Here is a 57007-nt window from a genome sequence, read left to right as displayed (position 1 = left end):
CAAGTCGATCTGAGGAGAGGCGCGATGCATATCCTGCAATCCTGGAACGCCTCGACCACGCTGGCCGCGGCGCTGATGCTGATCGCGGCGGCCATGCTGGTGCTGGGCGTGGGCCTGGTGCGGCGCCTGCGCGGCCAGAGCCGCAGCCGCCAGGTGGTGGACCAGGCGCTGGCGGCGCGCCAGATGGGCGAGGGCGCGGCCGCGCCCCTGCCGGCCGCCGACGCGCAGGGCCGCCTCGCGGCCGCCGCGCGCGCCGCCGATTCGTTCGGCAGGCGCCTGAGCCAGGGGCGCCTGGCCGATGCGCTACTGGCCGCCGAAGACCGCAAGCTGGTGGACATGGCCGGCTATGCCGACGCCGCCACGGCCCGCTCGCGCTTCGTGGTGGCGCGCTTCGGCCTGGCGTTGCTGCTGCCGGTGGCTGCGGTGACGGCGGGCCTGCGCTATGGCCACATCGGCTCGTTGGGCGGCATGCTGCTCGCCGCTTTCTTCGGCTTCGGGTTCGGCTACATGCTGCCCAAATGGGCCTTGCGCCGCCGCGTGGCGCGCCGCCGGCGCCTGGCGGCCGACGAACTGCCGCTGCTGGTGGACCTGTTGCGCCTGCTGCAGGGAGTGGGGCTGTCCATCGACCAGAGCCTGCAGGTGCTGGTGGCGGAATTCGGCCAGGTGCTGCCGGTGCTGTCGCAGGAACTGCGGCTGGCCTCCGAACTCTACGTGCGCGGCCGCACGCGCGAACAGTCGCTGGCGCGGCTGGCGACCGGCTTCGACAACGACGATCTGTCCGCCATCTGCCGCCTGATCGCGCAGGTGGACCAGCACGGCGGCGCGGTGCAGGAGCCGCTGAACCGCTTCGGCGAACGGCTGCGCGAATCGCGCCGCCTGGAGCTGAAGGAGCGGGTCGGCAAGACCACGGTCAAGATGACGGGCGTCATGATCGTGACCCTGCTGCCGGCGCTGCTGATCGTCACGGGCGGAGCGGGATTCATAGCGGTGATACGCGCGTTGTCGCGCATGGGGGGAACATGATGGCGGGCGCGATGAATTGGCGGCGCGGCTGCGCGCGCGGCATGGCCGCGGCGGCGGTGCTGGCGGGCCTGGCGGGGTGCAAGAGCAACGGCGCCGAGTCGGCGTGGCAGCTGATCCAGCAACAGCAGCAGGAGCAGGCGCTGGCGCGCCAGCAGGAAGACGAGGCCCAGGGCCGCAACCGGCCGCGCGAGCCGGAGATGATGCTGTCGATGATCGCCGAGGCGCAGCGCCAGGAGCGCTATTTCGCGTCGCTGGCCTACATCGACGCCTATCAGCAGAAGTTCGGCGCCGACAGCCGCGTGGCCGTCATGCGCGCCGACGCGCTGCGCCAGACCGGCCAGACCGCCGCCAGCGAACAGGCCTACCGCGCGCTGACCCGCGGCGAGCAGGCCGCGCAGGGCTGGCATGGCCTGGGCCTGATCGCCGGCGGCCGCGGCCAGTACGAGCAGGCGGCCGACGACTTCGCGCAGGCGGCGCGGCTGGCGCCGATGAACGCGCAGATCCTGGGCGACCTGGGCTACGCCAGGCTGCGCGCCGGCGACCTGAACGGCGCCCGCGTGCCGCTGGGCCAGGCGGCCGAACTCGCGCCCGAGAACGGCCGGGTGCTGGCCAATATGGCGGTGCTGCTGCTGGTCGAAGGCGACCCGCTCAAGGCGCAGCGCCTGATGGACCAGGCGCAGCTGGGCGAGGAGGCCCGCGGCCAGGTGCTGCGCCTGGCTGCCGAGATCCGCGGCCAGGTCGCGCCCATGCCCATGCCCGCGGCCGGCCTGCCGGCCACCCGCGTCTCCGGCGCGGGCGGCGCCGTGATGCCGATGATGAGCCCCTTGATGGAGGGCCTGGGCAACGGGCCCATCGTGCGTTAACCGTATTCAGCCAGGAATTTCGACATGTCCCACATCCGTTCCTACACCACGCTGCTGTTCTCCGCCCTGGCGCTGGCCGCGCCCGCCGCGCATGCGCAGTCGAATGCGCCGCTGACCGGCGGCATGGCCGCCGGCGCGCCGACGCCCGCGGCCCCGACCGCCCCGGCTGCGGCGCCGGCCGCCATGCCCGACCGTCCGGTGGTACAGCAGGTTTCCACGCCGCTGCCGCAACAGGCTAGCGCCGCGCCGCAGGAGGCCGCGCCGGAAGCGTTCGGCGACGTCACGCGCGGCCTGCTGGCGGCGCAGGCCGACGGCCGGCGCGCGGGCGGCGCGCTGCCCATCCTGGGGCCGGTGTCCACCGCCGCCTGGAACCGCTATCTGGACAGCTTCAAGCACCCGATCCCCGAGTGGCTGCAGAAGCGCGTCGAAACCAAGAACACAAACTGATGCCCGGACCCGAGCCGGAACCGAACATGCGCGCTCATTCTTCGCGTCCCGTCCCGTTGCCGCGCCAGCGCGGCAGCATCACCGTGGCCGTGGTCTTCGCGATCCTGGTGGGGGTGGTGCTGCTGGGCGCGGCGCAGCTGGCCTACAGCTTCTACATGAAGCGCGAGATGCAGAAGGGCGCGGACCTTGCCGCGCTGTCGGCGGTGCAGGCGCTGGGGCTGGGCGCGCCAGCCGATTGCGCGCCGGCGATCGCGGCCGGCCGGGCCTCGGCGCGGCGCAACATCCCCACGCTGATCGACCGCTTCACGGATGCCGACATCACCGTCGAATGCAAGGTCTGGGACCCGGACCGCGCCGACGCCGCCGGCATGCACCTGTTCGATCCGGCCGGCGACGAGGCGTTCAACGCCGTGCGCGTGACGGTCAGCAAGCGGCTGAGCCGCATCATCCCCAGCTTCAGCGGCGGCGATGGCGGCCTGCCGGCCTCGGTCTCGGCGGTGGCGGCCAATTCCAGGCCGGTCGCCGTCTTCTCGGTCGGCTCGCGCCTGCTGCGCCTGGAGCGCGGCGGCCTGCTGTCGCGGCTGCTGGCCACCGTCGGCGCCTCGCCGGCCCAGCTCGACGTGCTGGACGCGGCCGGGCTGGCCAGCGTCCAGATCACGCCGGCCGGCCTGCTCAAGGCCCTGGGCCTGCCGCTGTCGGTCGCAACCGGCGTGGGCACGCCCGAACAGCTGGCGGCCGTGGAGAACCTGACGCTGGGCCAGCTGCTCAACGCGACCCTGAGCGTCATCGACAAAATGGGCACGGCCAGCGCCGACGTGGGGCTGCTGGCCCGGGCCATCGGCGTGGCGCTGGACGTGATGCCGCTGGACCTGCCGGTCAAGCTGTTCGGCGACGGCGGCCTGCTCGACCTGTCGGTGCAGGGCGGCGGCGCGCATTCCGCGCTGCAGGCCGACATCAACGCGCGCAACATCCTGGAGACCGCGCTGGTGATCGCCAACGGCGAGAACCTCATCAACCTCGGGCTGAGCGTGCCGCTGCTGGGCGTGGACGCGCAGGTGCGCGTGGTCGAGCCGCCTTCCATCGGCATCGGCGGCGTGGGCGCGCGCGCGACCAGCGCCGGCATCCGCGTGTACCTGCGGGTCAACACCGCCACCATCCCGCTGGTCGGCCCGCTGCTGTCGGACACGCTGGGCACCCGCGTGGACCTGCCCATCATCATCGACGTGGCGCAATCGACCGGCACCGTCAGCAAGCTGTGCGAGGCGCCGCTGACCGAATCGCAGGCCGTCATCGACGTGTCTTCGTCGCTGGTGAACCTGTGCCTGGGCAGCTTCCCCGCCATGCAGTCCAGCACCGACCGGGACCCGAATCATTTCGTGTCGCTGACCAATAGCTGCGAGTCCTCGGCCTCGGCCGCCATCGGACGCCACGAGGTGCTGAACGTGCTGGGCATCCTGCCGCTGACCGCCAAGATCGCCGACCCGCCGCTGTCGGTGTTTCCGTCGTCCACGCCGGTATCGGTGCTGCTGACCGAGCCGCCGTCGCCGGACTCCAGCACCACGATCAACGCCTCCCAGGTCGACCTGGCGCAGCTGGCGTCCAACCTGTCGGACGCGCTGATCGGCGGCATCCTGGGCGATCTGTTCAGTACCGGCACGCCGCTGACGGACAAGGAGCGCGCGGACCTTGCCGCCAGGCTGGTGGGCGGCGACGCCTCGCATGCCGGCAAGACCGTGTCCAAGGTCGTCAACGACATGCAGTGGTCCAAGGACGCGATGGAGCGGCTCGGCACCCGCCTGAGCACCGGCGGCCTGACCGGCGTGCTGGGCGGCACGCTGCAGCTGGTCGGCGGCATCCTGAACACGCTGCTGGCGGCGCCGCTGAGCGACGTGGCCTGCTTCATGGCCGGCGGCCCCGACGATATCCGGCAATGCCGCGTCAAAGCGGTCGGCGCGCTCGCCCTGAGCGACGGCGGGCAGGTCGGCGGCGTGCTGTCGGTGGTCGTCGCGCTGCTGACGCCCTTGCTGGACGCGCTGTCGGTGCTGCTGCAGCAGCTGCTCAATCTGCTGGGCCTGAGCCTGGGCCAGACCGACGTCTCCCTGATTTCCGTCGATTGCGGCAAGCCCCGCCTGGTGTACTGATGGTGAATATCGTGATTTCCGCTGCCTGCCTGCACGCGAGGTTCGCGCCATGAGCCAGAAATTCATGCGCGACGAATTCGATCTCTATGTCTGGGAGGGCACCTCCGACATCGCCAGCCGCGCCGAGCGTTGCCTGGCCGGCATGGACGTGGCGCTGCTGCGGGCCGACGCCGGCACGGCCTTTCCGCCACCGCGCGATGCCGGACGGCCGGCGGTGGCCCTGGTGTCGGTGTCGGTGATGGGCGATACGCGCTTCAGCGGCTACGACTGGCTGGCCGCGCAGGGCCTGCCCATCATCTGGGTGGCGTCCGAGGCGCGCGGGCGCGATCCGCGCTACTACCCGCCCGAATACTCGTACACGCTGCCGCCGTCGTTCACCGCCTCCGATCTGCGCAAGTTGCTGTTCGAACTGCTGGGCGTGCTGGACCAGGTCAAGCGCGCCGCGCCCCGGCGCGAACAGCCGCTGATCGCGGTGTCTGCGCCGATGCGCGAACTGCTGGCCGAAGCCGAGCTGTACGCCGACTGCCGCAGCAACGTGCTGATCCACGGCGAAACCGGCGTGGGCAAGGAGCGCGTGGCGCGCCTGCTGCACGAGCGCGCGCCGTGGTCGGACGGCCCCTTCGTGGCGGTGAACTGCGGCGCCATTCCCGAAGGCCTGTTCGAGGCGCATTTCTTCGGCCACGCCAAGGGCGCGTTCACCGGCGCGATCGGCGCGCACAAGGGCTATTTCGAACAGGCCCACGGCGGCACGCTGTTCCTGGACGAGATCGGCGACCTGCCGCGCTACCAGCAGGTCAAGCTGCTGCGCGTGCTGGAGCAGAACAGCGTGACGCGCCTGGGCTCGACGGTGGAAGTGCCGGTGGACTTCCGCCTGGTCGCCGCCACCAACAAGGACCTGCGCGCCCTGGTGGGGCAGGAGGAGTTCCGCGCCGACCTGTATTACCGGCTGGCGGTGATCGAACTGCGCATCCCCAACCTGGACGAGCGCGGCGGCGCCGAGAAGGCGGCGATCTTCCGCGCCCTGCTGGAGCGGCTGGGCGCGCCGGACGAGCCGCCCGCGTGGCTGCTGGAGCGCGTCGCGCAGACGCGCTTCGCCGGCAACGTGCGCGAACTGTCCAACGTGGCCGAGCGCGTGGCCATCATGCGGCGCCAGCTCGATGCCTGGGACCCGCCGCGCATCGAACGCATCTTCGGCCAGCTCGCCGAGCCGCTGGCGGCCGCCGGCGCGCAGTGCGAGCCGCCGGTGTTCACCGACGCCGAGCGCGCCGAACGCGCCCGCATCCTGGCGGCGCTGGACGGCAACGGCTGGCGCCGCCAGGACACCGCCAACGCGCTGGGAATCAGCCGCAAGGTGCTATGGGAAAAAATGCGCAAGCTGCACCTGGGCGCAGGGCAGGGAGAGGCCGCCGAGGTGTAAATCCGGGCGTCCTTGGTGAAATAAATTGCTATAGTTCCGCAAACTTTTTTTTGGGGTAGGCATGAAAGTCCACTTTATCCGTGGCGCCGCACGCATGGCGCTGTTGGGAACGGCCCTGTCCGGCCTGGCGGCCTGCGCCGTGGCGCAGCCCGAGGAGCCGCGTCCCACGGTTAAACAGGTGGAGGATACGCAGGCGGCGTCCACGCCCGTGACGCCGCCGGCGAGCGCGCCGGCGCTGGCCGCGCGGCCCTCGTCCACCGTTTCCGAACTGCAGTCGCTGATACAGAACCGCCAGGTTTCCGAACTGCGCACGGCCTATAACGGCACCTATGGCGCGAGCCTGCTGTTCAAGCCCGACGACCTGACCTATTACGTCGCGCTGTTCCAGCAGAAGGATTTCTGGCGCGTGCTGAAGACCCAGTCGGACAAGCAGGCCGAATCGACCTATCGCGCCTTCGCCGCCCAATCGGCGGACCTGGCCGAGGTGGACATCAAGCGCATCAAGCTGCAGGCCGAAACCGCCCACGCCGAAAAACTGCTGGCCACGCGCAGCGCCGAACTGAGCACCCTGCAGGCCGACCGCGCGCTGCGCCTGCAGCAGGAACAGCAGGTCGCCGCGCGCCAGGAACAGTCGCGCCAGGAAGCGACGGCGCTGGCCGAACAGGAAAAGGACGTGCGCCAGCAGCTGCGCGACCTGCAGCGCCAGATCGACGCGCTGCAGGCCCAGCAGGCCCAGGTGGCGGGCGCGCCGGCCCAGAAGCGCGGGAAGTAGCCCGAGGCGGGGGCGGGCCGGGCGGCGTTTTCTTGTATTCTGGCCATTGCACCCCATATGAATGCCATGGCTCTCAAAGTATTCGACCTCGAGTGCGAACACGGCCACCTCTTCGAAGGCTGGTTCGGTTCGCACGAAGATTATGACGCGCAGCAGGCGCGCGGCCTGGTCACGTGCCCCGTCTGTGCGTCGGCCAGCATCACCAAGCGCCTGTCGGCGCCGCGGCTGAACGTGGCCAATCTGCACGAGCCGGCTTCCCGGCCCGCCTTGCCGGCCAACGCCAGCGAAGCCGAAAAAATGGCGGCGCTGCAGGCCGTGGTCATGCGCCAGGTCCGCGCCGTGCTGCGCAACACCGAAAACGTCGGCGCGCGCTTTGCCGAAGAGGCCCGCCGCATCCATGCCGGCGACGCCGACGACAGGCCCATCCGCGGCACCGCCACGCCGCAGGAGCGCGCCGAGCTGGCCGACGAAGGCATCGAGGTGATGGCCGTGCCCGACTTCCTGGACGACGACCGCCTGCAATAGAGAAAAGGCCCCCACGCCGCGCACGCTGCGCGTGCTTGCTGCCCCCCGAGGGGGCGTTTTTGCCTTGGGGCGGCCCGGCGGCAAAAAGGCCCGCCAGCCAAAAAAAATGCCAGACCCGAAGGTCTGGCATTTTTTTCGTCCGTGGCCGATCAGTTGTTGACGCGGCTGCGGTATTCGTTGGTGCGGGTGTCGATTTCGATCTTGTCGCCGATGGCGCAGAACAGCGGCACGTTCAGTTCGAAGCCGGTGTTGATCTTGGCCGGCTTGGTCACCTTGCCCGAGGTATCGCCGCGCACGGCGGGTTCGGTGTAGGTGATTTCGCGCACGATGGTCGTGGGCAGTTCCACCGAGATGGCGCGGCCGTCGTAGAAGACCACTTCCACGGGCATCGCTTCTTCCAGGTAGTTCAGGGCGTCGCCCATGCTGTCGGCTTCGATTTCGTACTGGTTGTACTCTTCGTCCATGAAGACGTACATCGGGTCGCCGAAGTAGGAGTAGGTGCACTCCTTGCGGTCGAGCTGGACGACTTCGAACTTTTCGTCGGCCTTGTAGACCGATTCGCTGGCGGCGCCGGTCAGCAGGTTCTTGAACTTCAGCTTGACCACGGCGGCGTTACGGCCGGACTTGTTGTATTCGGCCTTCTGGACCACCAGGGGGTCCTTGCCAACCATGGCCACGTTGCCGACTCGCAGTTCCTGAGCGGTTTTCATCGATAAAACTCCGGGGTGATAGGTGCACTCGCCGTGCTAGCAGAAAGCCCCCGGGAAGCTGGCCGTAAGGCCGGCGCCTGGGCTTAGTGCACACCCCGGGAGGCGTCATAGTTGAGGCCCGACAAAATACAGGGCTCTCGGAAAACTCTCTATTCTAACGTTTCTTCGCCAACTCTGCGCAGAAATCGGCCAGATTTTCGCCCAGGTCGGGCCGCGCGGCCTGGCTGGCGTCCCAGGCCCGGGCCGCCTCGGCCCAGCCGTTCCAGGCATCCGGCGCCAGGGCGGCGGCCAGCGCGGCCGCCGTCCGGCCGGGCTCGGGCTGGTTCCAGGCGCGGATGAGGGCCTGGGCGGTTTCCGGGGCCGGATAGCGCGCCAGCCAGGCCTCCAGCTTTTCCAGGTGGATGTTGCCGTCCTGGGGGTAGATCTGCCAGACCAGCGGGCGCGCGGCCCAGGCGGCGCGCACGAAAGAATCCTCGCCGCGCACGAAGTTCAGGTCGCAACACCACAGCAGGCGGTCGAAGTCCGGCTGCGCCACGAAGGGCAGACGGGCCAGCAGCGGCGCGCCGGGCGCCGCGCAGGCGGCTTCCAGCCCGGGCGCGACGCCTTCGGGGGCCAGCAGCACGCTGGGGCGCGGATCGGCCGCCAGCGCGCCGACCAGCTCGGCCGCCGGCGCACTGGGATAACAAAACAGGGACACGGTGCGGGCGCCGTCGCGGCGGCGCAACAGCAGCTCCTCGCCCACGCCCAGCGAACGCAGGAACGCGATTTGCGCATCCGTCGAGGCCTGCAGCGCGTCGCGTTCGACCGACAGGCCGGGCTCGCGCAGCAGGCCGCCGGTGGCTTCGGTAAAACCGGGAAAGAAGAAATGCTTGACCAGCCCGTCCGGCCGCTGCGAGGGCAGGCCATGGCAGCTTTCGACCCAGGACTCGGCGCTCAGGTATTCCAGATTGATCCAGACGGGAGGCCGGCGCCGCATGCTTTCCAGGAACGCCGCGGGCGGATCGCAGGCGAACGCCTCGATCACCACGTCGCGCGAGGCCAGGGCGGGGTCCGGCGCGTCGCTCCAGTGCTGGATGTCGATGCCGGCCAGCCGCTGCTGCGCCAGGCCGGGCGCGATGCCGGGCTGGATGCGGGCGAAGCTGGCCAGGTCGTCGACCCACAGGCGCACGTCCCAGCCGCGGCCGTGCGCCAGGCGGCGGGCCAGGCGCCAGCACACGCCGATGTCGCCGTAGTTGTCGACGACCCGGCAGAAGATGTCCGCCCGCATGGCAGCGCGCGGCCTAGTGGAACTTGGCCGGGGAGGCTTCCGCGTCCTCGGGCAGTTCGGCGTGCACCAGTTCGCCCAGCGGGTTGGGGAAGTAGGGCGCGCCGCAGTCTTCGCAGTACTCGGGCGGCAGCACGCCGGGGATGCGGCGCACGTCGGTCACGCCGTATTCCTTGAGCAGCGCCGCGATCTCGTCGATCACGTCGGGCTGGCCTTCGTCGACCGGCAGGTCTTCCTCGCGGCCGTACAGCGGCCACACGCAGCCGTAATAGACGTCGTTGCTGTTGCGGGCCGTGAAGCCGACGCGGTATTCGTCGATGCGGTTTTCGCCGCAGCCGGCCACCACCGCGCGCAGCTGCGAGGCCTCGAGGCTGACCGCGCCTTCGAGCCAGCTGACCGCCGCGCGCAGCGACAGCGGGCGCACGCGCCGGTCCGCTTCGCGGTTGCTCACGTAATAGGCGTCGGGCAGCAGCATTTCGAAGCCGCAGCCGGGCAGCAGGGCGGCCAGCGTGGGCTGGGCCTGGGCGGCCCACTGTTGCTGGCTGGCGTCGCGGCTGGCGTCGGCTTCGCCCATCTGTTCCTGCCAGCGGAAGATGGGCTCGTTCTCCGGCACGGCCACGGCCGCCACGATGTAGCGGGTGTCGGCCAGCATGTTGGCGGTCTCGACCTCGGTGTTGAGCGAGGGCTTGGCGGTCTCGGCGCCCAGCGCCTGCGAGCCCAGGCGCTGCAGCCACTGCCAGGTTTCCGAGAAGGTGCGCGGCATCTGGTCGACGCTGACCAGCACGGGCATCAGCGCGCTGCGCGCCTTGCTGGACAGCACGTGCCCGTGCAGCTGCGCGAGCAGGGCCTGCTGGGCGCCGGCGGGAATCGAGCCGGTGGGAATCGCGTAGCGCGTCCAGGCGACGATGGGCGCCACGATCAGCAGAACGTCGTAGCGCACGCCGTTCTTCTCGATCTTCATGGATTCGGACAGGGTTTCAGCCTGTTCGATCAGGATTTCATAAGCGCCCACGTCGCTCTGCGCGAGGTGGTCCAGGGCCGCCTCCAGGGGAGCGTCCTGCCCTCCCTTGAGCAGCTTCGGGATCGCTTCGCCAAGCTGGGTCTCCCAGAACACGTCTTCCAGGCGGCTGCCCGAGCGGTTCAGCGCCTGGGCCAGCGTGACCAGCCGGGTGGCGTCGCGCGACATGCGGGGAGTGGATTGGCTGCGGGATCGGGCCATAACTTCGGAGTACATCCAGAAAGTGTGCAACGCGATAGTTTAACGCCCATGGAACGCCCCGCTTGCGGTCGACCCCAAGCCGGGCTCCGGGCCGGGCATGCGTGCCTATTGATGCTGAATGAGCAACATATCATCCCTTTGTGGGTAGTTTATTGCTGATTGGAAACGGCGGACAATGCTGTCATCGACGCATTATCAGGAGGCCCCGCCATGCGCTGGCCCACGCTTTTCGTTTCCCACGGCTCGCCCATGCTGGCCGTCGAACCCGGCCTGACCGGCCCCGCGCTGGCGGGCTGGAGCGCCGCGCAAGGCCGCAAGCCCAAGGGCGTGCTGGTGGTGTCGCCGCACTGGATGGGCGAGGGGCTGGCGCTGTCGACCCGCGACCGCCAGGTGGCCTGGCACGATTTCGGCGGGTTCCCGCCGGAACTCTATACGCTGCAATACGGCGCGCCCGGCTCGCCGGCGCTGGCCGCGCGCGTGCAGGCCCTGCTGGCGGAATCCGGCATCGAAGCGGCCGACGATCCGCGCCGCCCGCTGGACCACGGCGCCTGGGTGCCGCTGCGCTACCTGTACCCCGAGGCCGACGTGCCGGTGGTGCAGCTGTCGCTGGACATGGGGCGCGACGCGGCCGGCCAGCTGGCGCTGGGCCGCGCGCTGGCGCCGCTGCGCGACGAGGACATCCTGATCGTCGGATCGGGTTCTCTGACCCACAACCTGCGCCACGTCCGCATGCCGCAGAACGCGCCGGCGCTGCCGTACGTGCCGGCCTTCCAGGACTGGTACGCCGGCCGGCTGGCCGCGCGCGACCTGCCCGCGCTGCTGGACTGGCAGGCCCAGGCCCCGGGCGCGGCCCAGGCGCATCCGCATGACGACCACCTGATGCCGTTCTATGTGGCCCTGGGCGCGGGCGGCGCGTCGGCCACCCGTTTGACCGATGAAATCTCGTACGGGGCGTTGGCGATGGACGCGTATGCGTTCGACGATTGATGGGGTTGCCGGCTTTGCCGGCCGATGGGTGGCGCGCTGGCCTTGCAACCCGTAGGATGGGTAAAGCGCGAGACGCCACATAGAAGAACACCGCAATACAACGCGCGACACCCATCGGTCGGCCCACCCAAAAAGCAAAAAACCCCGGAACCTCGCGGTCCCGGGGTTTTTTGTACAGCCTGCCGCCGATCAGGCCGCCAGCAGCTGGCGCAGCACGAAGGGCAGGATGCCGCCGTGCTGGTAGTAGTCGACTTCGATCGGGGTGTCGATGCGCAGCAGCACCGTGACGTCCTGCTTGGAGCCGTCCTTGCGGGTGATGGTCAGCGTGACGTCCTGCATCGGCTTGATGCCGTTTTCCAGGCCCGAGATGTCGTAGGTTTCCTCGCCGGTGATGCCCAGCGACTGCACGCTGTCGGAACCCTTGAACTGCAGGGGCAGCACGCCCATGCCGACCAGGTTGCTGCGGTGGATGCGCTCGAAGCTGCGGGTGATGACGGCCTTGACGCCCAGCAGCTGGGTGCCCTTGGCGGCCCAGTCGCGCGAGGAGCCGGTGCCGTACTCTTCACCGCCGAACACCACGGTGGGCGTGCCGGCCGCCACGTACTTCATGGCCGCGTCATAGATGGACATCTGTTCGCCGGTGGGCTGGAACAGGGTTTCGCCGCCTTCGAAACGGCTGCCGTCGGGCAGGGCCGGGATCATGAGGTTCTTGATGCGCACGTTGGCGAAGGTGCCGCGCATCATGATCTCGTGGTTGCCGCGGCGCGAGCCGTAGCTGTTGAAGTCGGCCTTCATGACGCCGTTCTCCTTCAGCCACTTGCCCGCGGGCGAGGTTTCCTTGATGGAGCCGGCCGGCGAGATGTGGTCGGTGGTGACCGAGTCGCCGAACACGCCCAGCGCGCGGGCGCCCTTGACGGTCGGGATCGCGCCCGGCGTCATGCCAAAGCCGTCGAAGAACGGCGGCTCGGCGATGTAGGTCGAGTCGGGCCAGTTGTAGGTGTCGCCCTTGACGCCCTTGATGTTCTCCCAGAGCTTGCCGGGGTTGCTCTTGACCTGGCCGTAGTTGGCCTCGAAGGCCTTGGGGTCCAGCGCGTACTTGAGCAGCGAGTTGATTTCCTCGGTGGTCGGCCAGATGTCGCCCAGCCAGACGTCGCCGTTCTTGCCGCGGCCGACCGGTTCGGTCATCAGGTCGCGCGTGACGGTGCCGGCCAGCGCGTAGGCCACCACCAGCGGCGGCGAGGCCAGGAAGTTGGCCTTGATGTTCGGGTGGATGCGGGCCTCGAAGTTGCGGTTGCCCGAGAGCACGGCCGAGCAGATCAGGTCGTTGCCGATGATGGCTTCGTTCAGGTCGGGGCTGAGGTCGCCGGCGTTGCCGATGCAGGTGGTGCAGCCGTAGGCGGCCACGTCGAAGCCGAGCTTTTCCAGGTAGGGCAGCAGGCCCGTCTTGGTCAGGTATTCGGTGACCACGCGCGATCCGGGGGCCAGCGAGGTCTTGATGTGCTTGGGCACCGAGAGGCCGGCTTCGACGGCCTTCTTGGCCAGCAGGCCGGCGGCCAGCAGCACGCTGGGGTTGGACGTGTTGGTGCAGGACGTGATGGCCGCGATCAGGATGTCGCCGTTCTTGATCTTGGTGCCGGCGCTGGTGGTGAAGGTCTGTTCCAGCTTCTCGGCCGGCTGGTTGAAGCCGTTTTCGGCGATCGGCTTGGAGTACAGGTCGATGAAGGTGTTCTTGACGTTGCCGATCTCGATGCGGTCCTGCGGACGCTTGGGACCGGCCAGCGACGGCGCGACGGTGGACAGGTCCAGCGTCAGCAGCTTGGTGAAGTTGATGTCCTTGGCCTTGGGGATGCCGAACATCTTCTGGGCCTTGAAATAGGCTTCGAAGGCGGCGATTTCCTCTTCGGTGCGGCCGGTGCCGCGGAAGTAGTCGATGGTGCGCTCGTCGACCGGGAAGAAGCCCATGGTCGCGCCGTATTCGGGCGCCATGTTGCCGATGGTGGCGCGCTCGGCCACGGACAGGCTGGCCGTGCCTTCGCCGCAGAATTCGACGAACTTGCCCACCACTTTTTCGCGGCGCAGCATTTCGGTGATGGTCAGCACCAGGTCGGTGGCGGTGACGCCGCCGCGCAGCTGGCCCTTGAGTTCCACGCCGACCACGTCGGGGGTCAGGAAGTAGACGGGCTGGCCCAGCATGCCGGCTTCGGCCTCGATGCCGCCCACGCCCCAGCCGACCACGCCGATGCCGTTGATCATGGTGGTGTGGCTGTCGGTGCCCACCAGGGAGTCGGGGTAGTAGACGTTGTTCTTCTTGTCGTGGTGCACGCCGCGGGCCAGGTATTCAAGGTTGACCTGGTGGACGATGCCGAAGCCCGGCGGCACGACGCCGAAGGTGTCGAACGCCTGCATGCCCCATTTCATGAACTGGTAGCGCTCCTGGTTGCGCTTGAATTCCAGCTTCATGTTCAGGTCCAGCGCGTCCTTGGTGCCGAAGTAGTCGATCATGACCGAGTGGTCCACCACCAGGTCCACCGGCACCAGCGGCTCGATGCTCTTGGGGCTCTTGCCCATCTTGTCGGCCACGGAGCGCATGGCGGCGATGTCGGCCAGCAGCGGCACGCCGGTGAAGTCCTGCAGCACCACGCGGGCCACGACGAAGGGGATCTCGTCTTCGCGCTTGGCGTTGGCCTGCCAGTTGGCGAGCTGGCGGACGTGTTCTTCGGTGACTTTCTTGCCATCGCAGTTGCGCAGCACGGACTCCAGGACGATGCGGATCGAGACCGGGAGCCGCTGCACGTCGATGCCCAGGGCCTTGCCCAGCGCCGGCAGCGAGTAGTACTGACAGGCCTTGCTGCCGATCTTGAAATTCTTGAGAGTGTCTAGGGTGTTGTGCGGCATGATGGACTCCGTGGTTTTGCCCGCCTAAAGCCGGCATTTTCTGGCGTTTTTGCGCGTTTGTCATTGTATGTGAGACAAGGCCGCGCGCAGTGGTGTGTCTTGTATCTTATATAAGACTTAAACGGCACGTCAAAGTTCCGTGCAGCGGTCGCGATCCCATACTGTGGCGGATGCGCGCCAACCCTGCAAGATGCCCGGAATATATCCAGAAAAATCCTACAGACGTATGCGCGCCGGCAACGCCCGGGCGGACGGCCCGGCCGCGAGAATCAGGACGTTTTCCGGCGGCGCACGCGGCGGACGTTGCGCGCGGCGTTGCGCCGCGACATTTCGGAATCCAGGATCAGGCGGCCTTCGAGCTTGCCGTGCATGCGCTTGACCGAGCGCATCGCGTCCTGCATGTGCTCGCTCATCAGCGCGCGCACTTTCTCGACGTCGCGCTCGCGCGCCGCGGCCAGGATCTGGCGGTGAAAGCCCGTGTTGGCGCTGCCGAAGCGCTGCTGTTCGGCCAGCGGCATGTCGTTGTCGAACACCGTCAGCTGCCGGATCATCTCGTTGGTCATTTCGCAGCTGAAGCGCAGGAACGGATTGGGGCAGACCGACGCCAGGATGTCATGGAAGTTCATTTCTTCCTGGCGCTGGGCCAGCGGGTCGTGCACGTGGCCGGCGCTGGGATCGCAGCACGCGATGTTCTCCTGCAGCGCGGCGAAGTGCGCCTCGGTCAGGAAAGGCACGGCGCTGGCCGCCAGCTCCGGCTCCAGCAGCCGGCGCACCTGGTAGATGTCCTCAATCCTGACTTCCTTGAAGAACAGGTAGTTCTGCATCAGCTGGAAGGTGCGGTCCAGCGGCACCTCGACCACGGTGGCGCCGCCGCCCGGGCCGGTGCTGACCTTAACCAGCCCCTGCACCTCCAGCGACTTGAGCGCCTCGCGCATGGTGCTCTTGCTGACCGAGAACATGCTCTGCAGCTCGCTTTCGCGCGGCAGCTTGTCGCCGGGCAGCAGGTTCTTGGCGGTGATCAGCCGCTTGATCTCTTCGGCGACCAGATCGCTGCGCTTGGGCGGACTCGTGATGCCGCCTGCCGGTAGGTCCTGACTGTCGAACGCCATCGCGTTTCTCCGTTGCTGCGGGCTGGGCCGCGGCCCAGGGTTATACCTGATGCGGCCGGTATTGACAGGGCCGGACCCGCAATCTGATCATGATAATTATCCTATTTATCATGATAAATAGGATCGCGGTATGGGCCGGCCGGCCCGCAGCTTGGAGCAGACAGAGTCGGAAGGGGGACGCGCATGGGGCGCTCCCGACATCGTCAACATGCCGCGGCGGCAGTCCGCGGCGTCCAGGGGAGAATCATCTTGAATCGCCGCAACCTGTTGAAAATCGCCGCGCTCGGCGCCTTGCCCGGATCGCTGTGGACCGCCCGGTCCGCGCTGGCCCAGGCCAAGACGGCCGAGGCCATCCAGTTCGGCTGTCCCGTGCCCATGTCGGGCCCGTTCGCCGCCAACGGCAAATACGCCGACCTGGGCATGAAGCTGGCGCTGGAGCAGTACGGCCGCGCGCTGGACCGGCCGCTGGCCTATACCGTGCTGGACACCGAGGGCAAGCCGGCCACGGCGGTGCGCAAGGTGCAGGAAGTCTCGCAGCAGAAAGGCGTCAAGTTCTTCGCCGGTGGCATCCTGTCGTCCGAAGCGCTGGCCATGGGCAAGGAGATCGAGCGCGCCGGCGGCGTGTTCATCACCACCGCCGGCGCCGACGAGATCACCGGCAAGGACTGCAACCGGGCGACCTTCCGCTGGTCGGTGCCGACCTTCGGCGCCATCGAGCAGACCGTGCGCCCGCTGCTGGAAAAACTGCCCAAGGCCAAGCGCTGGTACACCATCACGCCGCAATACGTGTTCGGCGACGGCCTGCTCAACGCGGCCAAGGCCATCTTCAAGGAAAAAGGCATCGAGCACGTCGGCAACAGCTATCACTCGCTGACCGAAAAGGAATTCAGCGGCTACCTCACCAACGCGCTGGCCGCCAAGCCCGACGTGCTGCTGATCCTGAACTTCGGCTCGCAGTCGTCCGACACGCTGCGCCAGGCGGTCAGCTTCGGCATGAAGCAGAACTGCACCATCCTGGTGGCCTGGGCGTCCGGCCTGGAGCAGTTCGAAAGCCTGGGCGCCGACCTGTGCGAAGGCGTGTATTTCGGCGCGCAGTACTGGCACGGCATCGACAGCCCGCTGAACAAGGAGCTGGTCAAGCTCTCCCGGGAAAAGACCCGCGCCAATCCCAACTACAGCCTGGCGGGCTCCTACATCTGCACCCGCATCATGCTCGACGCCATCGTCAAGGCCGGCAGCGCCGACCCGGCCAAGGTGGTCGCCGTGATGGAAGGCATGGCCTACGAAGGGCTGACCGGGCCGGAGGAGATCCGCAAGGCCGACCACCAGGTCATGAAGAACTACTACCTGCTCAAGGGACGCGCCAAGAAGGACATGAAGGACAAGGACGACTACGCCGAGATCGTGCATAGCGGCCGCTCGTTCCTGCCGCCCGCGGAAACCGGCTGCAAGCTCTAGCAGCCCGACCCAGGGAGGCCGCGGGCGCCGTCCCGCGGCCCGGCGCCACTTCTTCCGGGCTTTTCCATGAACGTCTATCTGCTCCAGGTCATCAACGGGATCGGAGTGGGCATGCTGTACTTCCTGCTGGCAGTCGGCCTGTCCATCGTCTTCGGTCTGTTGCGCTTCGTGAACTTCGCCCACGGGGCGTTCTATCTGCTGGGCGCCTACTTCTGCTTCCAGGCCATCGAATGGGGGCTGGACTTCTGGCTGGCCCTGGCGGTGGTGCCGCTGCTGGTGGGCGCATGCGCCTGGGCCGCCGAAAAAATCGTGCTGCGTCACGTCTACGCGCAGGCGCACGAGTTCCACATCCTCATCACCGTGGGCCTGGCCCTGGTGCTGCAGGAACTGGTCATCGTGGTGTGGGGGCCGATCGGCGACAACGTGGCCGTGCCGGCCTCGCTGCAGGGCGTGGTGATGTGGGGCAGCTTCATCTATCCCAAGTACCGCCTGTTCGTGATCGGCTTCACCGCCGTGTTCTCGCTGCTGCTCTGGTACGTGCTGGAAGGCACGCGGCTGGGCAGCGCGGTGCGCGCCGGCAGCGAGTCCACCGAGATGGTGTCGATGCTGGGCATCAACGTGTTCCGCATGTTCAGCCTGGTGTTCGCGCTGGGCGCGGCCACCGCGGCGCTGGCCGGCGTGCTGGCCGCGCCGATCCGCGGGGTGGAGCCCTTCATGGGCGTGGAGGCCCTGGGCATCGCCTTCGTCATCGTGGTGGTCGGCGGCATGGGCAGTTTCTTCGGCGCGCTGGTCGGCGGCCTTCTGATCGGCGTGGTGCAGAGCGTGATGAGCACGCTGTGGCCGGAAGGCGCGCGGCTGATGATTTATGTGGCGATGGCCGCGGTTCTGCTGCTGCGGCCTCACGGCCTGATGGGGAGAGGATGATGACGCGCTTGAAATCGCACGCGCAATTGCTGCTGGCGCTGGCCGTGGCGCTGCTGCTGCCGCTCGTCATGCAGTCGGGTTCGCTGGCCGCGGAAGTGCTGATCTACGCCCTGGCCGTGCTGGGCTGCAACCTGCTGCTGGGCTTTACCGGGCTGCTGTCGTTCGGGCAGGGCATTTTCTTCGGCCTGGGCAGCTACGCGGCGGGGCTGCTGCTCACGCGCACCGGCATGCCGATGCCGCTGGCGCTGCTGTCGGCCATGGCGGTGGGGGCGCTGGCGGCCACGCTGGTGGGCTGGTTCGCGATCCGCCAGCGCGGCGCGTATTTCGTGATGCTGACCCTGGCCTTCGCCCAGATGTTCTATTTCCTGGCCTACAGCCTGCCGGATCTGACCGGCGGCGACAACGGCCTGCTGGACGTGCCGCGTCCGCCGCTGTCGGTGGCGGGGCTGGAGATCCTGCCGCTGGACACGCCCTGGCGCTTCTACGCCTTCGTGGCCGCGTGCTTCCTGGCGGTGTTCTGGCTGTTGCTGCGGGTGACCAATTCGGTGTTCGGCCGCACGCTGCTGGCGATCCGCGACAACGAGGCGCGCGCCATGGCGGTGGGCTACGACGTGCGCCTGTTCAAGCTGGCGGCCTTCGCCATTTCCGGGGCGGTGACGGCGCTGGCCGGCGCCTTCCTGGCCATGATGACCGGCATCGCGCCGCTCTCCAGCATCGAATACCACAGCAGCGAAATGATCCTGGTGATGACCGTCATCGGCGGCACCGGCAATCTGTTCGCCTCGGTGCTGGGCGCGGCGTTCTATGTGCTGTCCGCCGACTGGCTCTCCACGCTCTGGCCGCGCTGGCTGATGCTGCTGGGCTTTCTGCTGATCGCCGTCAGCCTGTTCATGCAGAAAGGGCTGTGGGGCCTGGGCGAACGCATCTGGCTGGCGCTGCGGCGCCGTCCCGGCGGGCAGTCCGCCGTCGAGGAGAACCGCGCATGAACCAGGCTGCTTCCACGCCGCTCCTGCAGGCGCGCGGCATCGTCAAGCGTTTCGGCAAGTTCGTGGCCCTGCACGGGGTCGACCTGGAGGTGCGGCCGCGCACGGTGCATTCGGTGATCGGCCCCAACGGCGCCGGCAAGACCACGCTGTTCCATATCCTGACCGGCACGCTGCGCGCCAGCGAGGGCAGCATCGTGTTCGACGGCCAGGACGTCACGCAGGAGGCCGATCACCAGCGCGTGCAGCGCGGCATCGCCCGTTCTTTCCAGGTCACCAGCCTGTTCGCCAATCTGTCGGTGCGCGAGAACCTGCGGCTGGCGGCGCAGGGCGCGCACCGCGCCGGCGCGTTCGATTGCTGGCATCCGCCGACCGGGGCGCGGGCGCAGCGCGAGGTGGTCGACGCCGCGCTCGAACGCCTGGGCCTGCCGCGCCTGGCGCAGGTGGCCGCCGGCGCGCTGTCGCACGGCCAGCAGCGACGCCTGGAAGTGGGCATGGCGCTGGCCGCGCGGCCGCGCGCCATCTTCCTGGACGAGCCCACCTCCGGCATGGGGGTGGACGACCTGGAAGAGATGAAGCGCCTGATCCGCAGCCTGCGCGACGACCATACGGTGGTGCTGATCGAGCACAACATGAACATCGTCATGGACATCTCCGACACCGTCACGGTGATGCAGCAGGGCAGGGTGCTGGTCGAAGGCCCACCCGGCGCCATCCGCAGCGACGAACGGGTGCGCGCCGCGTACCTGGGCAACATGATCACGGGAGGCCGGGCATGATCCTGGACGTCGACGCCATACACAGCTACTACGGCAAGAGCCACATCCTGCAAGGGGTGTCGCTGCAGCTGGAGCAGGGCACGGTGGTCACGCTGCTGGGGCGCAACGGCGCGGGCAAGTCCACCACGCTCAAGACCATCGCCGGCGTGATCGCGCCCAAGGCCGGCGCGGTGCGCTTCGGCGGGCGCGACATCGCCGGGCTGCCGGCCCACCGCATCGCCGCCATGGGCGTGTGCCTGGTGCCCGAACACCGCGGCATCTTCAAGCTGCTGACGGTGGAGGAAAACCTCAAGCTGGGCATGCGCCGCGATTCGCCGTGGCAGCTGGAAGATGTCTACCGCATCTTTCCGCGGCTGAAGGAGCGGCGCAAGAACGGCGGCGGCCAGTTGTCCGGCGGCGAGCAGCAGATGCTGGCCATCGGGCGCGCGCTCATGAACCATCCGCGCGTGCTGATGCTGGACGAGCCGGTCGAAGGCCTGGCGCCGGTGATCGTCGAGGAAATCGTGGCGCAGATCCAGTCCATCAAGCGCGCCGGCGTCACCATCCTGCTGGTCGAACAGAACCTGGAGGTCTGTACCCAGCTGGCCGACCGGCATTTCGTCATCGAACAGGGAACCATCGTCTACCAGGGCAGCAATGCGGAATTCATGGCGGACGAGAACGTTAAAGACCGCTACCTGGGCGTGGGAGTCTGAGATCTACGAGGAAATCATCATGGAAATGAACGCACTGGAGGCCGTGAGCGGCATCCGCATCGACGGGGCGCGCCTGTGGGCGTCGCTGATGGAACTGGCGCGCATCGGCGCCACCGAAAAGGGCGGCGTGTGCCGGCTGGCGCTGACCGACCTGGACCGCCAGGGGCGCGACCTGGTCTGCCGCTGGGCGCGCGAGCTGGGCTGCACCGTGCGGGTCGACGCCATCGGCAATATCTTCATGCGCCGCGCTGGCCTGCGCGACGACCTGCCGGCGGTGATGACCGGCAGCCACATCGACACCCAGCCCACCGGCGGAAAGTTCGACGGCAACTATGGCGTGCTCGCCGGCATCGAGGTGCTGCGCACTCTGCACCAGCGCGGCCTCGTCACCGAGGCGCCGCTGGAAGTGGTGGTGTGGACCAACGAGGAAGGTTCGCGCTTCGTGCCGGTGATGATGGGCTCGGGCGTCTATGCCGGCGCCTTCACGCTGGAACACGCGCTGGCCGCGCGCGACCGCGACGGCGTCAGCGTCGGCGACGCGCTGCGCGCCATCGGCTATGCCGGACCGGAGCCGGCGCGCCCGCGGGCCGTGGGCGCCTATTTCGAGGCGCACATCGAGCAGGGGCCGATCCTGGAGGCGCACGGCATCACCATCGGCGCGGTGCAGGGCGCGCTGGGCCAGCGCTGGTACGACATCACCATCACCGGCCAGGAGGCGCATGCCGGCCCGACGCCGATGGAGTTGCGCCGCGACGCCCTGGTGGCGGCCTCGCAGCTGGTGCTGGCGGTCAACCGGATCGCGCTGGACCACGCCCCGCACGGCCGCGCCACGGTGGGCTGCATCGACGGCTATCCGAATTCGCGCAACGTGATTCCGGGGCGGGTGTCGCTGACCGTGGACCTGCGCGCGGCCGACGACGCCGCGCTCGACAGCATGGCCGCGGCCTTGGCGCGGGCCTGCGACGAACTGGCCCAGCCGGGCCGCTTCGAGGTCGAACGCAAGGAAGTGGTGTACTTCCCGCCGCAGCCCTTCGAGCCGCGGCTGGTGCAGGCCGTGCGCGACGGCGCGCGCACGCTGGGGCTGGATTCGCTGGACGTGATCAGCGGCGCCGGCCACGACGCGGTCTACATGGCGCGGGTCGCGCCCACCGCCATGATCTTCGTGCCGTGCAAGGACGGCATCAGCCACAACGAGATCGAGGATGCGCAACCCGGACACCTCGAGGCCGGCTGCAACGTGCTGCTGCACGCCATGCTGCGCTGCTGCGGCCGCATCGAATCCGCCCAGGGAGCGCCGGCATGAAAGTCCTGATCGCCCGCATGAACCACGAGACCAACACCTTCTCGCCGGTGCCCACGCCGCTGTCGGCCTTCGGCGTGGCGGGGCCGACCTTCGACGCCGAGGCCTATGCCGAGAACCACGGCAAGCGCACCGCGATGGCGGCGTTCATCGACCTGGCCGAGGCGCGCGGCGCGCAGCTGGTGACGCCGGTGTCGGCCACCGCCTATCCCAGCGGCCGGGTGGCCGCCGACGCCTACGAAACCCTGTGCGCGCGCATCGTCGCGGCCGCGCCGGGCTGCGACGCCATCCTGCTGGACCTGCATGGCGCGATGGCGGTGGAAAGCACCGACGACGGCGAAGGCGACCTGCTCGAACGCGTGCGCCGCGCGGCGCCGGACGCGCCCATCGCGGTCGCGCTGGACCTGCACGGCAACGTGACGCCGAAGATGGTCGCCAACGCCGATGTCATCGTCAGCTTCAAGACCTATCCGCACATCGACATGTACGAAACCGGCGAGCACGCCGGCCGCCTACTGTTCGACGCCATCGACGGCCGCACCAGGCCGTTCATGGCCTGGCGCCGGCTGCCGCTGGTATCGCACACGCTGCGCAGCAACACCGGCGAGGGCGCGATGCGCGCAGCCGTCGAGGCCGCGCGGCGCGCCGAAGCCGCCGGCGCGCTCGGCGTCTCGGTGCTGGCCGGCTTCGGGCTGGCCGACATCCCCCATCCCTGCCTCAGCGTGGTGGCGGTGGCCGACGGCAGCCAGGAGGAGGCCGAGCGCATCGCCGGCGACATGGCCGCGTCCATCTGGGCCGACCGCGAGGGCTTTCTGTACCGCAGCGAGCCGCTGACGCAATCGCTGGCGCGCGCGCGCCAGCTGGCCGAAGGCGCAAGCCGGCCCGTGCTGCTGCTGGACCACGGCGACAACTGCATGAGCGGCGGCACCTGCGACACCATGGACGTGCTGACGGCGGCGCTGGACGCGGGACTGGACGGCATCGTGGCGGGGCTGTATTGCGATCCGGAAGCGGTCGCTGCGCTCACGCGCGCCGGCGTGGGGGCGCAGGTGGAACTGCCGGTGGGCAACAAGCGCGCCATCGACAGCATCGGTCGTCCGGCCCGCCCGGTCACGCTGCGCGGCCGGGTGGAGGCGCTCAGCAACGGCGAATATCTCATCACGGGGCCCACCTACACCGGGCAGATGGCCTGCATGGGCCGCAGCGCCGTGCTCGACATCGGCGCGGCGCGCCTGGTCATCACCGAACGCACCCACGAGCCCTGGGACCTGGGCGTATTCCGCAGCCTGGGCGTGGAGCCCACCGAGGCGCGCTACATCCTGGTCAAGTCGCGCATGTACTGCCGGCCCGTATTCGTGCCGATCTCATCGGCGCTGGTGGAGTGCGACAGCCCCGGCGTGACCAGTTCGGACTGGTCGCTGTTCGAATTCCGCAAGCGCACGGGCCCGCATTTTCCGCTGGAGCCGATGGCCCCCGAGGATTACGACCCGCGTAGCTGATGACCCATTGAACAACGGGAATCGACGTTGCCCCACCACAACATTCACATGTTCAGTAATTAGTAAAACTAATGAGAACGATTCCGTTTTGTGTATTATGGCCGGGATGAATTGAAGCCCGGCCGATCGGGATTCTGCAGTTTTCCACTCAAGACCCGCCCACGCGGACATCCCGATATGAAGATCAAAGCCCTAGCCTGCATGGCAGCCGCGCTGCCGTGCTGCGCTTCCGTCTACGCCCAGAACGCCGCTTCTTCCGCCACCGGCCAGGAGCCGGTGGTTTCCATGGACGCCATTACCGTCGAAGCCAGCGCCGACGCCTCGGCCGGCGGCCTGGCCGCGCCGTTCGCGGGCGGGCAGGTGGCCCGCGGCGGGCGCATCGGCGTGCTGGGCACGCAGGACATCATGGACACGCCGTTCAGCATCACCAGCTACACCAACGAGCTGATCCAGGACCGGCAGGCGCGCAGCGTGGGCGACGTGCTGCAGAACGACGCCGGCGTGCGCGTGGCGCGGGGCTTCGGCAATTTCCAGGAGTCGTACTTCATCCGCGGCTTCATTCTGGGCTCGGACGACGTGGCCTACAACGGTCTCTACAGCCTGCTGCCGCGCCAGTACATCGCCACCGAACTGTTCGAGCGCGTGGAGGTGCTGCGCGGCGCTTCGACCTTCCTGACCGGCGCGGCGCCCGGCGGCGGCGGCATCGGCGGCGTGATCAACCTGGTGCCCAAGCGCGCGCCCAACGAACCGCTGACGCGCGTCACCACCGGCGTGTCCAGCGGCGGCCGCATCCAGCTGTCCACCGACCTCGCGCGCCGTTTCGGTCCGGGCGACAGCACCGGCATCCGCCTGAACGCCGCGCAGCATAGCGGCGACACCGGCATCGATGACGAACATTCGCGCACCAGCCTGGTGTCGCTGGGCCTGGACTGGCGCTCGGCCGATACGCGCCTGTCGGCCGACATCGGCTGGCAGGAAAACAAGCTCAAGCGCGCGCGTCCCAACGTCACGCTGGGCGCCGGGGTCACCACGGTGCCCGACGCGCCCGACGCCAGTTCCAACTACGCGCAGCCCTGGACCTATTCCAACGAACGCGATCTCTTCGGCACCGTGCGCGCCGAACATGATTTCAGCGACCGGCTGACGGCCTACGCGGCCTTCGGCATGCGCCGCAGCGACGAAGCCAACTCGCTGGGCAATGTCACGCTGACCAACGGCAGCACGGGCGACGGCACCTTCTACCGGTTCGACAACACGCGCGAGGACAGCGTCAACACCGGCGAGTTCGGCCTGCGCGGCAAGGCCCGCACCGGCCCGGTGGGCCACGAATTCGTGGTGTCGGCCTCGTTCTTCGACCTGAAGACCAGGAACGCCTACGTGATGGACTTCGGCAACAAGTTCCCCACCAACATCTACGACCCGGTTTCGTACGACAAGCCGGCGTTCAGCGCCGGCGCGCTGCGCGGCAACGACCTGGACGATCCGGCGCTGCAGAACCGCATCCGCCTGAGCAGCTACGCCATCGGCGACACGCTGTCGTTCCTCGACGACCGGGTGCGGCTGACGGCGGGCATCCGCCACCAGCGCCTGTCGCAGCGCGCGTATGCGTACAACACCGGCAACGAAAGCAGCGCCTATGACGCCAGCCACAATTCGCCGGCCGCCGGCCTGGTGGTCAAGGTCGCGCCCGACGTTTCGCTGTACGCCAACTACATCGAGGCCCTGACGGCAGGCCCGACCGCTCCGGCCATGGCCGGCGGCAAGCCGGTGCCCAACGTCGGCCAGAGCCTGCCGCCCTTCGTTTCCAAGCAGAAGGAAGTCGGCGTGAAGTACGAGGGCGACGGACTGGGCGCGGGCCTGGCGCTGTTCTCCACCGACCGGCCGCGCGCCATGTACGACGCCAGCAACGCGCTCACCATCTCCGGCAAGGACCGCCACCAGGGTGCCGAGCTGACCTTCTACGGCGAGCCCGTCAACAGCGTGCGCCTGCTGGGCGGGCTGACCTGGCTGGACGCCGAGCAGCGCGCCACCGGCACGCCCTCCATCGACGGCAACCGCGTGATCGGCGTGCCGCGCTTCCAGGCCAACCTGGGCGTGGAATGGGACATCCCGGGCGTGCCCGGCCTGGCGGTGGACGGCCGCGTGGTCTATACCGGCTCGTCCTACGCCGACGACGCCAACACGCTCAAGGTCCCGGGCTAGACCCGTTTCGACGCCGGCCTGCGCTACATGATGGACGTGGACGGCCACGTGCTGACCCTGCGCGCGCGCGTGGACAACATCGCCAACCGCAACTACTGGTCCTCGGTGGGCGGGTATCCCGGCAACGGCTATCTGGCGCTGGGCGGGCCGCGCACCTTCTCGCTGAGCGCGAGCATGGATTTCTAGGGCGCGGCCCCGGCCCTCACCAGAACCACCCGCCGCGCGTCAGGCTGGCTTCGCAGCTCTTGTACTGCGCGCTGAATTTCTCGGCGCGCGCCTGGACCTTGCCCGACACCGTCTTGAGCCAGGCCTTGCGCTCGTAGCTGCGGTTGCGGTAACCGGTCCAGCCTTCGTGATAGTTCAGGTACTGGCCGTAGGCGTCCCATTTGGAGACGCCGTTGATGCGCTGGGTCTTGTTCATGTACCAGCCCATGAAGTCCAGCGCGTCGGCGAAGTCGTCGCGGCTGGCGCCCCAGCCGCCGGCGTCTTTTTTGTAGTCGGCCCAGGTTTCGTCCTTGGCCTGGGCGTAACCGTAGGCCGAGCTGACCCGGCCCCACGGGATGAAGCCCAGGAAGTAATAGCGCGGCGGCAGCGCGTCCTGCTTGAACGAGGATTCCTGGTACATCATCGCCATCGGCACCGCCACCGGCGCGCCCCATTTCTTCTGCACCCGCAGCGCGGCGTCGTGCCAGTCCGGCTTTTCGCGGAAGATGGCGCAGATGTTCTCCGGGTTGGACGGCGGCGCGGTGGCGCAGCCGGCGAGCGCCAGCAGCAGCGGCGGCAGCAGGAGCCGGGTCATTGGCGGGATTTCCTCCGGGGCTATGTAGACGGGTGTTGCGATTGTATTGAAACGTATCGCAGTGCGCCGCTATCGGCCCGCCTCCCGCTGGATGCTCGCCAGCATCCGCAACAGCACGCAAACCAGCAAGGCGGCGCCCAGGTTGTACAGCATGCCCGCCACGAAGGCCGAGACGTACAGGTCCGCCCGGGCCGCCGCAACGCCGTCGGCCAGCGTCGCGCCGAACAGAATGCCGACCGCCGCCACGCCCAGCGCCGCGCCGACCTGCTGCACGGTGGAGACCACGCCCGCCGCCATGCCCGCCTGCGATTGCCTGACGAACCCCAGCACCAGATTCAGCAGCGGCGTCATGATGATGCCCTGGCCGGCGCCCACCGCGATCAGCGCCGGAATCAGCCGCGGCGGCTCCAGGCCGGCGCCCGCGGCCCACACCTGCGCGATCAGCAGCGCCAGCGACGCGGCATAGGCCAGCGCGCCCGCGGCGATGGCCCGGATGCCCCAGCGCGACACCAGCCGGGGCGCGGCCAGCGAGGCGGCGACGAAGCCCACGCTGCATGGGGCGAATATGCTGCCCGCCACGAAGGGGTCCAGTCCCAGTCCGGTCTGCGTCAGCAGCGCGAAGCACAGGAAGAACGAACTGGAAGTGGAATAGATCAGCAGCACCAGCAGCGCGCCCAGTGCGAAGCGCCGTTCGCCCAACAGGCGCATGTCCACCAGCGGCAGGCCGCCCGCGATGCGCCGCCGTTCCTGGTGGCGATAGAACGCCGCCAGCAGCGCGGCCGACGCGGCCAGCGCCCACAGGCTCCAGGCGGGCCAGCCCTGTCCGGGGCCTTCGATCAGCGGCACCAGCAGCAGCGCCAGTCCCAGGCTGACCAGCAGCACGCCGCTCCAGTCCAGCGCCGGACGCTGCGGCGCGCGCGATTCCGGAATGCGCCGCGCGGCCGCGATGGCGCCCAGGCCGATCGGCACGTTGATGAGAAAGATGCTGCGCCAGCCCAGCCCGAACAGATCCGCGTGCACCAGCCAGCCGCCCAGCACCTGTCCGGCGATGGCCGCCAGGCCGAGCGTCATGCCCAGCAGGCCGAAGGCGCGGCGGCCGTGCTCGCCCTCGAAATTGACGCGGATGGACGCATACACCTGCGGGAACAGCAAGGCGGCCGCCAGGCCCTGCAACACCCGGGCGCCGATCAGGAAGCCGGCGTCGGGGGCCAGCCCGCACAGCGCCGAGGCCAGCGTGAATCCGGCCATGCCGACGGCGAACAGGCGGCGCCGCCCATACAGATCGCCGAGCCGCCCGCCCGTGATCAACAGCACGCCGAACGCCAGTTCGTAGCCGGCCACAATGAAGCCTATCTGCGCGAAGCTGGCGCCCAGTCCGGCCTGCATGGCGGGGATGGCGACGTTGACCACGAACAGGTCGAAGATGGTGACGAAGCCCCCCAGCAGCAGTACGGACAGGCCAAGCCAGGGCGGGGCGGCGAGCGCGCCCGCGGGCGGCGCGGAAATACAGGAATGCGGGTTCATCTTGCTTATCCAGAATAGAGAGGCAATCATTCTGCTGGCCTGGTTAAGCAATTACAATTTAACCGTTTATGGTATTACTTAAAGCAATGAGATAAGCCATGCGCACCCTGGAACGTACCCGCGCCGACCTTGCCGCCTTCTTGCGCGCGCGCCGCGAGCGCCTGTCGCCCGCGGATGCGGGCCTGCCCAGCGGCGGCCGGCGGCGCACGCCGGGCCTGCGCCGCGAAGAGGTGGCCGCGCTCGCGGGGGTCGGACTGACCTGGTACACCTGGCTGGAGCAGGGGCGCGACATCGGCGTGTCCGCCGCGTTCCTGGAGAACCTGGCGCGCGCGCTGAAACTGGACGCCGCCGAACGCCGCCATTTGTTCCTGCTGGCCCACGAACGGCCGCCCGCCGAACCCGGCAAGACCTGGTGCGAACTGCCGCCGCTGGTGGCGCGCCTGATGCACGATCTGCCCCATGCGGCCTTCGTGCTCAATCTGCGCTGGGACGTGCTGGGCTACAACGCGTTGGCCGATGCCATGTTCGCCTTCGGTTCGCATGCGCCCGGGCGGCGCAACCTGCTGTGGATGCTGTTCACCGATGCCTTGCTGCGCGAGCGCGTGCACGACTGGGAAGCACAGGCGCCGTTGATGTTGTCGAGCTTTCGCCGCGATTTCGCGCGCGCCACGCAGGAAGCCGACATCCACGAGCTGGTCGACGAGCTGCAGCAGGTGTCGCCGGAATTCAAGGCATGGTGGCGCAAGCATGACGTGCATGCGCCATGCAGCGGCGTGCGCACCCTGGCGATGGACGGCCGGGCCGAGCCCTACGAGCACACTTCGCTGACCATCGACGAGGACCGGCATCTTCGCCTGGTCGTGTATGCGAGGCAGCCGGACGCCGCGCAGGGCGGCCGCAAATGAAAAACGGCCCCGGAGCGATCCGGGGCCGTCTTGCAGGCGCGGGCCTGGCGGGTGCTTAGACCTCGATGACGTCGGCCACGTCCTTGTAGTCGGCGATCTTGTCGAAGTTCAGGTACTGGTAGATCTGGTCGCCGCTCTTGTTGATGACGCCCATGTCGGCCATGTACTCGTCCTTGGTCGGGATGCGGCCCAGCTTCGAGCAGATCGCGGCCAGTTCGGCCGAACCCAGGTACACGTTGGTGTTCTTGCCCAGGCGGTTCGGGAAGTTGCGGGTGCTGGTCGACATGACCGTCGCGCCTTCGCGGACCTGCGCCTGGTTGCCCATGCACAGCGAGCAGCCCGGCATTTCGGTGCGGGCGCCGGCCGTGCCGAACACGCCGTAGTGGCCTTCCTCGGTCAGCTGGGTGGCGTCCATCTTGGTGGGCGGAGCGACCCACAGCTTGACCGGGATATCGCGCTTGCCTTCCAGCAGCTTGGAAGCCGCGCGGAAGTGGCCGATGTTGGTCATGCAGCTGCCGATGAACACTTCGTCGATCTTGGCGCCGGCCACGTCCGACAGCGTCTTGACGTCGTCGGGGTCGTTCGGGCAGGCCACGATGGGCTCGTGCACGTCGGCCAGGTCGATCTCGATGACCGCGGCGTATTCGGCGTCGGCGTCCGGCTCCAGCAGCTTGGGATCGGCCAGCCAGGCTTCCATGGCCTTGATGCGGCGGCCCAGCGTGCGCTCGTCTTCGTAGCCGTTGGCGATCATCCACTTCAGCATCACGATGTTGCTGTTGATGTACTCGATGATCGGTTCCTTGTTCAGGCGCACCGTGCAGCCGGCGGCCGAACGCTCGGCGGAGGCGTCCGACAGTTCGAAGGCTTGTTCCACCTTCAGGTCGGGCAGGCCTTCGATTTCGAGGATGCGGCCCGAGAAGATGTTCTTCTTGCCTTGCTTGGCCACGGTCAGCAGGCCCTGCTTGATCGCGTACAGCGGGATGGCGTTGACCAGGTCGCGCAGCGTGACGCCGGGCTGCATCTTGCCCTTGAAGCGCACCAGCACCGATTCAGGCATGTCCAGCGGCATCACGCCGGTGGCGGCGGCGAAGGCCACCAGGCCCGAGCCGGCCGGGAACGAGATGCCGATGGGGAAGCGCGTGTGCGAGTCGCCGCCGGTGCCGACGGTGTCGGGCAGCAGCATGCGGTTGAGCCACGAGTGGATCACGCCGTCGCCCGGGCGCAGCGAGACGCCGCCGCGGGTGCTGATGAATTCCGGCAGCGTGTGGTGGGTCTTGACGTCCACGGGCTTCGGATAGGCGGCGGTGTGGCAGAACGACTGCATCACCAGGTCGGACGAGAAGCCCAGGCAGGCCAGGTCCTTCAGTTCGTCGCGGGTCATGGGGCCGGTGGTGTCCTGGCTGCCGACCGAGATCATCTTCGGTTCGCAGTAGGTGCCCGGGCGGATGCCCTTGCCTTCGGCCAGGCCGCAGGCGCGGCCGACCATCTTCTGGGCCAGGGTGTAGCCGCGGCCGCTGTCGGCGGGGTCCTTGGGCAGGCGGAACAGCGTCGAGGGCGCCAGGCCCAGCGCTTCGCGCGCCTTGGCCGTCAGGCCGCGGCCGATGATCAGCGGAATGCGGCCGCCGGCGCGCACTTCGTCGAACAGCACGTCGGACTTCACCTGGAACTCGGCGATCACTTCGCCGTTCTTCAGGGCGCGGCCTTCATAGGGGCGCAGTTCGACCACGTCGCCCATTTCCATCTTGGAGACGTCCAGCTCGATCGGCAGGGCGCCCGCGTCTTCCATGGTGTTGTAGAAGATCGGGGCGATCTTGCCGCCCAGGCACACGCCGCCGAAGCGCTTGTTCGGCACGAAGGGGATGTCTTCGCCGGTGAACCACAGCACCGAGTTGGTGGCCGACTTGCGCGAGGAGCCCGTGCCGACCACGTCGCCGACGTAGGCCACCAGATGGCCTTTTTCCTTGAGCGATTCGATGAACTGCACCGGGCCGCGCTTGCCGTCTTCCTCCGGCTGGAACGCGGCGCCTTCGCGCTTGTTCTTGAGCATCGCCAGGGCGTGCATGGGGATGTCGGGGCGGGTGGTGGCGTCCGGAGCCGGCGACAGGTCGTCGGTGTTGGTTTCGCCCGGCACCTTGAAGACGGTGATGGTCAGGCTTTCCGGCAGTTCCGGACGGCTGGTGAACCATTCGGCGTCGGCCCAGCTCTGCATCACGGCCTTGGCGTTGGCGTTGCCCTTGTCCGCCTTTTCCTTCACGTCGTGGAAGGCGTCGAACATCAGCAGGGTCTTCTTCAGCGCGTCGGCGGCGATGGTGCCGATTTCGGCGTCGTCCAGCAGCTCGATCAGGGGGCCGATGTTGTAGCCGCCCAGCATCGTGCCCAGCAGTTCCGTCGCCTTGGCGCGGCTGACCAGCGCACAGTTTTCCTTGCCCAGCGCCACGGCGGCCAGGTAGGAGGCCTTGACCTTGGCGGCATCGTCCACGCCGGCCGGCACGCGGTGGGTCAACAGCTCGACCAGGTTCTGCTCTTCGCCGGCGGGCGGGTTCTTCAGCAGTTCGATCAGTTCAGCGGTTTGTTTGGCCGTAAGGGGCAGCGGGGGAATCCCCAGAGCCGCGCGTTCGGCAACGTGTTGGCGATAGTTATCCAGCATGTGAGGCCTGCTCAAAGTCGGGTTGGAAGAAGGGTTGTCGGCCCGAATTGTAGAGGGAAGAGGGGGGCGCAGGCAAATGTCTTATATCTTATATAAGACTTGGCATGATAGACGTTGCTTAAGCGCGACCCCGGGCGGGCCGCAAGGCGGCGCTAGCGCGCGTCCGCGTTGTAGACGATTTCCACCCGGGCGAAATTGGCGCCATGCTGCTTCACGTGCGCCTGGAACGGCGCGCTCTCGCCGGGCTTGAGCCGGGACACGCGCGGCGTCTGGAAGGTGGCGCCGGTCAACTGGCCCTGGGCGTCGTACAGGCTGACCCACAGCTTGACGTTCTCGACCTCGGCCGCGCTGTCGTTGCGCACCCGTCCGTGGACGGTGACGTACTTGTAGCGATAGCGGTAGGTGAAGTTCAGGGTGCCGGTGCCGACCGCGGCCTCGGTGTTCTCCACGGTCACGGCCAGCTGCGGCCGCGGGCCGGGCAGGGCGGCGCGCTTGGCCGGCAGCCAGTCGGTCTTGACTTCGGTGTAGCGCTCGACGCGGCCGGTCAGCGCGACCGGCACGCGTTCGCCGGGATAGAGCCGCGCGGGCAGGCTCCACGACTGCCGCAGGTCCAGCGCGCGCGAGCCGTCGTACACCGTGATCTCGGCCTTGGGCGCCAGCATCACGTATTCCTTGCTGGTGTTGACCAGTTCGGCGTAGAGGACCGGGCGTTCGATTTCGTCGAGCAGCCGGCGCGGCGCCGACAGCTTGAGCGCGGCCGGGTCGAAGAGCGCGAAGCCGGGGTCCAGCAGTTCCTCCGTGCTCAGGCGCACGTGGTCGATGACGCGCACGTTGGCCGGGCTGACCCGCACGATGCGGGTGGTCGGGGCGCTCTCGCGCGGGGCTTCCTCGCGCGGCGCGGCGGAGGCGGGCGCGTCGGCGCGCGCGCTCCAGGGCAGGATGGCGGTGTATTTCCACAGCGCGTAGCCGCCGGCGGCAAGCAGGATCAGCCCCAGGGCGGCCATGGCCGGCCGGGACAGGCGTCCGGAATGGGAATGGCTAGCGTTCACTTTGCACCATGTAGTCGTAAGAAGCCACCGGCCTGTCGGCCAGCATTTCGCAGCGCGCGTCGAAGGCGGTCAGCGCGCCCGGCGCCAGCGGGCTGGCCGAGCCGTAGCCGTTGCCGATGCCGATCAGGGTTCCGTCGTCGGCGTACAGCATGACTGTGACCTGGCTGCTGTTGGCCGCCTCGGCGCCTTCGTTCTTGAGCAGGCCCACCAGGCGGTAGCTGCCGTCGTTGCGCACCAGCTGGACCCGGCTGGCGGTGACGGCGTTGTTCTTGCCGCGCGCGGGCATGGGCCTGGCCACTTCCAGGGCGTAGCGGGTGTAGGCCTTGTCCGGCGCCTGGATCGTCAGCGGCGCGTATTCGCCCGGCTCCAGCGAACGCGCCGGCGCCGATCCCGAGGCCGAGGACAGCGACAGCTCGCCCTGGAAGAACGAGGCCGTGACGCGCGGCATGTCGATTTTCCTGCCGGTCTCGTTGCGCACCATCATGACGAGCAGGCGGGCGCCGCGGGTCTGCACTTCGCGCACGTCGGTCAGCTTGACCAGGGAAGCGTCGATCGCGGGCGCAGGCGCCGGCTGGCGCACGGGGCTGCTGCGGCCGCCTTCGGTCAGCAGCACCGCTGCCACCGGAATCGCGACGGCAAGCGCCACGGCGACGGCGGCCGCGGCCACGCTGCCGGAGCGCGGCTTGGCGGCCGGCTGCTGCATGTTGCGCAGGATCTTCTCCAGGCGCTGGGCGACGTTGTCTTCCACCAGCGTCACGGCATGGCAGTGGCTGCAGCGGTATTCGTTGGTGTCCAGCTTGGTGAACTGCGCACTGCCGCAGGTGGAGCAGGTCAGGGTCACCGTATTGATCGTGGTCTGTCGGGGCGTCATGGGCGCGAGTAGGGGGCGCGGATAGCGGGGCGCGAGCGGAAGGCAGGGCGGCAAGGATAGCGGACCGCGGGCGGGGCCGCGTGCATGAGCGCATCCATTTGTGACAAAACATGAGCGACGGTGCGCGGGCCGATGCTATCATCGCCGCCTGAAAATCGCCCATCCCCTAGTACGCCGTTCCCCCCGTCGATCCGCTCCCATGCCGCCGTCCCGCGCGGCGCCGGGCAGAGCCGAGGCAGGTCAGGCTCTACCCCTAGCAATGAGTATTTCCCAACACTTGCTGTTCCTGGTTTGCGTGGCGCTGGCCACCTATGCGCAGACGATGACGGGCTTCGCCTTCGGCCTGGTGCTGCTGGGCCTGTCGGGCGTGTTCCAGCTGGCCTCCGTGGCCGAGGTGGCCAACGTGGTCAGCGTGCTGTCGCTGGTCAACGCCGCCGTCACGCTGGCGCGGGCCAGGCCGCAGGTGAACTGGTCGCTGATCCGGCCTGCCATGTTTAGCAGCCTGGTCGGCGTGGGCGTGGGCGTGACCGCGCTGGCGTGGATCAGCGGTTCCATGGCGGTGCTGCTGCAGCTGCTGCTGGGCTGCACCATCGTGGCCTGCGCCGTCCTGCTGGTGGCGCGCGCACAGCCGCTGGCGCAGGTGTCCTCGCGCGGGTCGTTCCTGTTCTTCGGCGCCGTGTCGGGCGTGCTGGGCGGGCTGTTCTCCAGCGCCGGGCCGCCCATGGTCTATCACCTGTACCGCCAGCCGCTGCCGCTGGCCGCCATCCGCAACAGCCTGCTGATCCTGTTCTCGGTCAACGCGATGGCGCGCCTGACCCTGGTGACGGGACAGGGCGAATTCATGGCGTCCTCGTTCTGGCTGAGCGTGCTGGCGCTGCCGATCGTGATCGGCGTGACCTGGGTGGCGCGCCGCTACGCCACGGCCGGCTCGATGCAGACCGTCAAGCGCCTGGTGTTCATGCTGCTGCTGGCGGCCGGCCTGGGGCTGATCGTGCCGGCCTTCAGGACGCTGGCGGGCTAGCCGCGTTCGCCGGTGATGTAGCGTTCGAGTTCGTGGATGATGAATTTCTGTTCGCTCATCACGTCCTTGACCAGGTCGCCGATGGACAGCAGCCCGATCAGTTTGCCGTCCTCGATCACCGGCAGGTGGCGGAAGTGCCTTTCGGTCATCATCGCCATGCAGTGTTCGCGGGTGTCGGCGCGGCCCACGTAATACACCGAGTCGGTCATGATGTCGCGGACCTTGGTGGTGCGCGACGAGCGGTCCTGCAGAACGATCTTGCGGGCGTAGTCGCGCTCGGTCAGCATGCCCAGGACCGCGTCGCCCTGGACCACCACCACGGCGCCTATGCTGCGTTCGGCCATGGTCTTGATTGCGTCGTAGACCGATGCGTCCGGCGAGACCGTCACGACGGATTGGTTGGCCTTTTCCCTGAGAAGCTCAGCAACTGTCTTCACGATGTGCTCCCGAATCGCTGGTGAAGTCGAACCATGCTCCATCCTAAGCCGGTCGGCCGTGTTGCCGCAAGCCGCCCGCTTCCCTGTGGTTTTTTCGGCTTGACTATTTCATCGCCTTGTCACGGAAGGCCTGGCTGGCCATGGCGCGCAGGTTGCGGGCGGCGCTGCGTTCGGTGGCCGGGTTCCAGGCCAGCGAAATGCCGATGGTGGCGTCGCCGGGAAAATCGGCCAGCGTCTTGTAGACCACGTTGGTGCCTGGATGGCGGCGGCCGCCGGCCGGCACCAGGGCCACGCCCAGGCCGCTTTCGACGAGGCTGAGCAGGGTCTGCACCTGCACCGCCTCCTGCGTGATGCGCGGCGTGAAACCGCGCAGCTGGCAGGCGTTGATGGCGGCCATGCGCAGGCCGGCCGCCTCGTCGGCGGTATACATGATGAAGGCTTCGTCGGCCAGGTCCGCCAGCCGGATGCGGCCGCGCCGCGCCAGCGGATGCGTCTTGGGCACGGCCAGCGCGAAGTTCTCGGTGGTCAGCGGCGTGAGCCGCACGTTCGAGCCCATCGCCACCGGCACGCGCACGATGCCGATCTCCAGCGTGTCTTCTTCCAGCTCCTGCATGATGCGTATCGACGTGGCTTCGCGCAGCACCACGTTGACGCCCGGATAGCGCTGGCGAAACGGCGGCAGGATGCGCGGCAGCACCGCGTGGGTGGCCGAGCCCACGAAGCCGATGCGCACCGTGCCGCCTTCGCCGGCCGCGCCGGCGCGCGCGGCCTGGCGGAACTGTTCGGCATGGAACAGGGCGCGTCGCGCCTCGTCCAGCGCCGCCAGGCCGGCTTCGGTCAGCTTGACGCCCTGGCGTCCGCGGATGAACAGCGGCACGCCCACGGTCTCTTCGAGCTTGCGGATGGACACCGACAGCGGCGGCTGCGACATGTGCAGCTTTTCGGCCGCGCGGTGGAAGTTCAGCGTTTCGGCCAGAACGAGGAACTGCTGCAGGTGACGGAAATCCATGGTGGCGGTCCGGTTGGGGCGTGCCACAGATGATACGGGCTGCATATCGTTTCCGGCATCGGTGCTATCCCGCCGCTATCAGGCGATCGCGCCGGCCGCGCGCAGCGCGGCCAGCGCCGCGTCGTCCAGGGCCAGCGCGCGGCCCAGCACGGCGTCGGTGTGTTCGCCCAGGCGCGGCGGCGCGGCGGGTTCGCGCGGCGGCGTGCCGCGCAGGTGCAGCGGCGAGCGCAGCAGGCGCAGCGTGCCGTGCCGGGCGTCGGGCGTGTCGGCGATCATGCCGCGCGCCGCGATCTCGGGCGCCTCCAGGGCCTCGTCCACGCGCCGCACCGCGCCGGCGGGTATGCCGGCGGCGCGCACCCGTTCCAGCCAGTGCGCCGTGCCGGCCTCGGCGAACTCCGCCTGCAGCATGGGAATGAGGCGCTCGCGGTTGAGCACGCGCGCGCGGTTGGTGGCGTAGTCCGGGTCGGCGCTCCATTCCGGATGCCCGAGCAGGGCGCACAGGCGCGCGAACTGGCCGTCGTTGCCGACAGCCAGGGCGAAAGAGCCGTCGCGCGTGGCGAAGATCTGGTAGGGCACCACGGTGGGATGGCCGTTGCCCAGGCGTCCCGGCTTGTGGCCGGCCGCCAGGTAGCCAGCGCCCACGTTGGCCAGCACGCTGACCGCGCCGTCCAGCAGCGCCAAGTCGATGTGCTGGCCGCGGCCGCTGCGCGCGCGCGCCAGCAGCGCGGCCAGGATGGCCTGCACGCCGTTCATGCCGGTGACCAGGTCGGTGATGGCCACGCCCAGCTTCATGGGCGCGCCTTCCGGTTCGCCGGTGATCGACATCAGCCCGCTTTCGGCCTGGATCACGAAGTCGTAGCCCGGCTCGGCCGCGCGCGGCCCGCTGCGGCCGTAGCCGCTGATGGAGCAATAGACCAGGCCGGGATTGAGGGCGGCCAGGTCTTCGTAGCCCAGCCCGAAAGCCTCGAGCGCGCCCAGCCGGTAGTTCTCGACCAGCACGTCGGCCTGCCGCGCCAGCTCGCGCACGATGCGCTGGCCCTCGGGATGCTTGAGGTTGACGGCCACCGATTCCTTGCTGCGGTTGGCGCACAGGAAATAGGTGGATTCGCCGCCCACGTCGGGGGGCGACCAGCTGCGGGTGTCGTCGCCCTGTCCGGGGGCCTCGATCTTCCAGACTTCGGCGCCCAGGTCGGCCAGGGTCTGCGTGCACCAGGGGCCGGCCAGCACGCGGCTCAGGTCGAGCACGCGGATGCCGGCCAGCGGCAGGTCGTCGCGCGGCGCGTCGCTCATGCGGCCTCCTTGGCGCACAGCGCGCCACGCAGGAACGACAGCGCATCGCCGCCATCGGCCAGCGCCTGCGCGCCGATGCGTTCGTGCCAGTGGCTTTCCGAGCCGCCGGCCAGCCGCCATTCGCGCAGCCGCCGGGTGTAGAGCTGCAGGTCGTATTCCTCGGTCACGCCGATGGCGCCGTGCACGGCGTGCGCGATATCGGCCACCAGCGGCGCGGCCAGGCTGGCGCGCGCCTTGCCGGTCGCGGCCAGCAGCGGCGCGGGCCGGCCCTCGGCGCCCTGGAACGCCAGCTGCGCGGCCATGCGCGCGGCCCATACCTGTTCGGCCATCACGCTGACCTGCTGCTGTATGGCCTGGAAGCGGCCGATGGGCTTGCCGAACTGCGCGCGCTGGTTGGCGTAGTCCAGCGTCATGGCCAGCACCCGTTCCATCGCGCCGGCCATCAGGCCGGCATAGGCGGCCGCGGCCAGCGTGTCCAGCGCGCCGCCGCCCTCGATGCGTTCGGCGTCGGCCAGATCCCAGGACGCATCCGCCGACAGGCTGGCGTGCACGCCGCCGGCTTCGATGCGCGCGGCCTGCGCGGGCAGCAGCCAGGCCTGGCCGTCGGCCTGGGCCAGCACGTAGTCCGCGCTGCGCATCCAGGGCACGCCGGCGCCATGCAGGCGTCCGTCGCGCAGCGTCACGCCGTGCGGGGCCAGCGCGATCGAGCCGGTGGGCTGCGGCCGTCCGGCGCGGCACAGCCAGGGGCGCGCCAGCACGGTGTGGGCGATGGGATAGGGGCACAGGTGGCGGCCGGCGGCCAGCACCACGGGCAGCGCCTCGGCCAGCTCCAGTCCGGCGCCGCCGTCCGCCTCGGGCACCAGCGCGTCGCCGAAGCCGGCGTCTTCGCAGGCCTGCCAGGCCTCGGCGGGCCGCTGACCCTGCTCGGCGCGGCGGATGACGTCGGGCGTGCAGGTCTGCGCGAACAGGCGTTCTGCCGCGTCGCCAAAAATATTGTCCATGAGTCTGTCCTTATCGAAGGCCAAGGCCGCGGGCGATGATGCCGCGCAGGATTTCGCGGGTGCCGCCGCGCAGCGAGAACGTGGGCGCCACCTGTTCCAGGTACGCCAGCGTGCGCAGCAGCGGCGGGGGAGGCGGCTGGTCCGGCCGGCGCGCCAGCGCGTCGCCGATCAGCCGCGGGATGGCCTGTTCCAGTTCGGTGCCCAGGTCCTTGACCAGCGCGGCCTCGGTGGCGGGGCTGAGCCCGGCCGCCAGCTTGCCGGCGATGGCCAGCGACATGGCGCGCAGCACCGCCATCTGCGACAGGATGCCGCCCAGCAGCGCGCGGTCGCCGGCGTCCGGGTCCTGGCCGCGGCAGTGCGTCAACCAGCACTGCAGCAGCGCGATGCTGGAATACAGGCGTTCGGGTCCGCTGCGCTCGAACGCCAGTTCGGCGTTCACCTGGGCCCAGCCCGCGCCCTCCGCGCCGATCAGGGCGTCGGCGGGCAGCGCCACGTTGTCGAAGAACACTTCCGAGAAATGCGCATCGCCGGCCAGGTCTTCGATGGGGCGCACCGAGACGCCGGGCAGCGACAGGTCCACGATGAATTGCGACAGCCCCTGGTGGCGGTCCTCGGCGGTGCCGGACGTGCGCACCAGCGCGATCATGTAGTGCGAGCGGTGCGCGTTGGTGGTCCAGATCTTGCTGCCGTTCAGGCGCCAGCCGCCGGCGGCCGGTTCGGCGCGCGTGCGGATGCTGGCCAGGTCCGAGCCCGATCCCGGCTCGCTCATGCCGATGCAGAAGAACGCTTCGGCGCGGCAGATGCGGGGCAGGTAGAACGCCTGCTGCGCGGGCGTGCCGTACTTGAGGATCAGGGGCGCGCTCTGGCGGTCGGCGATCCAGTGCGCCGAGACCGGGGCGCCGGCGGCCAGCAGCTCTTCGGACAGGACGAAGCGCGCGAAATGGCCGCGCGCCGATCCGCCATGCTCGCGCGGCAGCGTCAGCCCCAGCCAGCCGCGTTCGGCCAGGCGCCGGCTGAATTCGGCGTCGTAGCCCATCCACGAGCGGGCGCGCGCGTCGGGTTCGAGTCCGTCCAGCGTCTGCGCCAGGAAGTCCCGGACCTCGGCGCGCAAGGCTTCGTCTTCGGGCGGGATGGCGGTAAGTTCCAGCGTATCTATCATGGGGCGCTCCGATGCAGGCCAGGCGCCGCAGCATGGCGCCGGGCTTCACTATCGATGAGCGTGGTGAAAGCTGTCCAATATTATTTTTTTGATTTCCGATATCGGTTTCGAATCGAATGAGCAAGGATGGCCGATACCGATCCCGTATCGGGATGGAAAAATTTAATATTGGACGGCAACCTCCCGCATCCCTACGCTGATGGAGGGGGCGCGCGCGTCGCGTCGCCCGGCTGGCTTTTTTCATCGAACAGGAGGAGATCCATGACGGATCTGGTGCAGTACGAGCAGCGCGCCGACGGCGTGGTCACCTTGACCTTGAACGATCCCAAGACCCGCAACGCCCTGACCGGCAGCACGATGGTGGACGAACTGCTGGCGGCGTTCGCGCGGATCGAACGCGACCCCGAAGTCCGGGTGCTGGTGATCACCGCGGCTGGCAGCGTGTTTTCGTCGGGCGGCAACGTCAACGACATGCAGCGCCAGATCGGCCCGGAAGTCGGCAGCGCGGCGCTGCGCCAGGAATACCGCCACGGCATCCAGCGCCTGCCGCTGGCGCTGCATGCGCTGGAAGTCCCGACCATCGCCGCGGTCAACGGCCCGGCCATCGGCGCGGGCTGCGACCTGGCCTGCATGTGCGACGTGCGCATCGCGGCCGAGGAAGCCGCCTTCGCCGAGAGCTTCGTGAAGCTGGGCATCGTGCCCGGAGACGGCGGCGCCTGGTTCCTGCCGCGCCTGATCGGCATGGCGCGCGCGGCCGAGATGTCCTTCACCGGCGACGCCATCGACGCGCGCACCGCGGCCGAATGGGGCCTGGTCTCGCGCGTGGTGCCGGCGGCCGAACTGCTGCCCGCGGCGCATGCGCTGGCCGCGCGCATGGCGGCCAATTCGCCCGACGCGGTGCGCCTGACCAAGCGCCTGCTGCGCGAAAGCCAGCACGCGCGCCTGGACACGCTGCTGGAGCTGTCGGCGGCCTATCAGGCGCTCGCCCACAAGACGCCGGCGCACGCGCAGGCGGTGCAGGAATTCGTCGCCCGCCGCGCCGCGCGCAAGGCCTGAACGGCAGACGCGGGGCCGGGCGCGGCAGTATGATGGGAAGCATCACAAGGAGGAAACACCATGAATGAAGTCATCGTCGCGTCCGCCATGCGCACCGCCATCGGCGATTTCGGAGGCGCGCTGAAAGACGTGCCGCCGTGCGACCTGGGCGCCACCGTCATCAAGGCCGCGCTCGAACGCGCCGGCGTCAAGGGCGACGAGGTCGGCCACGTCGCGGTCGGCCATGTCATCAACACCGAGCCGCGCGACATGTACCTGTCGCGCGTGGCCGCCATGAACGCCGGCATCTCCAAGGAAACCCCGGCCTTCAACGTCAACCGCCTGTGCGGCTCGGGCCTGCAGGCCATCGTGTCGGCGGCCCAGACCATCATGCTGGGCGACGCCGACATCGCCATCGGCGCCGGCGCCGAAAGCATGAGCCGCGCGCCCTACATCGCCCCGGCCCAGCGCTGGGGCGCGCGCATGGGCGACAGCGTCATGCTGGACATGATGACCGGCGCGCTGTCCGATCCCTTCGGCCGCATGCACATGGGCGTGACCGCCGAGAACGTGGCGGCGCGCTTTGACATCAGCCGCCAGGACCAGGACGCGGTGGCCGCCGAATCGCACCGCCGCGCCGCGGCCGCGATCGACGCCGGCTATTTCCGCGACCAGATCGTGCCGGTGGTGCTGAAGTCGCGCAAGGGCGAAGTCGTGTTCGACACCGACGAGCACGTGCGCCGCGACGTCTCCGCCGACAGCCTGGCCACGCTCAAGCCGGTGTTCAAGAAAGAAAACGGCACCGTCACGGCGGGCAACGCCTCGGGCCTGAACGACGGCGCGGGCGCCGTGGTGCTGATGAACGCCTCGGTCGCGGCCAAGCGCGGCATCAAGCCGCTGGCCCGCCTGGTGGCCTACGCCCACGCCGGCGTGGACCCGGAAATCATGGGCATCGGCCCGGTGCCGGCCACCCAGGCCGCGCTCAAGCGCGCCGGCCTGACCGTGGACCAGCTCGACGTGATCGAAGCCAACGAAGCCTTCGCGGCCCAGGCCTGCGCGGTGACGCGCGAGCTGAAGCTGGACCCGGCCAAGGTCAACCCCAACGGCAGCGGCATCGGCCTGGGCCACCCCATCGGCGCGACCGGCGCCATCATCACCGTCAAGGCGCTGCATGAACTGCAGCGCGTGGGCGGCCGTTATGCGCTGGTGACGATGTGCATCGGCGGCGGGCAGGGCATCGCCGCGATCTTCGAGCGCATCTGACCGCAGTTAGGTCTCAGGCGGGGGACGCGTAGTCGCGCGCCCACGCCTGGCATTCCGCCTGCAGCAGCGCGCCCATCTGCGCCCGCCGGGGCGCGTCCAGCCGGCTGCTGATCGCGCCGAAGCTGAAAGCCACCCACGTCAGTTCCGACACCTGGAACGCCACGCCCACGCCGGAGACGCCCGGCGTGATGGTGTCCACGATCTCCGAATGGCCCGCCTTGCGGGTCTGCCTGACCGCCTGCATCAGCGCCGCGCCGGTGACGCCGCTTTGCGCGTAGCCGGCGGCATGGCGCGCGTACAGCGCGGCGATTTCCTCGTCCGGCAGGGCGGCCATCAGCGCCAGCCCGCCGGCGCCCACGCCCAGCAGACGCCGCTCCCCCTGGTCGGTGGTGAACACCTTCACCGGAAACGAGCCGGCCTCGCGCAGCAGGCACAGCGCGTAATCGCCCTGGCGTATCACCAGGAACACCGTATCGCCCGATAGCCGCGCCAGCCTTTGCGCGAACGGCCGCAGCGCGTCCAGCAGCGGCGCGCGCCGCAGCGCCGCGAAGCCGAGCTGCATGGAATCCACGCCCAGGCGGTAGCGCCGGGTGCCGGGATCGCGCTCGGCGAACTGTTCCTCAAGCAGGCTGCTCAGCAGGCGGTGCGCGGTCGAGCGCTCCAGCCCGGTGGCGGCCATCACGCCTTGCAGATCGATGCCTTCTTCCTGGTGCTGGGCCAGCACGCGCAGCAGGGCCAGCGCCCGCCGCATGCTTTGGGTCCCGCCGGTTGACGCCTGTTTGTTCATAATGTGGGAAAAAATTGATGAATATTTTGTATTTTAGGATTCCGGGTGCGTTAATTCAATCCAACGGACCGCGCCGCCCTCGATGGCGCGGCAAGACAAGGACGAGGAGACCATGGAATACGCCACCCTGGCCGTCGATCGGTACGACGCCGTATGCCGCATCAGCCTGGCGCGCGAGTCCGCGCGCAATGCCCAGAGCCAGCAGATGCTGGACGAACTCGACGACGCCCTGACCCGGGCCGAGCAGGACGACTCGGTGCGGGTCGTGGTCCTGGCGGGCCGCGGCGCGCATTTCTCGGCCGGGCACGACCTCAAGGAAGCCCAGGCCAAGCGCGCCGACTTCACGGTGGAAGAGCGCTGGGAATATGAATCGCGCCGCTACTACGGCTATTGCATGCGCATCTGGGACTTTCCCAAGCCCACCGTGGCGCAGGTGCAGGGCGCCTGCGTGGCCGGCGGATTCATGATCGCCAATATGTGCGACCTGGTGGTCTGCGCCGACAACGCCTATTTTTCCGACCCCGTCGGCCACACGCTGGCGGCCGCGGCCACCGAGGTGCTGATCCATCCCTGGGTGATGGGGCTGCGCAAGGCCAAGGAAATGCTCTACACGGGCGAGAAGGTCGACGCCCAGGAAGCGCTGCGGATCGGCATGGTCAACCGCGTGGTGCCCGAGGCCGAGCTGGAGGCCGCGACGCTGGCGCTGGCGCAGCGCATCGCCCAGGCGCCGCCTTTCGGCCTGCGCCTGATCAAGCGTTCGCTCAACCGCACCGCCGACGCCCAGGGTTTGCGCACGGCGCTGTCGGCGCACTTCGATACGCACCAGCTGTCGCACATGAGCGAAGAATTCCGCGCCGTGCGCGACCGTGGACTGGCCCAGGCCATCCAGCGCAACAAGGAGGGCAAGACGGCATGACCCTCAGCCTGGACCCCTTGCTCAATCCGCGCTCCATCGCGATGATCGGCGCCAGCGCCGATCCCGGGCGCATCGGCGGCATGCCGCTGGACCTGCTGACCCGCTTCGGCTACGAGGGCGGCATCTATCCGGTGAACCCGAAGTACCAGGAAGTGTTCGGCCGGCGCTGCTGGCCCGATATCGAATCCGTGCCCGAGGCCGTGGACCTGGCGGTGCTGGCGATCGCGGCCGCCGACGTGACGCCCATGCTGCGCCGCTGCCATGCCAAGGGCGTGCGGGCCGCCATCGTCTACGCCGCGGGCTTCGCCGAGGCTGGCGGGGAGGGCGCGCGCCTGCAGCAGGAGCTGGAAGCCTTCGTGGCCGAGAGCGGCATGGCCGTGGCCGGGCCGAACTGCATGGGCTTCGCCAATCTCAACACCCAGGCCTATACCGCGTTCGCTTCGGTCTTCAAGACGTCGCCCCGGCAAAGCGGGCCGGGCAACGTCAGCCTGCTGACGCAAAGCGGCAACGTGTGCGCCGCGGTTTACGCCATCGCGCGCAGGCTGGACCTGCCGTTCTCGCATTTCATCAACACCGGCAACGAGGCCTGCCTGGATTTCTCGCAGTACCTCGAATACCTGGCCGCCGATCCGCAGACCGAAATCGTGCTGGGCTATATCGAACAGCTGCGCGACGGCGAGCGCTTCGTGCGCGCCTGCCGCGAGCTGGAGCGCCAGGGCAAGCTGCTGATCGCGCTCAAGGCCGGCACCACGGACAAGGGCGCGCAGGCGGTGCAGTCGCACACCTCGGCGCTGGCCGGCGACCGGCGCGTGTACGGCGCGGCCTTCCGCCAGCTCAACGTGATCGAGGCCACCGACTTCGCGCAGATGGCGCACCTGGCCAGCCTGGCGACGCTGCGCCACCGCAGCGCGGGCAAGCGCGTCGCGGTGCTGACCATGTCGGGCGCGCTGGGCGCCATCCTGGCCGACAAGTTCATCGGCGCCGGGCTGGAACTGCCCGACCTGCCGGCCGATCTGCAGGCGGTGCTGCGCGGCGGCATCCCGGACTACGGCATGGTGGGCAACCCGGTGGACGTGACCGGCAACGTGGTCAACGATCCCGAATTCGTGCGCACCGCGCTGCAGGCGCTGGCCACCAGCGACGCGATCGACGCCGTGGTGGTGTATGCGCCCGGCTACATGCTGGACCGCATGGCCGACGCCCTGGCCGAGGTGTCGCGCCAGCATCCGCGGCTGTTCGTGGCCATCGACACCGGCCTGGCCCAGAGCCGCGCCGCGCTGCGCGAGGCCGGGGTGGCGGTGTTCGAAGACCTGGGCCTGGCGGTCTCGGCGCTGGCGCCCTACCTGCTGTGGTGCGAGGCGCGCGGCGCCCGCCGCATCGCCGCCGCGCCGGCGGCCGTGCCGGCCGCGGTGCCGGCCCTGCCGTGCAACGAGGCCGACGCCCGCGCCTATGTGGCCGCCTTCGGCCTGCCGCAGGCCCGGGCGCGCGCCGCGCGCAGTGCCGACGAGGCCGTGGCGGACGCGCGCGCTGCCGGTTATCCGGTGGCCTTGAAGATCCTCAGCGCCGACATCGCGCACAAGACCGAGATCGGCGGTGTGGCCCTGAACCTGGCCGACGACGCGGCCGTGCGCGCCGCCTACGACGCGGTCACGCAGGCCGCGGCGCGGGCCCAGCCCGATGCGCGCATCGACGGCGTGCTGGTGCAGAAGATGGAACGCGGCGTCGCCGAGATCATCGTGGGCGCGACCCGCGATCCGGTGTTCGGCCCGGTGCTGACGGTGGGCCTGGGCGGCGTGCTGACCGAGCTGTACCAGGACACCAGCCATCGCCTGCTGCCGGTGGACGAGGACATCGCCCTGCAGATGCTGCGCGAACTGAAGGCGTTCGCGCTGCTGGACGGCTACCGCGGCAAGCCGCGCGCCGACCTGGCGGCCGCCTGCCGCAGCATCGTGGCCGTGGGCAACGCCCTGCTGGCCGCGCCGGCGGCCGTGTCGGAAATCGAAGTCAATCCCTTGCTGATCAAAGAGGCGGAACAAGGCGTCGCGGTGCTGGACGCCCTGATTCTGCCCGTAACCCCGTAGCGCGCAGGCGCTCACCGTAATCCCAGGAGGAGACATGATGAAGCAAAGCATGATGAAGAAACTGCTGGCCGGCGTGGCGCTGGCCTGCCTGGGCGCCGCCGGTCCGGCGTTGGCCCAGGACGACTATCCCAATCGCCCCGTGCGCATCGTGGTGCCGTTCTCGCCGGGCGGCGCGGCCGACATCATGAGCCGCGTGCTGGCCGAGAAGCTCGGCGCCAGGCTGGGCCAGCCGGTCATCGTCGAGAACAAGCCCGGCGGCGGCACCATGATCGCGTCCGACTACGTGGCGCGCGCCGCGCCCGACGGCTACACCCTGCTGATGGCGGCGTCCTCGCTGGGCATCGCGCCCAGCATCTACGCCAAGGTCAACTACGATCCCATCAAGGACTTCACTCCCGTCACCCAGGTGGCCTCGGTGGTGCACGTGCTGGAAGTGCATCCCTCCGTGCCGGCCAAGAACGTGGGCGAACTCATCGCCTACCTGAAGGCCAACCCGGGCAAGGTGAGCTACGGCTCGGTGGGAACCGGCAGCTCCACCCACCTGGAGGCCGAACTGTTCAACAGCATGGCCGGCGTGCAGATGACGCACATCCCGTACAAGGGGAGCTCGCCGGCCCTGAACGACCTGGTGGCCGGCCGCCTGCAGGTCATGTTCGATGCCTGGGCCTCGTCCGGTCCCTTCGTCAAGGACGGCAAGCTGCGCGCGCTGGCGGTGACCACCACCAAGCCTTCGGCTTCGGTGCCGGACCTGCCGACCGTGGCGGCTTCCGGCCTGCCCGGCTACTCCGCCATGCCGTGGCTGGGCCTGGTGGCGCCGGCCGGCACGCCGCAGCCGGTGGTCGACAAGCTCTACCAGAACCTGGCCCAGATCCTGCAGCAGCCCGAGGTCAAGACGCAGTTCGTGGGGCTGGGGCTGGACATCATCGGCAGCGATCCCAAGACCTTCGCCGCCTTCATCCGCCAGGACGTGACGACCTGGGCCAAGGTCGCGCGCGATTCGAACATCCGCCTGGAGTAAAGGCATGACCCAGTTGGAAACCGCCGCGGCGGACGACGAGACTTTCCGCCGCGAGCTGCGCGCGTGGCTGCAATCGGCCTATGCGGACTTCGTCCGCGGCTGGCCGGGCGCGGCCGATCCGCGCGATCTGGACTTCCGGCGCGCCTGGGAGGACACGCTGTGCGCGCACGGCTGGTCCGGGCTGGGCTGGCCCAGAGAGTACGGCGGGCAGGCGCTGCCGCTGTCGCGCCAGGCGGTCTTTCACGAAGAGCATGCGCGCTGCGGCGCGCCGCTGGGCGTGAACCTGATCGGCCACGGCATACTCGCGCCCACGCTGCTGCATTTCGGCAGCGAGGAGCAGAAGCGCCGCTTCCTGCCCGGCATCCTGTCCAACCGCGAAGTGTGGTGCCAGGGCTATTCGGAGCCGGGCGCCGGCTCCGACCTGGCCTCGGTGCGCACCCGCGCCGAGCCTGCGCCGGGCGGCTACGTGCTCAACGGCCACAAGATCTGGACCTCGTTCGCGGATCGCGCGCAGCGCTGCTTCGTGCTGGCGCGCACCGATCCGCAGTCGGCGCGCCATAAGGGCCTGAGCTTTCTGCTGGTGGACATGCGCAGCCCGGGCGTGCGCGTCGAGCCCATCCGCCAGCTCACCGGCGAGGCCGAGTTCTGCGAAGTCTTCTTCGAGAACGTCCACGTGCCGCGCGAAGACCTGCTGGGCGAGGAAAACCAGGGCTGGAAGATCGCCATGGCCGCGGCCAGCTTCGAGCGCGGCACCTACTTCATCCCGCGCCTGGTGCGCTTCGCGCAGGAGCTGCAGCAGATACGCGAACTGGCGCAGCGCGCCGACGCCTACGGCCGGGTGCCGGCGGCCTCGGCCGCCGTGCGCCAGCGCTGGGCGCGGCTGGCCGCCGACAGCCACGTGCTGGCGCTGAAGTCGCAGCGCGCGCTGGCCGGCGCCATGCGCGGCGATCCGCCGGGACCGGAAGGCTCGTCCACCAAGATCCACTGGAGCGAGGCGCACCAGCGCCTGCTCGAACTGTCGCTGCAACTGCTGGGCGAAGCGGCCTGCGTGGCGGCAGGCCCGGCCGATCCGCGCGCGGCGGGGCTGGTGCACGCCTACCTGTGGTCGCGCGCCGAAACCATTTTGGCTGGCACTTCGGAGATCCAGCGCAACATCATCGCCGAGCAGATGCTCGGCCTGCCCAAGGCTTGAATTCCATGGACCTGCATCCGACCGAAGACCAGCGCATGCTGCAAGACGCGGCCCGGCGCTACCTGGCCGAACGCCATCCCCTGTCCACGGCCCGGGCCGCCTGCGAGCAGCCCGCGCGCACGCGCCTGGAACAATGGCGCGGCATCGCCGAACAAGGCTGGCCGGCGCTGCTGGCGCCCGCCGCGCACGATGGGCTGGGCCTGGGCATGCGCGAGGCCTGGATCGTGGCCGAAGCCGCCGGCCGCCATCTGCTGGGCCTGCCGCTGGCGGCCAACATGACGCTGCTGCCCACGCTGTGCGAGGCCGGCGCGGGCGGCCCGGCGCCGCAATGGGCCGCCGCCATGATGGCGGGCGAAACCTATTACGCCGACGCCGCGCTGCGTCCCGACGGCTCGGCCTATGTCGAAGGCGCGGGCGAGGGCGTGCGCGCGCTGGCCCTGCGCCGCACCGGCGAGGCCTCGCTGCGCGCCGAACTGCTGGCGCCGCTGGCGGGCGAGGCCGGGCTGGACCCGACCATGCCGGTGGCGCAGGCCGCGCGCGTGCAAGTGCTGGAGAGCGTCGAACTCGAATCGGCCCCCGGCGTCTGGGAACGCCTGCGCACGCGCCTGCGGCTCTTGCGCTCGGCGGAACTGCTGGGCGCGGCCTCGGCCGCGCTCGACATGGCGGCGGCGTACGCGCGCGAACGCCGCCAGTTCGACCGCGCCATCGGCGCCAACCAGGCCATCAAGCACCGGCTGGCCGAGGACTGGATGGCCCTGGACGACGCCAGGCTGGCCGGCTGGGCGGCCGCGGCCGCGCTGGACGAGGCCGCGGCTTCGGCGTCGCGCGACGCCCTGTTCGTGCCGCTGCTGGCGGTCGAGGCCGGCAGGCGGGCCGTGCAGAACGCGATCCAGACCCACGGCGCGATGGGCGTGACCTGGGAATGCGACGCGCATCTGTATCTGAAGCGCGTGCTGCGGCTGGCGGCCAGCCTGGAGGCAGAGGTGTCTTGCGCGGATCTGTTGGAGCGGATCTGGGAGGCCGCCTGATGGGTTTCGCGCGCTTGGCAGTTGCGTTCTCTCGCGCTGCACCCATCCTACGTTCGGACCCTGATGCGTAGGATGGGTGCAGCGCGAGATTCCTTGCAAAAAAACTCAGATATCGAACGCGCGAAACCCATCAGGCGGCGCCAGCCGCCGCCTTTCGTGGCAAGAGACAAACGCCTGCATCCGCCTACAATCGCGCCATGAAAAAATCCGCCTTCCCGTCCGAACTCGACCAGCCGACCCTTTCCGAAGTGGACGGCATCCGCTACCTCCACTTCAACACCGAATGGGTGCAGGGCGCCATGCGCATCAAGAGCCCCGCCGAGCTGGTGCTGGAGTACACCGCCCAGATGATGGCCTGGCTGCTGTTCCTGGAGCCGCCCAAGGACGAGCCCATCGGCATGCTGGGCCTGGGCGCCGGATCGCTGGCGCGGTTCTGCGTCAAGCACACCCGCAGCCCGCTGCTGGCGGTGGAATGGAATCCGCGCGTGACCGCCGCCTGTCACATGTTCTTCCGCCTGCCCGGCGCCAACCGGCTCGAGGTCGAGCACGCCGACGCCGGCGTCTGGGTGGCCGACCCGCTCAACGCCGGGCGCTGCCCGGTGCTGATGGTGGACCTCTACGACGCCGCGGCCGAAGGCCCGGTGCGCGACAGCGTGAAGTTCTACCGCGACTGCCGCCGCGTGCTGGGCGAGGTCGGGGTGCTGGCGGTGAACCTGTTCGGGCGCCACGAGAGCTTCGGGCGCAACATCGACAACCTGTCCAAGGCCTTCGACGACCGCGTGCTGCTGCTGCCCGAAATCGACGCGGGCAACCAGATCGTGCTGGCCTTCTCCGGCCCGGCCCTGGCCATCACGCCGGCGCAGCTGCTGGCCCGCGCCGAAGCGGTGGAGGCGCGCTACGGCCTGCCGGCGCGGCGCTGGGCGCGCTCGCTGACGCGCCACGCGGTGGACGGCGTGCTGCACTTCTAGGCCGTGCCGCTGATTGGCCGGGCTTCGTCCGAGGACTAGAATTTTCCATCGACGATCGCCACCAGGGGGTTACCCATGAACGCCATTCAACTGAAGCTGCCGGCCGGCCTGGACAATCTGACGCAGGTCCGGCTCGACGCGCCGCGCGCGCCGGCCGCCGGCGAGATCCTGGTGCGGATCCGTGCCAGTTCGCTGAATTTCCACGACTACGCGGTGGCGACCGGATTGATGCCCACCGAGGACGGACGCATTCCGCTGTCGGACGGCGCCGGCGTCGTCGAGGCGGTTGGCAAGGGCGTCACGGAATTCGCGGTCGGCGATCACGTGGTGTCCTGCTTCTTTCCGCTATGGGAAAGCGGCGCGCCCGCCATCGCGGATTTCTCCACCACGCCGGGCGACGGCGTGGACGGCTATGCGCGTGAAAAGGTCACGCTTCCCGCCACCTGGTTCACGCGGGCGCCCAAGGGATACAGCCATGCGCAGGCGGCCACCCTGACCACCGCGGGGCTGACCGCCTGGCGCGCCCTGGTGGTTGACGGCGGCCTGAAGGCCGGCGACAGCGTCCTGGTCATGGGCACGGGCGGCGTGTCGATATTCGCCTTGCAGATGGCCAAGGCAATGGGGGCCAGCGTCATCGCCACCTCGTCCTCGGCCGCCAAGCTTGAGCGCCTGCGCGCGCTGGGCGCCGATCATGTCCTCAACTACAAGGAAGTCCCCGAGTGGGGACAGGCGGTGCTCGACCTTACCGGCGGCAGGGGCGTGGACCACGTCGTCGAGGTCGGCGGCCCGGGCACCTTGCCGCAGTCGATCGCCGCGTGCCGCATAGGCGGGCACATCGCCTTGATCGGCGTGCTGACCGGCATGGCCGGGCCGATTCCCACGGCGCTGATAATGGCCAGGCAATTGCGGCTGCAGGGCTTGATCGTCGGCAGCCGGCAGGATCAGAAAGACATGGTCCGCGCCCTCGAAAGCACCGGCCTGAAGCCGCAGATCGACAGCACGTTCGAGCTGGCCGAGCTGGCCGCCGCCTTCAGGCACGAAGCGTCCGGCGGGCACTTCGGGAAAATCGTCATCGCCGTCTGAGCCGCGGCCGGACGGCAAGCTAGGGTAGGTCCCAGGGCGGCGGGGGCTTTACGGCCTACGCGAACGGGGCCTATCATGGGTTTATTCATAATTATGAATTACAGGCAAGCCGCGCCCATGACCCAGCCCATTGTCCGCCAAGCGCTGTACCTGGAAGTCGCCGACCGGCTGCGCGGCATGATCCATGCGCGCTCGCTGCGCAACGGCGAATGGATAGACGAGCTGCGTCTGGCGGGCGAGCTGGGCATCTCGCGCACGCCCTTGCGCGAAGCCCTCAAGGTGCTGGCCACCGAAGGCCTGGTGCGGCTGGAGCCGCGCCGCGGCTGCTTCGTCAACGAGCTGTCGGCGCAGGACCTGGAAGACATTTTTCCGCTGATGGCCATGCTGGAAGGGCGTTGCGCGTTCGAGGCCGCGCGCAAGGCCAGCGACGAACAGCTGGCGGCGCTGGAGCCGCTGCATGCGGCGCTGGCCGGCCATGCGCGGGCCGGGCGCATCGACGCCTACTACAAGACCAACTATCTGATTCACGAGGCGGTGCAGGCGCTGGCCGGCAACCAGTGGCTGTCGGACATGGTCGGCAACCTGCGCAAGGTGCTGAGCCTGTCGCGCCACCGCAGCCTGTCGCAGCCGGGCCGGATCGAGCAGTCCTGCGCCGAGCACCTGGCCATTTTCGAAGCGCTCAAGGCGCGCGACGGCGAGGCCGCGCAGGCGCTCGCGCATACCCACCTGATGCGGCAGCTGGAAGCGCTGCGCGCATTGAGCCTTGCGGAGGCCGGCGAGCCGGCGCCGCCGGAACCCATCGTCATCGAGGAGCCCGCCCATGTCCGCACCCGCCAATCTCGCACCCGCGCGCGGCGCGCGCACGCCTGAGCCCGAGACCGACGGCGCCGAGGAAGCCGCGGGCCTGATCACCCGGCTCGGCCGGCTCTGGGAGCGCGGCCGCCTGCCCAGCGAATCCGAAGTGCGCCGCCTGTTCGAGGCGCGCCTGACCGACGTGGCCGCCAACAAGCTGGCGCGCCGCTGGTGTGAGCAGTACGCCGCGGCCCAGTCCAAGGACCGCCGGCTGATGCTGGCCGCGCTGGCCCAGGTCCGCGGCAGTTTCGCGGAATCCGCCGGCGAGGGCGCGCGCCTGTTCAAGCGCTTCAACGCCCAGCCGCAGGGGCTGCGCTTCCTGGTGGAATTGCGCGCCGACATGCTGCGCTGGCGCAAGCAGGTCGCCGGCCTGCAGGCGCTGGACAAGGACCTGGAAGGGCTGCTGTCCGCCTGGTTCGACGTGGGCCTGCTGGAACTGCGTCCGCTGACCTGGGATTCGCCGGCCTCGCTGCTGGAAAAGCTGATCCTCTACGAGGCCGTGCACGAGATCACGTCCTGGGACGACCTGCGCCGCCGCGTGTCGCCGGACCGCCGCTGCTACGCCTATTTCCATCCGCAGATGCCGGACGTGCCGCTCATCTTCGTGGAAGTGGCCTTCGCCAGCCACATGGCCGACGACGTGCAGGTGCTGCTCGACAGCACGCTGCCGCCGCAGGACCTGGACAAGGCGCGCTGGGCCATCTTCTATTCCATCTCGAACACGCAGCCCGGACTGAAGGGCATCAGCTTCGGCAACTTCCTGCTCAAGCGCGTGGTCGAGCAATTGCTGGACGAACTGCCCAAGCTCAAGTCCTTCGCCACGCTGTCGCCCATTCCGGGCTTCGCGGACTGGCTGGGCAAGCTGGAGGCCGATGCGGTCGAGGCCATCGTGCGCGAGGACAAGGCGCGCGCGCAAGCCCGCAAGCGCGAGGCCGCGCCCGACGGACAGCGCTGGGTCGCGCGCCTGGCGCGGGCCGCCCAGGGCAAGGCGCCGGACGTGGTCAAGCGGGCCGGACTGCGGCTGGCGGCCAGTTACCTGCAATCCATGAAGAACGGCCAGCCGCTGGACCCGGTGGCGCGTTTCCACCTGGGCAACGGCGCGCGCATCGAAAGGCTGAACTGGGCGGCGGACACCTCGCCCAAGGGGCTCAAGCAGTCCTGCGCCATGATGGTCAACTACCTGTACGACCTGGACGAACTGGACGACAACCTGGCCCGCCTGGGCGAGGGCAAGCCCCAGGTCAGCCGGGGCGTGGGGCGCGTGGCGAAACTACAAGATTGATCCGGTCCCGCGGCAGCCGCGGGACCATAGAGGAGGGGACATGACGGAAAACGCGGCTGGCCGCGTGCTGCTGGCGTGCGAGGGCCATCTGGCCTGGGTCACGCTGTCGCACCCGGGGCGCCTGAACGCCATCACGGTGGGCATGTGGCAGGAACTGCGCGAGGTCTTCGAAGACATCGCGGCCGACGACGGCGTGCGCTGCGTGATCGTGCGCGGCGCCGGCGGCAATTTCGCCGCCGGCGCCGACATACGCGAATTCCCGCAGCAGCGCGGCGACATGGCCGCGGTGCAGCGCTACCACCGCGAACTGCTGGCGCCGGCGCTGCGCGCGGTGGCGCTGTGCCCGCAGCCGGTGGTGGCGCAGATCGAGGGCGTGTGCGTGGGCGGCGGCCTGGAAATCGCCAGCCAGTGCGACCTGCGCATCGCCGGCAGTTCGGCGCGCCTGGGCGTGCCGATCAACCGGCTGGGCTTTCCCATGGCGCCCGACGAAATGAGCGGCCTGCTGGCGCTGGCCGGGCGGGCCGCGACCCTGGCCATCCTGCTGGAGGGCCGTGTATTCGGCGCCGAAGAAGCGCGCGAGCTCGGCCTGCTGACCCGCATCGTGGCCGATTCCGAGGTGGCAGACGCCGCCCGCCAGAGCGCCGAGCGCATCGCCCGCGGCGCGCCCCTGGCCGCCCGCATCAACAAACGCCTGTCCCGCAGGCTCGCCGCCGGCGGCGCGCTCAGCGAGGACGAATACCAGGATTACTTTTCCTACGCCGACAGCCGCGACCACAAAGAAGGCGTGCGCGCGTTCCTGGCCGGCACAGATCCCAACTTCTCCGGAGACTAGACAAGGTGAGCAACGCTAATCTATATGCCGTGCTGGAAGGCGGCTTTCCCGCGGACCGCAGCAAAGTCGCGCTGGAAACCCCCGAGCTGAAATACACCTGGGACGACATCGACCGCGCCACCGCGTGCCTGGCCAATCTGCTGGCCTCGCTGGACCTGCCCGACGGATCGCGCGTGGCGGTGCAGGTGGAGAAGTCGCCGGAAGCCTTGCTGCTGTATCTCGCCACGCTGCGCGCCGGCCTGGTGTACCTGCCGCTGAACACCGCCTACCGCGAATCGGAAATCGAATACTTCCTGGGCAACGCCGAGCCGGCCGTGGTGGTCTGCGCCAGCAAGAACCTGGAATGGGTGCGCCGCGCCGCCGACAAGGCCGGCTGCGCGCACGTCTACACGCTGGACGAGGACCGCACCGGCACCTTGCTGGAGGCCGCGGGAAGCCTGTCGCAGCGCTTCGAGACCGTGGCGCGCGAGCCCGGCGACCTGGCCGCCATCCTGTACACGTCCGGCACCACCGGGCGCAGCAAGGGCGCGATGCTGTCGCACGGCAACCTGGCCGCCAACGCCCGCGTGCTGCACGACTACTGGGGCTGGCGCAGCGACGACGTGCTGCTGCACATGCTGCCCATCTTCCACGTGCACGGCCTGTTCGTCGCCTCGCACGGCGCGCTGCTGGCCGGCGCGAAGATGATCTGGCTGCCCAAGCTGGACGCCGACCAGGCGCTGCGCTACCTGCCGCAGAGCACGGTGATGATGGGCGTGCCCACCTACTATGTGCGGCTGCTGGCCGACCCGCGCTTCGACCGCAAGGTCTGCGCGCGCATGCGCTTGTTCATTTCGGGCTCGGCGCCGCTACTGGCCGAGACTTTCTCGGAGTTCCAGAAACGCAGCGGCCACGCCATCCTGGAGCGCTACGGCATGAGCGAAACCGTCATGCTGACCTCCAACCCCTACGATCCCGCGCTGGGCGAGCGCCTGGCCGGCACCGTCGGCCGCGCGCTGCCGGGCGTGCAGGTCCGGGTGGTGGACGACGCGGGCGTCGCGCTGGCGCCGGGCGAGATCGGCAACGTGCAGGTGCGCGGCCCCAACGTGTTCTCGGGCTACTGGCGCATGCCGGAAAAGACCCGCGAGGAATTCACCGAGGACGGCTGGTTCAAGACGGGCGACGTGGGCCGCTGGGGCGGCGAATCCGCCGGCCGCGACGTGCCCGCCGATTACCTGTCCATCGTGGGCCGCAGCAAGGACCTGATCATCTCGGGGGGCTACAACGTCTACCCCAAGGAAATCGAGACCCTGATCGACGACATGCCCGGCGTGGCCGAGTCCGCCGTCATCGGGGTGCCGCATGCCGATTTCGGCGAAGCCGTGGTCGCCGTGGTGGTGCCCAGGAACGGCGCGGCGCTGGACGCGGACGCCATGCAGGCCGAGCTGAAGGCGCGCATCGCCAATTTCAAGGTGCCCAAGCGCGTGCACATCGTCGACCAGTTGCCCCGCAACACCATGGGCAAGGTCCAGAAGAACGTGCTGCGCGAAACGTACGGCACGTTGTGAGGCCGTCCGCCCGTTCCGAATCCTTCTTCCAGGAGCCCATGCCCAGATAAAGCCCCAAAGACCGAGCAGCATCATTCCATAAAAAAACCGGAAGACCCCAAGGGGCTTCCCCGAGCTGCAGCAAGAGGAGACAAAATGAAATATCGCACTATCGCCGCGGCCCTGGTCGCCGTCTGCGCCGCGGGCTACGGCGGCGCGGCCGCCGCCCAATGGCCGGAACGTCCGATCACGCTGATCGTGCCGTTCCCGGCCGGCGGCGGCACCGACACCTTCGCCCGTCCGCTGGCCCAGCAACTGACCACCCAGCTGGGCCAGACCGTGGTCATCGACAACAAGGGCGGCGCCGGCGGCACCGTGGGCGCCGGCGTGGCGGCCAAGGCCAGGCCGGACGGCTACACCTTCTTCATGGGCGGCGCCCACCACGCGCTGGCCCCCTCGCTCTACAAGAACCTCAGCTACGACATCCAGAAGGACTTCGTGCCGGTCGCGCTGGTGGCGCAGCCGCCGCAGGTCATCGTCATCAATCCGGGCAAGCTGCCGGTCAAGACCGTGCAGGAGCTGATCGCCTACGTCAAGAAGCGTCCGGGCGAAATCAACTTCGGCACCGCCGGCAAGGGCAGCACCCACCACCTGGCCGGCGAGCTGTTCGCGATGCAGACCGGCATCAAGCTGGTGGACGTGCCGTACCAGGGCGCCGGGCCGATGCTGTCGGCGCTGATCGGCGGGCAGGTGGACCTGGCCTTCGACGGCCTGGGCTCCTCGGCCGGCCATATCCGCTCCGGCACGATCAAGCCGCTGGCGGTGGCCGCGGCCGAGCGCTCGCCTTCGCTGCCCGACGTGCCCACCGCCGCCGAGGCGGGCGTGCCCAACTACGTGGTCTCGACCTGGTACGCGATCTGGGCGCCTGCCGGCACGCCGCAGGAAGCGGTGGACAAGATGAGCGCCGAAATCACCAAGGCCTTGAACGCGCCCAAGATCAAGGAAACCTGGACCAGCAACGGCTCGGCCGTGCCGACCTTGACCGGACCGGCGTTCGGCAAGTTCGTCGACAGCGAAGTCGAACGCTGGGCCAAGGTGGTGAAGGACTCGGGGGTGAAGCTGGATTGAGGCATGCGCGGGCCGGATTTTGAATTAATATTGATAATCGTTATCAATTTTGAATTTGCGGTCCGGCCCGTCGAATGCCATGAGTCNCGGCTGTCACTTTCCGGTTTTCGATTGGCATACAGGTGAAGCATCGAATTACTTCGCCTGGAACCAACGATATGTCTCTGCCTTTTTCCTCCTCCCGTCCCGTCGCGCCGGCGCGCCCGCGCATGCAGGCCCTGGCCGCGCTGGCGCTGGCCGCGGCCGCCGGCGCCGCGGTTCTGCCCGCGCTGGCCCAGCCTGCGGGCGCCGTGCCGGCGCTGCATTCGGTGGACGTGCCGGCCGGCGCGCTCGGCGCGGCGCTGTCCGGTTTCGCCCGGCAGGCCGGCGTGCTGCTGTCCTTCGACCCGGCGCTGGCCGCGGGCATGGAGACCGCCGGGCTGCACGGCGCCTATGGCGTGGAGCAGGGCTTCGCGGCGCTGCTGGCCGGCACCGGCCTGCAAGCCGTGCGCCGCGCCGACGGCGATTATCTGCTGCAGCATGCCCCCGGCGCGCAGACGGCCGAACTCGACGCCGTGGTGGTGCTGGGCGCCGGCGCAACCACCGAAGGCAGCGGCTCCTATACCGCGGACTGGATGCGGTCGGCCAACGGCCTGGTGCTGACGCAGCGCGACACGCCCCAGTCCACCAGTATCGTGACGCGCCAGCAGCTCGACGACCAGGCCATGGGCAGCGTGCGCGACGTCATGGAGCACGCCACCGGCATGAACGTCCAGCAAAGCGAGACCGACCGGCTCAGCTATTATTCGCGCGGCTTCCAGATGGACACCATGCAGTTCGACGGCGTGGTCAAGCCGCTGGACAATACCTACCAGTTCGGCGAAGGCAATCTGGACCCGGTCATCTATGACCACGTGGAAATCATCCGCGGCGCGACCGGCCTGATGAGCGGCACCGGCAATCCGGGCGGGTCGGTCAGTTTCATTCGCAAACGGCCGACGCGCGAGTTCCAGGGCAGCCTGAGGGCCATGGGCGGCAGCTACGACACCTATCGCGGCGAGGTCGATTTGTCGGCGCCGCTCACCGGTTCGGGAGCGGTGCGCGCCCGCGTGG

General features: G+C 69.1%; 49 protein-coding genes and 1 pseudogene (1 of these 50 running past the window's edge). 34 read left to right on the top strand and 16 right to left on the bottom strand.

Going from position 1 to position 57007, the window contains the following annotated elements; translation table 11 throughout:
• The 8 genes from C1I89_RS09100 to C1I89_RS09065 all read left to right on the top strand — a co-directional run.
• Window positions 1-13: the 3' portion of a type II secretion system F family protein gene (locus tag C1I89_RS09100; RefSeq protein WP_102772440.1), read on the top strand. It extends 914 nt beyond the left edge of the window; 13 of the gene's 927 nt are visible here — the last part of the coding sequence; the start codon falls outside the window, past its left edge; the stop codon is at window positions 11-13.
• Between the two features lie 11 nt (window positions 14-24).
• Window positions 25-1023, top strand: a complete 999-nt coding sequence (locus tag C1I89_RS09095) for a type II secretion system F family protein (RefSeq protein ID WP_102772439.1) — start codon at window positions 25-27, stop codon at window positions 1021-1023.
• Between the two features lie 11 nt (window positions 1024-1034).
• Entirely contained in the window at window positions 1035-1886 is an 852-nt protein-coding gene (locus tag C1I89_RS09090; protein ID WP_258231371.1) for a hypothetical protein, read from the top strand.
• A gap of 24 nt (window positions 1887-1910) precedes the next feature.
• Window positions 1911-2333 (top strand): DUF3613 domain-containing protein, encoded by a 423-nt coding sequence (locus C1I89_RS09085; protein WP_102772438.1) that lies wholly within the window; start codon window positions 1911-1913, stop codon window positions 2331-2333.
• Window positions 2334-2359: 26 nt separating this feature from the next.
• Window positions 2360-4474, top strand: a complete 2115-nt coding sequence (locus C1I89_RS09080) for a TadG family pilus assembly protein (protein ID WP_102772437.1) — start codon at window positions 2360-2362, stop codon at window positions 4472-4474.
• Between the two features lie 49 nt (window positions 4475-4523).
• A complete protein-coding gene (locus tag C1I89_RS09075; RefSeq protein ID WP_102772436.1) occupies window positions 4524-5891 on the top strand; it encodes a sigma 54-interacting transcriptional regulator in 1368 nt (455 codons plus the stop codon).
• Window positions 5892-5952: 61 nt separating this feature from the next.
• Window positions 5953-6663 carry a DUF2968 domain-containing protein gene (locus C1I89_RS09070; RefSeq protein WP_102772435.1) on the top strand — a complete coding sequence of 237 codons (711 nt, stop codon included), beginning with the start codon at window positions 5953-5955 and terminating at the stop codon, window positions 6661-6663.
• A 66-nt stretch (window positions 6664-6729) separates the two neighbouring features.
• Window positions 6730-7188, top strand: coding sequence for a DUF1178 family protein (locus tag C1I89_RS09065; protein WP_102772844.1), 459 nt, complete (start codon window positions 6730-6732; stop codon window positions 7186-7188).
• 149 nt (window positions 7189-7337) lie between these two features.
• Here the strand turns inward: C1I89_RS09065 and efp are convergent, their stop codons facing one another.
• From efp to C1I89_RS09050, 3 genes are all read right to left on the bottom strand, one after another.
• Complete coding sequence (efp, locus tag C1I89_RS09060; protein ID WP_102772434.1) at window positions 7338-7898, bottom strand: elongation factor P; 561 nt, start codon at window positions 7896-7898, stop codon at window positions 7338-7340.
• A gap of 154 nt (window positions 7899-8052) precedes the next feature.
• On the bottom strand, window positions 8053-9165 hold the full coding sequence (gene earP, locus C1I89_RS09055) for an elongation factor P maturation arginine rhamnosyltransferase EarP (RefSeq protein WP_102772433.1): 1113 nt from the start codon (window positions 9163-9165) through the stop codon (window positions 8053-8055).
• 13 nt (window positions 9166-9178) lie between these two features.
• Entirely contained in the window at window positions 9179-10381 is a 1203-nt protein-coding gene (locus C1I89_RS09050; RefSeq protein ID WP_102772432.1) for a DUF2863 family protein, read from the bottom strand.
• Window positions 10382-10591: 210 nt separating this feature from the next.
• On the opposite strand from C1I89_RS09050, the gene C1I89_RS09045 reads away from it, so the two are divergent.
• Window positions 10592-11368, top strand: coding sequence for a DODA-type extradiol aromatic ring-opening family dioxygenase (locus C1I89_RS09045; RefSeq protein WP_102772431.1), 777 nt, complete (start codon window positions 10592-10594; stop codon window positions 11366-11368).
• Window positions 11369-11557: 189 nt separating this feature from the next.
• Here C1I89_RS09045 and acnA read toward each other — a convergent pair whose 3' ends face one another.
• Together acnA and C1I89_RS09035 are read right to left on the bottom strand one after the other, a co-directional pair.
• On the bottom strand, window positions 11558-14263 hold the full coding sequence (gene acnA, locus C1I89_RS09040; protein ID WP_102772430.1) for an aconitate hydratase AcnA: 2706 nt from the start codon (window positions 14261-14263) through the stop codon (window positions 11558-11560).
• Between the two features lie 269 nt (window positions 14264-14532).
• Complete coding sequence (locus C1I89_RS09035) at window positions 14533-15372, bottom strand: FadR/GntR family transcriptional regulator (RefSeq protein ID WP_102772429.1); 840 nt, start codon at window positions 15370-15372, stop codon at window positions 14533-14535.
• 249 nt (window positions 15373-15621) lie between these two features.
• On the opposite strand from C1I89_RS09035, the gene C1I89_RS09030 reads away from it, so the two are divergent.
• The 8 genes and pseudogenes from C1I89_RS09030 to C1I89_RS08995 all read left to right on the top strand — a co-directional run bounded on the left by C1I89_RS09030 (window position 15622) and on the right by C1I89_RS08995 (window position 25398).
• Complete coding sequence (locus tag C1I89_RS09030; RefSeq protein ID WP_102772428.1) at window positions 15622-16830, top strand: ABC transporter substrate-binding protein; 1209 nt, start codon at window positions 15622-15624, stop codon at window positions 16828-16830.
• 66 nt (window positions 16831-16896) lie between these two features.
• Window positions 16897-17754 carry a branched-chain amino acid ABC transporter permease gene (locus C1I89_RS09025; RefSeq protein ID WP_102772427.1) on the top strand — a complete coding sequence of 286 codons (858 nt, stop codon included), beginning with the start codon at window positions 16897-16899 and terminating at the stop codon, window positions 17752-17754.
• Window positions 17754-18740 carry a branched-chain amino acid ABC transporter permease gene (locus tag C1I89_RS09020; RefSeq protein ID WP_102772426.1) on the top strand — a complete coding sequence of 329 codons (987 nt, stop codon included), beginning with the start codon at window positions 17754-17756 and terminating at the stop codon, window positions 18738-18740. Before C1I89_RS09025 ends, C1I89_RS09020 begins: the two co-directional genes overlap by 1 nt.
• Window positions 18737-19516 (top strand): ABC transporter ATP-binding protein, encoded by a 780-nt coding sequence (locus C1I89_RS09015; protein WP_102772425.1) that lies wholly within the window; start codon window positions 18737-18739, stop codon window positions 19514-19516. Before C1I89_RS09020 ends, C1I89_RS09015 begins: the two co-directional genes overlap by 4 nt.
• Entirely contained in the window at window positions 19513-20211 is a 699-nt protein-coding gene (locus tag C1I89_RS09010; RefSeq protein ID WP_102772424.1) for an ABC transporter ATP-binding protein, read from the top strand. Before C1I89_RS09015 ends, C1I89_RS09010 begins: the two co-directional genes overlap by 4 nt.
• A 19-nt stretch (window positions 20212-20230) precedes the next feature.
• The gene (locus tag C1I89_RS09005) at window positions 20231-21514 is read left to right on the top strand and encodes a Zn-dependent hydrolase (protein ID WP_102772423.1); all 1284 of its coding nucleotides are present in this window, start codon (window positions 20231-20233) and stop codon (window positions 21512-21514) included.
• Window positions 21511-23010 (top strand): M81 family metallopeptidase, encoded by a 1500-nt coding sequence (locus C1I89_RS09000; protein WP_102772422.1) that lies wholly within the window; start codon window positions 21511-21513, stop codon window positions 23008-23010. Before C1I89_RS09005 ends, C1I89_RS09000 begins: the two co-directional genes overlap by 4 nt.
• Window positions 23011-23187: 177 nt before the next feature.
• Window positions 23188-25398, top strand: a pseudogene (locus tag C1I89_RS08995) (TonB-dependent receptor).
• 16 nt (window positions 25399-25414) lie between these two features.
• Here the strand turns inward: C1I89_RS08995 and C1I89_RS08990 are convergent.
• Both C1I89_RS08990 and C1I89_RS08985 read right to left on the bottom strand, forming a co-directional pair.
• Window positions 25415-26011 carry a transglycosylase SLT domain-containing protein gene (locus C1I89_RS08990; RefSeq protein WP_102772421.1) on the bottom strand — a complete coding sequence of 199 codons (597 nt, stop codon included), beginning with the start codon at window positions 26009-26011 and terminating at the stop codon, window positions 25415-25417.
• A 69-nt stretch (window positions 26012-26080) separates the two neighbouring features.
• Window positions 26081-27535 carry an MFS transporter gene (locus tag C1I89_RS08985; RefSeq protein WP_102772420.1) on the bottom strand — a complete coding sequence of 485 codons (1455 nt, stop codon included), beginning with the start codon at window positions 27533-27535 and terminating at the stop codon, window positions 26081-26083.
• Between the two features lie 98 nt (window positions 27536-27633).
• Here C1I89_RS08985 and C1I89_RS08980 point away from each other — a divergent pair, with 98 nt between their 5' ends.
• Window positions 27634-28440, top strand: coding sequence for a helix-turn-helix transcriptional regulator (locus tag C1I89_RS08980; protein WP_102772419.1), 807 nt, complete (start codon window positions 27634-27636; stop codon window positions 28438-28440).
• 55 nt (window positions 28441-28495) lie between these two features.
• Here the strand turns inward: C1I89_RS08980 and acnB are convergent, their stop codons facing one another.
• The 3 genes from acnB to C1I89_RS08965 form a co-directional block, all read right to left on the bottom strand.
• Window positions 28496-31087, bottom strand: coding sequence for a bifunctional aconitate hydratase 2/2-methylisocitrate dehydratase (acnB, locus tag C1I89_RS08975; protein WP_102772418.1), 2592 nt, complete (start codon window positions 31085-31087; stop codon window positions 28496-28498).
• A gap of 152 nt (window positions 31088-31239) precedes the next feature.
• Window positions 31240-32136 (bottom strand): FxLYD domain-containing protein, encoded by an 897-nt coding sequence (locus C1I89_RS08970; RefSeq protein ID WP_258231370.1) that lies wholly within the window; start codon window positions 32134-32136, stop codon window positions 31240-31242.
• Window positions 32126-33007 (bottom strand): FxLYD domain-containing protein, encoded by an 882-nt coding sequence (locus tag C1I89_RS08965; RefSeq protein WP_102772416.1) that lies wholly within the window; start codon window positions 33005-33007, stop codon window positions 32126-32128. The genes C1I89_RS08970 and C1I89_RS08965 overlap by 11 nt, the downstream gene beginning before the upstream one ends.
• 259 nt (window positions 33008-33266) lie before the next feature.
• Between C1I89_RS08965 and C1I89_RS08960 the strand changes: the two genes are divergently transcribed.
• Window positions 33267-34028 (top strand): TSUP family transporter, encoded by a 762-nt coding sequence (locus tag C1I89_RS08960; protein ID WP_102772415.1) that lies wholly within the window; start codon window positions 33267-33269, stop codon window positions 34026-34028.
• Here the strand turns inward: C1I89_RS08960 and C1I89_RS08955 are convergent.
• The 5 genes from C1I89_RS08955 to C1I89_RS08935 form a co-directional block, all read right to left on the bottom strand.
• Window positions 34025-34465 (bottom strand): CBS domain-containing protein, encoded by a 441-nt coding sequence (locus tag C1I89_RS08955; RefSeq protein ID WP_102772414.1) that lies wholly within the window; start codon window positions 34463-34465, stop codon window positions 34025-34027. The two genes, C1I89_RS08960 and C1I89_RS08955, sit on opposite strands and share 4 nt — an antisense overlap.
• Window positions 34466-34568: 103 nt before the next feature.
• Window positions 34569-35474, bottom strand: a complete 906-nt coding sequence (locus tag C1I89_RS08950) for a LysR family transcriptional regulator (protein ID WP_102772413.1) — start codon at window positions 35472-35474, stop codon at window positions 34569-34571.
• Between the two features lie 78 nt (window positions 35475-35552).
• The gene (locus tag C1I89_RS08945) at window positions 35553-36764 is read right to left on the bottom strand and encodes a CaiB/BaiF CoA transferase family protein (protein WP_102772412.1); all 1212 of its coding nucleotides are present in this window, start codon (window positions 36762-36764) and stop codon (window positions 35553-35555) included.
• On the bottom strand, window positions 36761-37765 hold the full coding sequence (locus C1I89_RS08940) for an acyl-CoA dehydrogenase family protein (protein ID WP_102772411.1): 1005 nt from the start codon (window positions 37763-37765) through the stop codon (window positions 36761-36763). The genes C1I89_RS08945 and C1I89_RS08940 overlap by 4 nt, the downstream gene beginning before the upstream one ends.
• A 10-nt stretch (window positions 37766-37775) precedes the next feature.
• A complete protein-coding gene (locus C1I89_RS08935; RefSeq protein WP_102772410.1) occupies window positions 37776-38924 on the bottom strand; it encodes an acyl-CoA dehydrogenase family protein in 1149 nt (382 codons plus the stop codon).
• 261 nt (window positions 38925-39185) lie between these two features.
• Here C1I89_RS08935 and C1I89_RS08930 point away from each other — a divergent pair, with 261 nt between their 5' ends.
• A complete protein-coding gene (locus C1I89_RS08930; protein WP_102772409.1) occupies window positions 39186-39980 on the top strand; it encodes a crotonase/enoyl-CoA hydratase family protein in 795 nt (264 codons plus the stop codon).
• Between the two features lie 60 nt (window positions 39981-40040).
• Window positions 40041-41222 (top strand): beta-ketothiolase BktB, encoded by a 1182-nt coding sequence (bktB, locus tag C1I89_RS08925; RefSeq protein ID WP_102772408.1) that lies wholly within the window; start codon window positions 40041-40043, stop codon window positions 41220-41222.
• 13 nt (window positions 41223-41235) lie between these two features.
• On the opposite strand, the gene C1I89_RS08920 is transcribed toward bktB, so the two are convergent.
• Window positions 41236-42009 (bottom strand): IclR family transcriptional regulator, encoded by a 774-nt coding sequence (locus tag C1I89_RS08920; RefSeq protein WP_102772407.1) that lies wholly within the window; start codon window positions 42007-42009, stop codon window positions 41236-41238.
• A gap of 112 nt (window positions 42010-42121) precedes the next feature.
• On the opposite strand from C1I89_RS08920, the gene C1I89_RS08915 reads away from it, so the two are divergent.
• The 13 genes from C1I89_RS08915 to C1I89_RS08855 form a co-directional block, all read left to right on the top strand.
• Complete coding sequence (locus C1I89_RS08915) at window positions 42122-42925, top strand: enoyl-CoA hydratase (RefSeq protein ID WP_102772843.1); 804 nt, start codon at window positions 42122-42124, stop codon at window positions 42923-42925.
• Window positions 42922-45006: an acetate--CoA ligase family protein gene (locus C1I89_RS08910; protein WP_102772406.1), complete on the top strand. Its 2085-nt coding sequence runs from the start codon at window positions 42922-42924 to the stop codon at window positions 45004-45006. Before C1I89_RS08915 ends, C1I89_RS08910 begins: the two co-directional genes overlap by 4 nt.
• A gap of 49 nt (window positions 45007-45055) precedes the next feature.
• Window positions 45056-46024, top strand: coding sequence for a Bug family tripartite tricarboxylate transporter substrate binding protein (locus tag C1I89_RS08905; protein ID WP_102772842.1), 969 nt, complete (start codon window positions 45056-45058; stop codon window positions 46022-46024).
• Between the two features lie 4 nt (window positions 46025-46028).
• Window positions 46029-47216 (top strand): acyl-CoA dehydrogenase family protein, encoded by a 1188-nt coding sequence (locus C1I89_RS08900; protein WP_102772405.1) that lies wholly within the window; start codon window positions 46029-46031, stop codon window positions 47214-47216.
• Between the two features lie 5 nt (window positions 47217-47221).
• Entirely contained in the window at window positions 47222-48244 is a 1023-nt protein-coding gene (locus C1I89_RS08895) for an acyl-CoA dehydrogenase family protein (protein ID WP_102772404.1), read from the top strand.
• Between the two features lie 197 nt (window positions 48245-48441).
• The gene (locus C1I89_RS08890; protein WP_102772403.1) at window positions 48442-49212 is read left to right on the top strand and encodes a spermidine synthase; all 771 of its coding nucleotides are present in this window, start codon (window positions 48442-48444) and stop codon (window positions 49210-49212) included.
• A 75-nt stretch (window positions 49213-49287) separates the two neighbouring features.
• A complete protein-coding gene (locus C1I89_RS08885) occupies window positions 49288-50295 on the top strand; it encodes a zinc-dependent alcohol dehydrogenase family protein (protein WP_102772402.1) in 1008 nt (335 codons plus the stop codon).
• 117 nt (window positions 50296-50412) lie between these two features.
• Window positions 50413-51165 (top strand): GntR family transcriptional regulator, encoded by a 753-nt coding sequence (locus C1I89_RS08880; protein WP_102772401.1) that lies wholly within the window; start codon window positions 50413-50415, stop codon window positions 51163-51165.
• A complete protein-coding gene (locus C1I89_RS08875) occupies window positions 51116-52429 on the top strand; it encodes a malonyl-CoA decarboxylase domain-containing protein (protein WP_168202096.1) in 1314 nt (437 codons plus the stop codon). The genes C1I89_RS08880 and C1I89_RS08875 overlap by 50 nt, the downstream gene beginning before the upstream one ends.
• Window positions 52430-52469: 40 nt before the next feature.
• Window positions 52470-53261, top strand: coding sequence for an enoyl-CoA hydratase/isomerase family protein (locus C1I89_RS08870; protein WP_102772400.1), 792 nt, complete (start codon window positions 52470-52472; stop codon window positions 53259-53261).
• A 5-nt stretch (window positions 53262-53266) separates the two neighbouring features.
• Window positions 53267-54808: a malonate--CoA ligase gene (locus C1I89_RS08865; RefSeq protein WP_102772399.1), complete on the top strand. Its 1542-nt coding sequence runs from the start codon at window positions 53267-53269 to the stop codon at window positions 54806-54808.
• Between the two features lie 135 nt (window positions 54809-54943).
• Window positions 54944-55915, top strand: a complete 972-nt coding sequence (locus C1I89_RS08860) for a Bug family tripartite tricarboxylate transporter substrate binding protein (protein WP_102772398.1) — start codon at window positions 54944-54946, stop codon at window positions 55913-55915.
• 158 nt (window positions 55916-56073) lie between these two features.
• Window positions 56074-57007 (top strand): TonB-dependent siderophore receptor (locus C1I89_RS08855; protein ID WP_146196895.1); only part of this gene is annotated, 934 nt, incomplete at its 3' end.

Source organism: Achromobacter pulmonis (genome assembly GCF_002885955.2).
GTDB lineage: Bacteria > Pseudomonadota > Gammaproteobacteria > Burkholderiales > Burkholderiaceae_B > Achromobacter > Achromobacter pulmonis_A.
This window is presented reverse-complemented; position numbering and strand designations above follow the sequence as displayed.

Excerpts from the sequence above, each read along its gene's own strand:
- acnA (WP_102772430.1), bottom strand. The coding sequence starts at position 14,263 with ATGCCGCACAACACCCTAGACACTCTCAAGAATTTCAAGATCGGCAGC.
- C1I89_RS09085 (WP_102772438.1), top strand. The coding sequence starts at position 1,911 with ATGTCCCACATCCGTTCCTACACCACGCTGCTGTTCTCCGCCCTGGCG.
- C1I89_RS09065 (WP_102772844.1), top strand. The coding sequence starts at position 6,730 with ATGGCTCTCAAAGTATTCGACCTCGAGTGCGAACACGGCCACCTCTTC.
- C1I89_RS08980 (WP_102772419.1), top strand. The coding sequence starts at position 27,634 with ATGCGCACCCTGGAACGTACCCGCGCCGACCTTGCCGCCTTCTTGCGC.
- C1I89_RS08950 (WP_102772413.1), bottom strand. The coding sequence starts at position 35,474 with ATGGATTTCCGTCACCTGCAGCAGTTCCTCGTTCTGGCCGAAACGCTG.
- C1I89_RS08905 (WP_102772842.1), top strand. The coding sequence starts at position 45,056 with ATGATGAAGAAACTGCTGGCCGGCGTGGCGCTGGCCTGCCTGGGCGCC.
- C1I89_RS09010 (WP_102772424.1), top strand. The coding sequence starts at position 19,513 with ATGATCCTGGACGTCGACGCCATACACAGCTACTACGGCAAGAGCCAC.
- C1I89_RS09000 (WP_102772422.1), top strand. The coding sequence starts at position 21,511 with ATGAAAGTCCTGATCGCCCGCATGAACCACGAGACCAACACCTTCTCG.
- C1I89_RS08895 (WP_102772404.1), top strand. The coding sequence starts at position 47,222 with ATGGACCTGCATCCGACCGAAGACCAGCGCATGCTGCAAGACGCGGCC.
- C1I89_RS09005 (WP_102772423.1), top strand. The coding sequence starts at position 20,231 with ATGGAAATGAACGCACTGGAGGCCGTGAGCGGCATCCGCATCGACGGG.
- earP (WP_102772433.1), bottom strand. The coding sequence starts at position 9,165 with ATGCGGGCGGACATCTTCTGCCGGGTCGTCGACAACTACGGCGACATC.
- C1I89_RS08935 (WP_102772410.1), bottom strand. The coding sequence starts at position 38,924 with ATGATAGATACGCTGGAACTTACCGCCATCCCGCCCGAAGACGAAGCC.
- C1I89_RS08920 (WP_102772407.1), bottom strand. The coding sequence starts at position 42,009 with ATGAACAAACAGGCGTCAACCGGCGGGACCCAAAGCATGCGGCGGGCG.
- C1I89_RS09045 (WP_102772431.1), top strand. The coding sequence starts at position 10,592 with ATGCGCTGGCCCACGCTTTTCGTTTCCCACGGCTCGCCCATGCTGGCC.
- C1I89_RS08945 (WP_102772412.1), bottom strand. The coding sequence starts at position 36,764 with ATGAGCGACGCGCCGCGCGACGACCTGCCGCTGGCCGGCATCCGCGTG.
- C1I89_RS09050 (WP_102772432.1), bottom strand. The coding sequence starts at position 10,381 with ATGGCCCGATCCCGCAGCCAATCCACTCCCCGCATGTCGCGCGACGCC.
- C1I89_RS09035 (WP_102772429.1), bottom strand. The coding sequence starts at position 15,372 with ATGGCGTTCGACAGTCAGGACCTACCGGCAGGCGGCATCACGAGTCCG.
- C1I89_RS08915 (WP_102772843.1), top strand. The coding sequence starts at position 42,122 with ATGGAATACGCCACCCTGGCCGTCGATCGGTACGACGCCGTATGCCGC.
- C1I89_RS09015 (WP_102772425.1), top strand. The coding sequence starts at position 18,737 with ATGAACCAGGCTGCTTCCACGCCGCTCCTGCAGGCGCGCGGCATCGTC.
- C1I89_RS09090 (WP_258231371.1), top strand. The coding sequence starts at position 1,035 with ATGAATTGGCGGCGCGGCTGCGCGCGCGGCATGGCCGCGGCGGCGGTG.
- C1I89_RS08900 (WP_102772405.1), top strand. The coding sequence starts at position 46,029 with ATGACCCAGTTGGAAACCGCCGCGGCGGACGACGAGACTTTCCGCCGC.
- C1I89_RS09075 (WP_102772436.1), top strand. The coding sequence starts at position 4,524 with ATGAGCCAGAAATTCATGCGCGACGAATTCGATCTCTATGTCTGGGAG.
- C1I89_RS09070 (WP_102772435.1), top strand. The coding sequence starts at position 5,953 with ATGAAAGTCCACTTTATCCGTGGCGCCGCACGCATGGCGCTGTTGGGA.
- C1I89_RS08960 (WP_102772415.1), top strand. The coding sequence starts at position 33,267 with ATGAGTATTTCCCAACACTTGCTGTTCCTGGTTTGCGTGGCGCTGGCC.
- C1I89_RS08885 (WP_102772402.1), top strand. The coding sequence starts at position 49,288 with ATGAACGCCATTCAACTGAAGCTGCCGGCCGGCCTGGACAATCTGACG.
- efp (WP_102772434.1), bottom strand. The coding sequence starts at position 7,898 with ATGAAAACCGCTCAGGAACTGCGAGTCGGCAACGTGGCCATGGTTGGC.
- C1I89_RS08940 (WP_102772411.1), bottom strand. The coding sequence starts at position 37,765 with ATGGACAATATTTTTGGCGACGCGGCAGAACGCCTGTTCGCGCAGACC.
- C1I89_RS08910 (WP_102772406.1), top strand. The coding sequence starts at position 42,922 with ATGACCCTCAGCCTGGACCCCTTGCTCAATCCGCGCTCCATCGCGATG.
- C1I89_RS08890 (WP_102772403.1), top strand. The coding sequence starts at position 48,442 with ATGAAAAAATCCGCCTTCCCGTCCGAACTCGACCAGCCGACCCTTTCC.
- C1I89_RS08880 (WP_102772401.1), top strand. The coding sequence starts at position 50,413 with ATGACCCAGCCCATTGTCCGCCAAGCGCTGTACCTGGAAGTCGCCGAC.
- C1I89_RS08860 (WP_102772398.1), top strand. The coding sequence starts at position 54,944 with ATGAAATATCGCACTATCGCCGCGGCCCTGGTCGCCGTCTGCGCCGCG.
- C1I89_RS09095 (WP_102772439.1), top strand. The coding sequence starts at position 25 with ATGCATATCCTGCAATCCTGGAACGCCTCGACCACGCTGGCCGCGGCG.
- C1I89_RS08965 (WP_102772416.1), bottom strand. The coding sequence starts at position 33,007 with ATGACGCCCCGACAGACCACGATCAATACGGTGACCCTGACCTGCTCC.
- C1I89_RS09020 (WP_102772426.1), top strand. The coding sequence starts at position 17,754 with ATGACGCGCTTGAAATCGCACGCGCAATTGCTGCTGGCGCTGGCCGTG.
- acnB (WP_102772418.1), bottom strand. The coding sequence starts at position 31,087 with ATGCTGGATAACTATCGCCAACACGTTGCCGAACGCGCGGCTCTGGGG.
- C1I89_RS09080 (WP_102772437.1), top strand. The coding sequence starts at position 2,360 with ATGCGCGCTCATTCTTCGCGTCCCGTCCCGTTGCCGCGCCAGCGCGGC.
- C1I89_RS08930 (WP_102772409.1), top strand. The coding sequence starts at position 39,186 with ATGACGGATCTGGTGCAGTACGAGCAGCGCGCCGACGGCGTGGTCACC.
- C1I89_RS08870 (WP_102772400.1), top strand. The coding sequence starts at position 52,470 with ATGACGGAAAACGCGGCTGGCCGCGTGCTGCTGGCGTGCGAGGGCCAT.
- bktB (WP_102772408.1), top strand. The coding sequence starts at position 40,041 with ATGAATGAAGTCATCGTCGCGTCCGCCATGCGCACCGCCATCGGCGAT.
- C1I89_RS08990 (WP_102772421.1), bottom strand. The coding sequence starts at position 26,011 with ATGACCCGGCTCCTGCTGCCGCCGCTGCTGCTGGCGCTCGCCGGCTGC.
- C1I89_RS08985 (WP_102772420.1), bottom strand. The coding sequence starts at position 27,535 with ATGAACCCGCATTCCTGTATTTCCGCGCCGCCCGCGGGCGCGCTCGCC.
- C1I89_RS09025 (WP_102772427.1), top strand. The coding sequence starts at position 16,897 with ATGAACGTCTATCTGCTCCAGGTCATCAACGGGATCGGAGTGGGCATG.
- C1I89_RS08875 (WP_168202096.1), top strand. The coding sequence starts at position 51,116 with ATGTCCGCACCCGCCAATCTCGCACCCGCGCGCGGCGCGCGCACGCCT.